The following is a 40,972-nucleotide window of genomic DNA, read 5'->3' as shown; positions in this document are numbered from 1 at the left end:
CTCGTCCTTGGCGTAGGAGAAGCGGCCTGCGCCGTCGTAGGTGTAGCTGGTCTTGTAGCCGCCGACCGCGTCGGTCTTGGTGCGGATCTTGCCGCCGTCCTTGGTGCCGTTGGCGTAGGAGTAGGTCAGGTCGACCAGGGTGCCCTGCGGCGAGGTCGTCTTGATCTTCTCGGGGCGGCTGGACTTGTCCGGGGTGACGCTCTGCACCGTGCCGCCGGGGTAGGTGGTCTTGGTGCGGGTGTCGTTGTTGTCGTACTCGTACTTCGTGACCTTGCCGGTGGGGTCTCTGAGCTCGGTGAGGTTGTTGACCTCGTTGTAGGTGTAGTCGGTGGTGCCGGCCGGGTCGGTGTAGGTGTCGACGTTGCCCGCGGGGGTGTAGGTGAGCTGGGTCTGCGAGCCGTCCTGCAGGGTGCGGACGGTCTCGCGCGAGAGCGGGTCGAAGGCGTAGGAGGTGATGCCGGAGCCGTCGGTGCGCTGGACGAGGTTGCCGTCGCCGTCGTAGGCGTAGACGACCGTGGTGGTGGGCGTGGAGACCTGGACGACGCGGTCGCGGGCGTCGTAGGTGTAGGTGGTCTTGACGCCGCGGCCGTCGGTGACCGTCTGGGGACGCCCGAGCTGGTCGTAGGTGTAGGTGGTGGTGCCCAGCGGGGCGGGCGGGGTGACCTTGGTCAGGTTGCCCTTGGCGTCGTAGGTGAAGGAGGTGGACACCGACTTGGTGTCCGTCATCTTCACGGTGGCCTTGCAGCGCTGGCCTTCGAAGCCGCCGCAGGTGGGGGTGGCCTTGTTGTGCTCGAAGGTCTGTTTGCCGCCTCCGGTGCCGGTGATGGCGACGGAGGTGGTGTTGCCGGCCGCGTCGTAGGTGTAGTCGGTTTTCTCGTCGTCCGCCGTGGTCATCGAACCGGGCAGGTCGGCTCCGGCGATGGTCTGGTAGCCGGTCATGGCGGCCGTCGCACCGGTGGGCAGCTTGGTTGAGGTGGGGTTGTTGCGCCCGTCCCAGCCGTACGTCGTCACGTTCCCGCCGGTGCCGCCCGTACCGGTACCCATCGCGTCGGTCGCGGTCTGGACGTTGTGGTTGGCGTCGAACGTCTTGGAGCGGGAGTGGGTCAGGGCGTCGGTGGTCTTGGTGACCCGGCCGTCCTTGTCGTGCTCGTACTTGGTCGCGTGGTTCTCCGGGTCCGTGACCGTGGTCGTGCCTGCTGCCTTGGGGTCGGTGTTGGAGTAGGCGTAGGTGTAGGTCGGTCCCGTGTGGCCCGAGCCGCCCAGCGACGTAGCCCGCAGCATGGAGCGCACCCGGTTCTGGGCGTCGTAGGTGAAGACCGTCACCCGCCCGTCGGGGGTGGTGATCTTCGTGATGCGGCCGTCGGCGTCGTAGGCGTAGAGCGTGGTCTTGCCTGCGGTGTCGGTGGTGCGGGAGAGGTTCCCGCCGCCGTCCAGCTCGTAGGAGGCGGTGCGACCGGTGTGATCCTTGGCTACCAGGTGGTTCTCGTCGGTGTAGGCGAGGTCGATCCAGCGGCCCGAGCGGGTTTCGGTGAGTTTGAAGCCGCCCTCGCGGTGCTCGACGGTGATCGTGCCCTTGTTCCGGTCGGTGACCTTGGTCAGGACCCCGTTGGCGTCATAGGTGTCCTTCACCCCGGACTTGCGGTCGGTCAGCGTGAAGGTGTAGTCGGCATTCTCCTTCAGGTCCTTCGAGTAGCCCTTGGGCGTGGTGAAGGAGCCGTCGGACGCCTTGGCGAAGCGCAGGGTGGCACCGGTGGCATCGGTGAGGACGACCTCGTTCTCCGAGCGCCAGAAGGAGCGCTCGTACTCCTGCCACCAGCGCGGGGAGACCAGGCCGCCGGCGCCGTCGAAGGAGTTGTAAGTACGGGCCAGCCGCAGTTTCTGCCCGACACCGGCGACCTCGAAGTCGGTCGCCGCCAGCATCAGGTTGCCGGTCGACAGGTTGATCCGGGCCACCAGCGAGTCGGTGATACGGAAGTCGGTGATCTGGTGCCACGGAACCGCACCCTGCCCCCCGGGCACAGTGACCGGCTCACCACCATCGGTCTGTGCGGCAGATGCCGGCATCGAGCGCTTCTGGGCGGGCTTGTCGGCGGCTCGGTTCTGCTGAGCCTCCTCCCAGGCCTTCTCCCCCGGCGTGTCGGGAGCTTCCGCCTCGTTGGGAACCGGTTGGTTGGTGCCGACCTTGACCGGCGGCACCCCCAGGCGCGGCCCGTCCGTCTTCCCCCACACCGAGACCGGACCCGGATCGACGGCGGCCGGCTCGGCCAGAGCCGGTACCACCGACGCGGCCAGCGACAAGGCCGCCACGGCGGCGACCAGGCCGTACCGGGACGACCTGCGGGCACGCCGAAGAGACGTGCCCGAAGCACGTGAACGCATGAATTCCCCCCACGGGAAACAGCCACCGCGACCCCAGCGGTCACGCGGCGTGCACACGCTGCCACGAAACCTCCACAGCAGCCGCCGCGCTGCCCTCGAACACACGATCCACACGGCGCGGAACCAGCCAGACCGCTTCCCGCCTCATTGGTTCCGCGAATCCCCCCGCATCGGGCATGCACGGACAAGGGAGATCGTTACCGGGCGACAAGGTTTCGCATGACGAAAGAACCACACACGTAGGTTGACCTGATCATGCCGGTGCTATTGACCGGCCCGGTCAGCGCGTAGTTCGTCGGTGCGGTCGGCCACGGTCCTTTGCCGCCCGAGAAGGTGCTGCCAGCGCTCGTCAGTGAACTTCGCCCCGCACCGGGTGCGCACTGGGCGGCGTGCTTCCTTCTGCGTGACCTCACGCTCTTTCGCCCGGCGGTGGGCCTCCTTCAACTGCATGACGCGCAGCCGGTCGCCGTCGAGGCCGTCCAGTTGCTCCGCGGACTGTCAACGGGCAACGAGACACGGCGTACCGGTGCGCGGCGTGAGGAGTCAGTCAGGGGGTGTCGCCGGTGTAGTAGAAGCGGCAGGCGACACCCGGGCCCGACTTACGCGCTTCGCCGGGGCGCGGGTCGTACAGGACGCGACCGCCGGGCCACCGGCCGAGTTCGGTGGTCAGGGCGACGCCGTCGTCGCCCTCCTCTGTCCACCAGTCGTGGATGTCCAGGAGGAGGCCGTCCAGCGGGCCGCCGACGAGTTCGGCGTAGGTCCGGCCCGGCTTCGGGCCCGGATCGGGGTCGTCGTGGTCGTGGCCGTAGACCCGGCCGCGCAGCAGCTGCTCGTCACCGTTCATACCGAGCAGTTTTCCAGCCGCCACCGACAACGCGGGCTTGCCCAAGACCACTCCGTGCTTGCCCGCCTGGTCGGTGGCGGCTTGCCCGGTCAGGTGCGGAAGCGCGAAAAGCCAGCCGCCGGCCTTGTGCACGGCGGCCTGTTCCTCGGCCTCCTGGCACAGGCGCTCCTGGCGCTCGCGTTCGTCGGCTTCGGCCTGCGCCTCGTCTGCGACGGCCCAGGCCTGGCAGTCCTTGCACAGGTGCGGGCGCGACTCGCGTTCGTCCCGCCCGCGGCTGTAGCCAATCGCCTCCCACCGGTCGTCGGCGAACTTCTGCCCGCACTCCTTGTAGACCGGCCGCCGCGCCTCCCGCTCCTCACGGCGGCGTTCCTCTCCCCTTCCCCTTGCGGCCTTGCGCCGACGGACGAGGTAGGTGTCCCGGGGGGATTGCCGATCGTCTCGAGCAGCGGCTGACGGTGGTCACGGCCGAAGCGCCAGAAGGCGGGCCCGGCCGTGTTCGCGCAGCCCCTCCAGTGGGTGGCTTTGTTCACGAGAAGGAGCAGCAATTCGACGCTGGTTGGGGAGGCGCACTCGGTCAGGGAGTGCCTCGCAGTGTTCACCAGGACTGCCGGCACCGGGTCTTCCTTCCCGCACGGCCGTCGGTGAAGCGTGACGGGCTCCCTGGTCTTGATCTTCCCGCGGCGCCCCGTTCATGATCGTTCCATGAGTCGGCACTCGGTAACCTTGGACAAGATCGTTTTGGAGGACTGGCCAGCCGTTCACTCATGGGCGCGCCTCCCGGAAGTGTGCCGCTATCAGTCCTGGGGGCCGAACACAGAGGCCCAGACGCAGGACTTCGTGGACTCCGCGGTCAAGGCCTGGTCGGGTACTCCTCAGAGCCGGTTCCCCTACATCGCCCGCGTCCGGCGGGATGTCGTGGGCATGGGTGAGCTGCACGTCCGCAGCCACAAGCAACGCCAGGGCGAGATCTCGTACATCGTGCATCCCCGGGTATGGGGGCAGGGCATCGGCACGGAAATAGGCCGGCAGCTGCTCGCGCACGGGTTCGGCGAGCTCGGGCTCCATCGGATCCATGCCACCTGTGACCCGAGGAATCTCGGCTCCTCCCGAGTGTTGTCCAAGATCGGCATGACGTATGAGGGACACCTGCGCGACACCGCGCTGCTTCACGACGGCTGGCGAGACTCCATGATCTTCAGCAGCCTCGAAGGGGAATGGCGCTCCACTGCGTAGCCCCGCCTGCGCGGGGAGCGGAGGATCACCGCAGCCGGAGCTGTGGTGCACTCGGGTCCACAGGCCCTGGTTTGTGAGGGCTGGGTTGCGTCGGGTAGCCCCAGAGCGACCAAGAGGGTTGAGGAGGCCCTCCCAGTGGGTGCCGTCCGGCATGGGGGCCTCGATGACCCCCACATCACTGTCGAGGAAGGACACCATGACCGCCGACGCCCCGGTTTTCTGGACGAGAGCCTGGAGGCTGCGCCGTCCGGCGTCGGTGACGTTCGTCACCTGCCAGTCCTCCGCCCGTGCCCCCGTGTCGTTGATGCCTGTGAATCCGGCTTCCCGCATGAGGCCATGCGGTTCCCCTGTGGTGCGGGTCGTCAATGATCCGTCTGGGTTTCCCATGGTCAGCAAGCTGGTGAACGCCTCTGACAAGCGACCCACCGGTCCGCCGACGGACGGGTGACGGGCAGGAGGGCGATGTCCTGGCCGGAGGAGAGCGGGATGGTGGCCGCCCCGCCCCGGCGGCGCTTGAAACCGACATCGACCATGCCGGTGGGGGCGATCTACCCGAGGCGCACGACATGATCCCAGTCGGTGCGGCGCAGCCCGTGGCGGACGGCCGCTTGATCGGGGCCGAAGGGAACGTGGCGGCCTGGGAGCGCGGGCAAGTCCTGGCGCCGGGCCAGGGCCGCGACCTGATCGGGGTGCACGTCCAGGGTGACGGTTTCGCCGCCGGGGCAGGCGAGCAGGCCGGCGCGGACGAGGCGTCCGGCCCCGGAGGAGGTCACGCGCGGACGGCCGAAGGGCAGCGGCTCCCTCAGCGCCTCGGTCAGCCGCTCCGCCCTTCACCATGCCCCCACCGGACTCCGCAGCGCGGCCCGGCCCGCTTCCGGGGTGACCGTACGTGACCACTCCCCCGCCTCGGCGTCGGCCGCCGGGACAAGCCCTGAGGCCGGTGCCCAAAACCGGACCGGTGCCCCGGGGGACGTGGCCCTTCACCGGCCGCTCGGCTCTCACGCCTCCCGGCGTACCGGCGCGGCGGCCCGCGCCACGCCCAGCAGGAACAGCCCGCAGGCCGCCACCAGCAGCCAGCCGGGACGTGACGCCCGGGCCAGTACGTCCGGTCCGGCTCCGGCGACCAGGGCCCCCGAGAGTGCCACCCCGACGGCAGAGCCGACTTGGCGGGCGGTGGATGTGATGGCCCCGGCCACGCCCGCGCGGGAGGCGGGGAGGCCGCCGACCGCGGCGTTGGTGAGGGGTGCGTTGGCGAAGCCGAAGCCGATCCCGAGCAGCAACTGGGCCGTCAGCAGGAGGCGTATGTCGGTGTCCTGGTCGAGGTCGGCCAGGCACAGGCCGCCCGCCGCGGTGAACGCGCCGGCCAGCAGCAGGGGGCGCCGTGGCCCGAGGCGGCCCACCAGGCTGCCGGCCCAGGGTGCGCACAGGGTGGCGCCGAGCGCCATGGGCAGGGTGGCGAGCCCGGCCGCGAGAGGGGTCCAGCCGCGGGCGTGCTGGAGGTAGAGCGTGTTCAGCAGCAGGGCCGTACTGAGGGCGGCGAACACGGCGATGGCGCCCAGCACCGCCGTGGCGAACACCGGCCGTCGGAACAGGCCGAGGTCCATCAGCGGCTCGCTCCGGCGGCTTTCGACGCGGACGAACGCGGCCGTGGCGACGGCGATCAGTGCGTAGCCGGCCGCGGCCACGGGAGAGGACCAGCCGATGTGCGGGCCCTCGATGAGCACCCAGACACCTGCCCCCAGTGCCAGCGTGAGGAGCACCTGCCCGGGCAGGTCCGGACGGCGTGCGCGCTGCCCGTGGGACTCCGGTACGAACACCGCGACCAGCACCAGCGCGGCCATGACGACCGGGGCGTTGACCCAGAACACCGACCGCCAGCCGAGCGTCGCGACGAGCGCCCCGCCGGTGACCGGCCCTGCCGCCATGCTCAGCCCGAACACCGATGCCCAGATTCCGATGGCCCTGGCCCGTTCCCTCGGATCGGGCATCGCGCTCACCACGATCGCCAGGGCCACCGGGCTCAGCATCGACGCGCCGACCCCCTGCACGGCCCGCGCCGCGATCAGGACACCCGGCGACGGTGCCATCGCGCAGACCAGCGACGCGGCCCCGAAGACGACCAGGCCGACGCGGAAAACCCGTCGGCGTCCGAAGCGGTCGGCGAGCGCGCCGGAGGTGATGAGGAGCGCGGCCAGGACGGCGGTGTAGGCGTCCACCACCCACTCCAGACCCCGCGTGCCGATCCCCAGACCCTTCCCGATCGCGGGGAGCCCCACATTGACGATGGTGGTGTCCAGCCCCACCAGGAACATGCTCAGCGCGCAGACGGCGAGGACCGTCCAGCGCCGGCGCGCACCGAGTCCGGGTTCTGCTGACAAAGAGGTCGTGGTCATCTGCGACCGCCTTCCGTCGGGATTATGTGCCGCCATGCTGGGACCGGCCTGCCGCCTGCACCCAGCGTCTTTGCGAAGACCGCAAAATGGAGGCCATGGACACCGAACTCGCCCAGATCCTCGACGGCATCGGGCCCCGGCTGCGTGCCCTGCGCCGCGACCGCGGTCTCACCCTTGAGGCGCTCGCCCAGGACACCGGCATCTCCCTGAGCACCCTCTCCCGCCTGGAGTCGGGCATCCGGCGCCCCACCCTCGACCTGCTCATCCCGCTGGCGCGCGCCCACCGTGTCGCCCTGGACCAACTCGTCGCGGCCCCGGCCACCGGCGACCCACGGGTGCATCTGCGCCCGCACCGCAGGGACCGCGGCAGCGTGCTGGTGCCGCTCACGCAGTACCCGGGCCGCGTGCAGGTCTTCAAGCAGGTGCTCGCCCCGCGCGAACCGAAGCTCGTCACCCACGCCGGCTACGAGTGGCTCTACGTCCTCGCCGGTGAACTCCGTCTGATCCTGGGCGGCTCCGACGTCACGCTGCGCCCCGGCGAGGTCGCCGAGTTCGACACCGGCGAACCCCACTGGTTCGGGCCCGCGGGCGACAGCGCGGTCGAGATCCTGCACCTGTTCGGCCCGCACGGCGACCAGGCCGTCGTCCGTACCGGACCGGAGACCTGAACAGGGTCCCCTTCCCCGCCGTACGAGGATCGGCGCCGTGATCCACACCGCGTTCTGCGCTCCGGACCGCGCGACCGCACCCCGGCCTGCCGGTTCCCCGGCGTCCACCGGGCGGGCCATTGTCGGGAGGCAAGGGCGGCGAGGTCCGCTCTTCACACTACGGCGGCCGCGAGCGGCTGGGCGAGGCGCGGGTGGTGGTGAGGCAGACGACGGCACCCAAGGCGAAGGCGATGAAGAGGACCAGGAGCAGGATGACGAGGAGCCCGAGCACGGGTATGGAGGGGATCCCCCCTTGGGGCCGAGGTCGGCCGGGTGGCGCGCCAGCGGCTCAGACGGCGTTCCGATCCGGCATGGCGGACCGGTGGCACCACGGCGTGAGGGGCCTGTGGAAGAAGCAGGGGTCAGGGGCGCAAGTCTGTCGTACGGCGTCCTGACCTGCGGTGGTGAGCATGGTGGTGAGCCACGCCGGACAGTGGAAAGTCCCTCATAACCTCACAGATACGCGTCTACCTGGGAAACGATCTGTGAGCCTCACGGACGGACCTCACCGGGGTCTCACCTGCTCGGATGCCACCGAAACCAGTAGTTGAGTCCCTGGGCCCGGTAGTGGGCGCCGGCAGTGAACCGCAGTTCGCTCACAAGTCGGCGTGTGTCGTCCGGCGCTTGGCGGTGCGGCGCCAGCAGCAGCTCCAGCTCGTCGTAACGGGCGTCGATCCCGCCGTGACCCGGATGGCACTCCGGTCCGACCTCACCGGCCTCACGACGATCGTTCCATCTGGTGAAGATCGCCCACTGCTCGCGTTCCAGCTTCACCGCCGCCTCGCTCGCGGGCCAGACCTGGTACTCACCGGTTCGTCGGCGTAGTCGTGGCTCTGGAAGTAGTGAGGCTTCCCGTTGATGTCGGCGAGACCGAGGCGGGGTCCGTCGTACCACTCCAACTCGACGTACACACGCTCGAAGCCGTCCGCAATCAAATGCTCTTGGTTCCAGGTCCCAGTCACGCGGGCAGGCTACCGGCGAGTGACCTTCCCAGCCATGATCACGATCTACGGCCGGGCATTGCGGGCATCGACCGGTTGGAGATCCGTGAGCCCTACGTCACCGGGTTCGTCCACTTCGGTGCCCGGCCGGTGGTCGAGGGGCACGGGCTCAGCGGTCTCTTCCCGGCCGGCCTCACCGGTTACCACGACGGGGCCGAGGTCTGCCTGGAGGTGGCTCTGGAACCGGTCCGCGTCATGCTTCGTGAGCAGGGCGCCTGGTGCCGGCTGGAGGCGGGGGACGTTTTTGCCGTGCACGTCAGATGGGACCAGTACGTGTACGTGGGCGGCGACCGGCCCTGCGCGGACGCCGTGGCCTGTACACAAGCCCTCGGCCTCTTCGCGGAACCGATGGAGGCGTCCCCCTACGTCGCCGAACCAGAGGTGGCAGAGGCCGCCGACGAAGGCTTCCGGACATCGGTACGCACCGAGCCGGCGGCGCGACAAGGCCTGCTTCTGGAGGAGACCCATGTCGTCAACACCACACGCGGGTACCGTCTCACCACGGAAACCCTCGACGCGGTGCGCGCCGGTCTCGGCCCGCGCGCCCTGCTGACCCTCTGGCCCGACCTGCAACCCGACGTCGGCGCGGTCCTGACCGCGCTGCCGTCCGAATGGCACGTCGAGTTCGTCCGGGAGACGAAGGACGGAACGATCAAATACGTGACCGTCGATGAGGCCCAGTACCAACAGCTCGGCGCCCTGGTGGCCGACGCACGAGCGGCCCGTGCCCTGTCCCTCTGCACCGTCGAACGCAGCCCACTCCTCCAAGCCGCCCTACCCGACAGCGACGGCGTGCTGCGCGCACGATGGTGAGGCGATTCACGCACACCGGCCCGATGATGCGATGTGCCATCTACATGACAGTGGACCGCTTGAGGATGTAACGCGTCAGGCCGGCCACCAGAACACCGCACACCGCTTCGTGTCGGTGACCCACCATCGTCACGGGCCGAAGACCTGCAAGAACATGCCGTTCCTGACCAGCCGTCACTGCCACGACCTCACCGGCGTGAAACCGACACATCGCAGCGGGGACATGGACTCCGAGCGCGCCCGGGAGCTGGAGAAGCTCGGCACGGTCCGGTCCCACCACGACGTCGCCCGGGAAGAGGGTCTGGCCGCCGCGCGGGTGGGCGGAGGAGAACGGGCGTCTCCCGGCCCTGCTCGACGCCGTCCGCCAGGGGCGGCCGTAGGGATATGGCTGAAGAACGCACGCGCCGCCGCCCGGCAGGCGGCCGAACTGGAGCAGCGTCGGACCGAGGGGCTGCCGGTGGAGTCGTGGGCCGGGGCACTGCTGGTGGCGGCCGGGGAGACCGTGCGCCGGGGCGAAGACCCGGGAAGGTGGGTACGGGCGCAGTGGCTCGGGTTCGGCAAACTCACGAGCGTGCAGCAGTGGAGGGGCGAACACGTCCTCGGCATCACCCCGCCTCCGAGGAAGAGAAGCCAAAGGCCTGGGTGAGTCGGACCGAGAAGTGGGCGATGCACTACATCGCCGCCCACCAGTTCTACGAGCGCGGAGGCCGTCTGGCTGTGCTGGGAAGCACGTCGAGACCGTCGTCCTCGGCAGTGGGGCCAGGAGCAGCGGGAAGTGCCTCTCAAGCTCGGTGCATGGGTCGGCAACCAGCGCACCCGGGCGGTCTCGCTGACGCCGGAGCGGATCGAGCAGTTGTCCCGGATCGGGATGGGATGGGTGTGATGAGGGTCGTCGCCATGACCACTGCGCTCGCGGCCGGCCATGGCTTTTGGGAGCGTCCGCTGATGAGATCGGCGGGTGATGACTCTCGCCCTCCTCATTGTCGCGGTTGTCGTGTGCTTCGGACTTGCGGGATACGGCTTCGGTCAACTCGGGCAGATCGGGGTGCGTCGGGCCGACCGACAGACCCGGCTGAGATGTGCGGCCGCGGTGGCGGGCGCGGGCGCCACCGCTGTGTACGCGTGGGGTTTGTTGAGTCTCGGTCTGGCTGTGCTCTCCACCGATGACAGCGGCGCCGATGCCTTTCCGGTCCAGCCCTGCCGCACAGCGGGCGCCCCTGAAGCAGGGGCAGACGTCGTGGGTCACCGGGTCGAGTACCTGCCGCCCCGATATGTCTGCCTGCGGCAGAGCGGTGGGAGCTACACGACCGACGACGTACCTGGTTTCGTGGCCCCAGGCACGGTGGGTCTCACCGCGACCGCGGGTGTCTGCGTCCTCCTCGCCGGCACAACGATGCCGGCCTCACCCCGGAAGACCCCCAAGGCATAGCTCAGGCCGGCCGACCGATCGCCGCCGTCCCGGTCTTCCTCTTCCGGTCACGCTGCGCGCTCCGGCCCGCGAAGGCGCCGGCGTGTGATCCGGAGTGGACCGCCCGGCGGCCACGGAGCGACCAAGGAGGAGCGGTGTGAGCAGGAGGTCGTACGACGCGGGCGCCCACGGGCTGGAACCGGTCCGCATCCGCCGGCACCAGGACGACACGGTGAACGCCCGCCTGGAGGTGTTCCGGGACCCCGGCCGCCGCCCGGGGTCCCGGTCGGGCGTGAGGACGAGCGCGCCGGGTACGCCCAGCGCATTCAGGATTTCGCCGGACAGTACTGCGGGCGCTTGGAGGAAATGCTGCACGGCCGCGGGCCGGGCGGCGTGCCCGCCGTACACGGCCGCTCCTTCCCGGCCCGCCGGCCGAAAGCCCTGGTCATCACCGAGCGGACGGGACACGTCCCGTTCCTCCTGTGCAGCCGTTGGGAGAGCCAGGAGAGGACGACGTCCTTCCAGACGACCTCAAGTCCGTCCGGGGACGGCCGACTCGCCTCAGCCGGAGAGCAGCTGGGCGGAAGGGAGGAGCGGAGCCGGACAGGTACGGATCGACGCTCCCATAGCGTCGAGTGCACCCACGGCCGCGTGGATATGAGCCGGGCCGCGACGCGACCGTTCTCCCGCGCACCACCAGGACAGTCGCTCTTCCGTGTCCTCCCTTGGATGCATGCCCAGGCCATGCTCGGGGCACAGGGGCCACGTCTGCCACAGAAGCTCCATGACGGTCTCCTGCGCGGCGTCGGCGACGCTCGCCAGTGCAGAGGCAAGGCTGTCCTGTGCGTTCGGGTCCAAGTGGTTGCCGTGCCACTCGCCGTTGGCCATGGCGACGTGGACGTTCTCCGGCTCATCCGCGTCGCAGGACGGAAGTGCCAGCAGCTGCAGGGGTTCCAGCCGGGGAAGCGTCACCGCCAAATCCCGGTTCACAAGGGCGAGAGCCTGGTCCCACACCGGGTACTCGCCCGGCGAGACGCGGCGAGGCTCAGGGGGGTCGAAGAGAGCGCACATGAGCACCATTCTCCGCCACGCCAGGGACAGCCCAATCGCTCAACAGCGTCACCCCCCTGCAAAGACCGCGTGCGGGGGCTGACATCAACGACGCTGCACGGGTGCGTACACCAGAACCTCTGCCCGGCCGTCGCGCCAAACGACGAAAGCCGCCGCGACGGACCCGGATCGACCTCCTGAACCGGTGCTCGGCTCCCGCCCCGCAGTGCGTTACCGAGCCTCTTTCATCCTCGGTTCTGTCGAGACCTTCAGGTGCCGCTGACCTGCGGTGATGTACCGGACCTTCAGTCTCAGAACCCCAGGATGAAAGAGGCTCCCCGAAGAGGGCGCTGTGGGTTCTATTCGGGCTGGGTGACCGTCAGGGCCCAGCGGACGGTGTCGTCGGAGGCGTCGACACCGATGCTGAAGGACCCAGGCCGTACCACGCCCGGATCCATGGTCACCGAATCCACACCTGCAGCGCCGGCGGGGCAGTCCACGGTGAAGTCGGCGACCTGGTAGCCCTGCGAGTCCATAGTGACGTGCACGGTGCCATCACCCTCGCAAGCCACCGTCAGCACCGTCGGCAGGCGATCCCATGCCCCGCCGGAAGCCACTCCCCCGTCCCCGGTCTTCTCCTCCACCCACACCAGGCCCTCCGGACCCGGATGCGGAAGCAGACCACCAGCCGCCGCTGCCGGGCCGGCAGCCAGCACGGTCATCGCGCCGGCAGCCAGCAGCGCCGTCATGGACACGTTCCTCGCACTCATCGCGCACTCCCTCCCCTGTAAACACCTGTTACGACAACACCACCCTGCCCATGGACAGACACACGCACATGAGTACGCCTGCTCATGACCTCCCGCAGACCCGGTACAGGCCGGACCGGCAAGAGGGCGGCCGATGACGATCTCTTGCTCGATGAGCATGCACGAGACCACTGACAACCCGCGCTGGGCAACAGCAGGCCACGGGGCGACCGGCGAGCGAGGACCGGATGGCAAAGGTCGCCGGCTCGGGCGGGCCGGCGGCGGGGAGGGTGAGCCACTCCCAGGAACCGGCATGGATCTCGAGAGCCGCTCTCGGAATGAAGGCATCGCCGATCGGCACACCCCACCGGACAGCCGCCTGGTCCCCCTCGACTCCCTCCTTGGTAAGGAGACGGGGGCACATGTACTGAGGAACTCAAACCTTCGGGCCCACAAGACGCAGGGCTGAGATCGGCATCTGGTGGTACAAGCGGTCCGGTTGGTTTTCGGTGAGGTGTGGAACGGTCAGGTTTGATCGTTCTGGTCTCCGGGCGTCCAGGTCCAGGGCTTCACTGCGGGGGGCGGGCCCTCCATGGCGCTGCGGAACTTGTCCCTCAGGCTCTTCGGTGGTGCTTCCTTCTCTTCTTTCGAATGCACGAGCTGGGCCGTGGTCACCCGTATGTGGCATTCACGGTGGCGTTGCTTCACCAGCACGATCCATGCCCCGTCCTGGGTGAGCAGGGCGTGGCGGGCGGGTTCGTCTCCCGGGCGTGTGTGCCGGGCCAGGATGCCCGGCAGGTAGTGAAGGGCCGCGTCTTCGGCGGCCACGGCCGCCTCTGCGCGGTTGGGGCCGATGCGGTGTGTGCCGGTAAGCATCCAACGGTGCAGCTTCAGTTCGGTGCCGTCGGCGCGTTGGGTGGCGCGGGTGTCCTCCTCGATGAGGACATACCAGTCAGCGGTCATGCCCGGACCTTATCCACTGGCGAAAGAAGCCGGGCCTCTGACCAACCGATTCGTCGGCGACGCCATCCAGCGTGGGCAATGGCGGAACGGCAAGCAAGTCACCCCGAGGAGCCGCCGCCACGGAGAGACCATATGAACGCTGAAGGCTTGTTCTGACGAGCTCGTGCTTGTCACCCGCCGTATGCGTGATCCCGATCCCGCGGTGCGTTCCAAGGGGTGCCTCGACCTGATGGAGACCATCGGCTGTCTCCTGCTCTTCATCGGCTTGATGCTGAGCTTTGTGGTGGTGGAGTCCTGGTTCTGGATCACGCCCATCGGCTTCGTACTTGTGACCGCCGCTTACGTGGTGAAGGGCATCCGTCGGCTGCGTATCCGCCGCTCTGCGGCTCATCCGGAACACACCAAGGAGACGGCCAACAAGTCCCGGCTCGCCGGGCCACAGGTACCTGACGACCAGGGACGTCAGGCCGTCGTGATCCTGTCCCACCTCCTCACCAAGCCGCGCGCCAGCTGGCAGATCACGCGCACCCCGGCCGCGAATGTGCCAGTGCCGAGCGTGGGTTCGATGTGCCCACAGTCGCAGGGCATGCCCGGCAACCGTTTGAGTCCCATCCCGGCTGCTCTAATCTGCCTCCATGACCTCGGATGGGATGGCAAGCACATCTTCTGATACAAGCGTGATCCCGACGACCCCCTCTGCGATGATCCTGCCCGGGCGTCGGCGCGGCTTCGAAGCCCGGCTCGAGCAGGACACGCTGATCCTGCAGACGCCGTCCTTCAGCAGGCGCATACCGATCACCGCGATCGAACAGACAGAATCTCCAAAGGCCGGTGGGCGCAGCTTTGTCGTCGTGCTCACCGCTCCGCAGGCGGCCCGTCCGGCGTCCTGGACGGTGCAGGGCCGCAGTGCCTCGGCGGCGCGGGCTTTCCTCGATGCGCTCCAGCGGAAACTGCCTGTACGTGACGCGTCCGAGCCCAGGACCGACGGCACTTTACTGGTGACCGAGACGCCGGTCGTAAAACCGCCCGTCGACTGGCGCCGGATCGCCTCGCGCACCGCTGTGTCCCTCTATCTGCTGGTGGCCGCGGCGATGCTGAGCGCAGGCATCCTCGGCGCGTACGAGTGGTACAGCGCGCTGCTGTGCTGGTTGATCGGTTCCCTCACGGTACCGTTGCGCCACTTCGTTTACGGGGGCTGGGAGATGACCAGGGAGACGTGGTGGCTGCGCACCCACGGCGTCCTCGTCGAAGGCCGGCGCCTGTACGCCGGTGCCTATGAGTTCACCGACCTGGAAGGCCGGACCCGCGAGCTCACGGGCACGTCCACGCACGCGGAACGAGTGGAGATCCTTTACGACCCGGAAGGCCGAACAGAGGCACAGGTCGGCCGCGGCACCACCGGCAACCTGATCTTCGCCGTCTTCTTCTTCGTCGTGTGCCTCGCCATGACCATAGCCATGGCATGCCTCGCCCTGGCGAGCCCACTCTTCGCCTTGTACCTCGCGTCTTTTCCCTTGTACTGAAAAGCACCGAAACCCCAGGCTGCGATCTCTCGGTTCCGTGACAGCGCGCCACCTGCGCGATTACCCCCCCTGTGGCGGTGGAGTCACCACGCTCTCTCACCCTCATGACAGTGCGCTCCATTCGGAAACCCAGAGCTGACCTGCGCCAAACCACAGGCCCTCACTGCCTCTCACTTCACTGAGCTCTTTTCATCCTGAATAGTCGCAGCTCAGCAGCGCGTGTACGGCTTGGATGACGGTGCTGGTGCGGCGGGTGGAGCATCGGGCTCGGCGGAAGATGCGCCAGGTCTTCAGCTGCGCGAAGGCGCGTTCGCCGGGCGTTCCGAGTCGTGCGTGGTCACGGTTGAACTGCTGGTAGTAATCGGGCTGTTCTCGGTGGTGGTAGCAGGGGGTGCGGAAGGTGGCGCCGGCGCCCTGGTAGACGCGGTCGGCCAGGACGAGGATCTCTCTGGTGAGACGGGCCTGCACGATCCCGTGGGCCCGGGCCGCGGTCAGGTCGTGAGTGCGGCCCGGTGTCCAGCGGAGGACCGGCTGCTCTCCGCCTTCTGTTCGGACAAGGCCTGCCTGCTCCTGGTACTGAGGCCCGGTCGCCCGGACTTGTTCCATTTCGGCGCTCTCCCGCCGGTTACGGTCTCCGCACGGGGTGGGACGGGCCTCCGGAGGAAGGGCGTTCCGGCCGGTGCGCTCCGCCGCCCGCCACCGCTTGTCGCTGGACGCCGCCTCGCACTCGGTGCGACGGGGAGCGGCGGGCCTCCTGCTCGGCCGCCTGCTTCGCGGCCTTCTCCTGCGCCGCCCGTCACAGTCGTGGAAGTGCTCGTGTCCCTGCCCCGCCACGGGTGCCGGGCGCGCTCCATCGGGTACGGGGTCGTGCGGTTGGGGTTGCGCTCGCCCATCCGGTCGAAAACCAGCAGCACCGGCGGGCGTGTCGCGTCGGCAGGCCGGACGCTGTGGCTCGAAAAGGGCCCACCGGGCCCGGTACGCGTCCCCGCACGCCGGATCCGGTCGCCGAACTGCCCGTGCCCTCACCTGGCAGTTCGGGCTTTCGCGTCCTCCGTCTCCGGGCGGCGGCGCCGCTTGGCCGCGACCACGGCGAGGACCGCCGCCAGGGCGAGCACCACCGAGCCGCGCAGCCACACCTCCGCCTCGATCTGGGTGGCCAGCAGCACGCAGGAGGCGGCGCCGAGAACGGGCAGGAAGCTCGGGGCGCGGAAATGACCGGGCTCGCCCGGGTCGGAGCGCAAGACGAGAACGGCGGTGTTGACGATCAGGAAGACCACCAGGAGCAGCAGCACGAGGGTGGAGGCCAGAGTGGCGACGCTGCCGGTCAGTGCCAACAGGAGGGCGGGGACGGTGGTGGCGGCGATCGCGGCCCAGGGGGTGCGACGCCCGGGCAGCACCCGGGTCAGGACGCCGGGCAGGAGCCCGTCACGGGCCATCCCGTAGGCCAGGCGCGAGGCCATGATGCCGGTGAGCAGGGCTCCGTTGGCCACGGCGACCAGGGCGACGGCGCTGAACAGTTTCGGGGGGACGCCACCGGCCTCGCGGACGACCTCCAGGAGAGGGCCGCTGGAAGAGGCGAGGACCCCCGTGGGCACGGCGACCGAGGCGGCGACGCCGACCAGGACGTAGACGGCCCCGGCGGTGGCGAGCGCGCCGAACAGGGCGCGGGGATAGGAACGCCGGGGGTCCCGGGTCTCCTCCGCGACGTTCACCGAGGTCTCGAAACCGACGAAGGAGTAGAAGGCCAGGACGGAACCGCTCAGCACGGCCGCTGCCGCGCCCTCCTCGGACGTGCCCAGCTGGACGAGCCGTCCCGGGTCGCCCTCTCCCCGCAGCAGCAGGACGGCGCCGAGTACCACGATGACCATCAGACCGCCGACCTCGACCAGGGTGGCGATGGTGTTGGCGCGGGTGGACTCCTTGATGCCCCGGGCATTGACCAGCGCCAGCAGGACGAGGAAGACCACGGCGACCAGTGCGACGGGCAGGGTGACGAAGGCGGCGAGGTAGTCGCCGGCGAAGCCGCGGGCGAGCGCGGCGACCGAGACGATGCCGGCCGCCAGCATGCAGAATCCGGTGACGAACCCCACCGCCGGACCGAACGCCCGGGTCGCGTAGTGGGAGGCACCTCCCGCCCGCGGGTACTTCGTCGCCAGTTCCGCGTAGGAGGCGGCGGTCAGCATGGCCAGCGCCAGTGCCACGAGGAGCGGCACCCACACCGCGCCTCCGGACGCGGCGGCGACCTGCCCCACCAGCACGTACACCCCGGCGCCCAGGACGTCGCCGAGGATGAAGAAGTAGAGCAGGGGAGTGGTCAGGATGCGGCGCAGCCCGGACGGGGAGGCGCTGTCCGTTCCGGCGCTCACCGAGGGACCGTCCCGACGCGGACGGCGGCGGCGCGGCGCGGCCGTACCGTTTCCACCTCGGGGACGGCATACCCGCCGACCTGCTCGTTCTTCTCTCTCATCGTGCCCCGCTCTCCGAAGAAGGGTGATCGTCTCCGCTGTCGCCCCTACCCCTTCCGGTCGGCTGTAGCGGCTCCCCGGACGAAAGGCCGGCAAGATCGTCTCCGGAGGGCGAAGCCGTCGGCTCGCGGAGTTCTGGTGCGGGTCCCGGATGCCGGATCCCTTGTGTCCCGGTGCGGGCGGGCGGCCGTGCAGCGGGCTTCCGGCGGGCCCGGCGACAGAGCCGCGCCGTCTCCTGCGCCTGTCGTGCCGTCGGCTGTCGGCTGTCGGCGCTGTGCGAGCCCCGCACTCGACCGACGGCCCCACCGCTCCCGTAAGGGCGTCGAACCAAGCGTCACCCCACCGCCCCGGAGCACGCGCTCGTTTCACCCCCTGGCTCCGGGGCATCCGGCCGTCATGGACACCTCAGCGCACACCGGAGAAGCGGTCGAGACCCAGGGGGACGAGCACCATGTCGTCCTCAGCGCCGATACCAACGGTGACGGCAAGCCCGACGTGTGGATGACCGACACCACCGGCGACGGGAAAGCCGACCTCTACCAGTTCGACACCACCGGCGACGGGCAGATCGACGTCACCATCGTCGAACGCGACGAACGGCCCGGTGCCGACCGCATGGTCGTCGAAGGCGATGCCGGCCACCCCCAGCAGGTCTGACCCCACTCCCCCGCACCGCTCCCGCGCGCGACAGAGCGTTGCGGGACACGTGAGCAGCATCCTCCCGGAAGGAACCCGCACATGCTCGGCATAGCCGCCGCCGTCCTGTTCTTCATCGCTTTCGTGATCAACGCAGCCGACATCGGCACCAACGACGTCTTCTCCTCCACGAACGTGATGCTCCTCGGACTCACCGCCCTGGCCCTGCACCTCGCCGGCGTCGGAGCCAACCGCACCGGCCACACCAGCGCCAGACGCCGACCCTGGTCCCGCTCCTGACCCCTGTAGCCGGCCGGCCCGCCGGGGATGACGAAGGCCGAGCCGCGGCGCGTCGCCTCTTGAGGCGGCCGATTCCGCACTCGGCCTCCGCCGTCCCGGAAGGACCGCTCGCCGCGGACCGCCCCGGCTCACTGCCTCCCGTGCTCCAGGTACACGGTCAAGCCCTCCTTCCGGGCCCGCACGCAGGCCCGCACCCGGCGTGCCGCCCTCGGTAGAAGCAGCTCCCCGACCGTGCCGACCTCGACGAACCTGAACTCCCGCAGTTCCTCCGCCTGAAGCCGGATCGCCGCCACCTGCTCCGGCGCGAGCCGGCCGCCGTCGAAGACGAACGCCACGCTCTCGCTGCGCCCTTCCCGGGGCCCCGTCCAGTCGACGCCCAGCAACGCTCCGGGCGGCAGGTCCAGACCCAGTTCCTCCAGGACCTCGCGGCGCGCGCCGGCCCGCGGTGACTCGTCCGCTTCGACCGCCCCGCCGGGGATCTCCCACGGCTCCTTGTAGACCGGATCGACGAGCAGCACCCTGCCCGCGTCGTCGAAGAACAGCACGCCCGCCGCCATTCGCTTGCGCGCCAGCCGCCGGTCGTACTCCGTCAGGGAAGCGATCGCGTCCACCATGAGCGCGAGCCTATGCCGTGGACCGGTCGGCCGCGTCGGGGAAGGGCGAAACGTCGCTCACGGCGGGATCACGATCCGCCGGGGCCCGGATCCTCGTCGATCGTGAACGGCCGTTCCGGCCGGGAGACGGAGCCCGCACCGGACGAGGACAGGCCCGTCCGGGACGGATACAGCGCCACCGGGGTCAGCCGGGAACGCAGTGGGCCGTGCAGGTCGAGACCCGGCAGCGGCGCGGGCGGGGCGCTGCCGCCCCGGGCCCGACCCGTGGCCGTCCTCCGGAGGTCGGCAGACCAAGCCGAAACGGCGGACCGGCACCGTGGTCCGGGACGGTCGCGCGCCGCTTGCGTTCGGGATGCCGATCGGGCACGGCCCGGTCGCCCCGGCCGTCGGCGACAGCGTCCTGCTCCTCCTCCGCATCGGGTCGGAAGACGCCGGGTGTCCGCGCGAGTGGTCAGGCGGTGGTGCGCAGCCCCGTCAGGAGTCGGTCGAGTGCCTGTTCCGCGGCCTGCGGGTCTCCGCCCCGCGCGATCCAGAGGGCGGCCTCGTTCATCGCCCCCGAGAGCAGCCGGGCCAAGGGCTCCACCGGCTGGTCAGCGATGATTCCGGTTGCGGCGAGCGTCGTCAGCGCCTCGGTGAGGTGCGGGGCCGAACGTCTCCCGCTCGGCCGCGCGGGCTGCCGCGTCGGTGACACGGACAGTGCTGACGGAGACCGTCGGCGGCGCGACGCGCGTGGCGGTGGAGGAGGCCCGGAACAAGCTGGTTCCCGGAGACCTCGTCTCGGCGATCGACCGGAACGTCGAGATCGAGGTCGGGAGCGAGTGGTGCAACCACAGCCCGACGTTCAAAGGCCTGACCGGTGACCGGTACGACGCCGAAGGCGTCCTCGCGCTACCCGGTAAGCGCAGCAGGTCGCGCAGACCGAGTGCCGTGGTCGGCGCTCACCGATTCGAGGCCGGAGTCGAGAAGCTGTTGCGGGGCCGGGGAGTGACGGCCGTCCCGGCGGCCGGGCATCTCCTCTCGTACACCTGTGCGGCGCGGACGCATGCGGCCCGGGGTCCGGTGGTGAGAAGCGTCGGGACGGCCGCGCTTCGCCGAATACGTGCATCCGGCTCCCCTCCCTGTCGGAGAATGCGGGGAATGGAGACCTGGATGCCGCCGGAGAGCGGTCCGTTCGTCGGGCGGGCCGAGGAAGTCGAGGAGCTTGCCTCCCTGTTGGGTGAGCGGCGGTTCGTCACGCTGGTGGGAACGGGTGGGATCGGAAAGTCCCGGCTCGCGTCACGCGTCGCCGAAGGCTGCGGGCCCGAGGCCTTCGCGGGCGTCCACTGGGCTCCCCTGTGGTCGTTGGCCAATGACTCCCTGCTGGTACCCCTGGTCGCCGACGCCTGCGGGCTGTCGGACCATTCGCCCGGCGAGCCCGTCGACACGCTGGCCGAGTGGATCGGTGTGCGCCGCGTCCTGCTGGTCCTGGACTCCTGCGAACATCTCGTGACGGCGTGCGCGGCGTTGGCGTCGGACCTCCTCGCGCGCTGTCCACGGCTCGTCGTGCTGGCGACCAGTCGCGAACCACTGGGCACGGACGCCGAGTTCCTGTTCCCCGTCGGTCCCCTGCCGGTCGATTCCGAGGCGATGGAGCTGTTCGCCGAACGGGCCGGCGCCGTCGGTGTCCGGTGGACGCGGCCCGAGGACTTCGTCGCCGCCGCCGAGGTGTGTCACCGGCTGGAAGGCGTACCCCTGGCGCTGGAACTCGCCGCCGCCCAGTTACGGGAAAGGCCGTTGTCCGCGATGGCACGGCTCCTGCGCAGCAGGCTGTCCCTCGCCGAAGCCCCCGGAAGCCGGATCCAGCCGTCGCGCCACCGTGCGCTGCGCACCACGATCGGGTGGAGTCACGAGCTGTGCGAACCGCACGAGCGGCTGCTGTGGGCCCGCCTGTCGGTGTTCCGTTCGGCCGTCACGGTGGACGACGCGGTACGGGTGTGCCGCGGCGGGCCGTTGACCGAAGCCGCCGTGGAGCGGGCCTTGGAGGGACTGGTCCGCAAGAGCGTCGTGACCCTGCGGGGCGGGCGTCTGCACCTCTTCGACTCCGTACGCGAGTACGGGGCGCTGTGGCTCGCGGAGCTCGGCGAGACCCGGACGACGGCCGACAGGCACGCGCGGTACTTCCACGAGGTGGCGCTCGCCGCCGAGGACTCCTGGTGGGGACCCGGGCAGGTGGCCTCCTCCGCGCGGCTGACCGCCTGCCACGGCGATTTGTGTGCCGCGCTGGAGCACCTGCTGGCCACCGATCCCGCGTCGGCCGCCGAGCTGGCGGGAGCACTCGGCTTCTTCTGGGCGTGTTCCGGTCATCTGCGCGAGGCGGCGCACTACCTGGAGGAGTGCGCACGCTCGGTTTCCGGGCCCGGGGCCGTCGTGGGGAAGCTGGCGTGGGGGCTCGGGGTGGTGCGCTGTCTGCGGGGCGAGTACGACACGGCGGCGGAGCTGGCGGACCGCGCCGAGGAGTGCGCGGTGCGGGTCCGGGACGCGACGCTCCTTGCCGACGTCGGCTACCTGCGCGGCCTGGTGATGCTGCTGCGCGGCGATCCGCCGGGCGCGTTGGCCGTCGCGGAGCGCGCTCTGACGGACGGGGGCGCGGCCATGCCCGCGGTGGTGCGGTGCCGGCTGGTGCGGGTCTTCGCGTTGACGGCGTCCGGTCTCCTCGAGGAGGCCCGGGCCGGGGCCGAGGAGCTGCGGCTCGACTCGGCGTCGGCGGGCGAGCAGTGGACGCGGTCCTACGCCGAGTACCAGCTCGCGGTGATGGCGCTGCGGGAGCGGCGGCCGGCCGATGCCGCCGGTCACGCCCGGGCCATGCTGCGGGGCAAGCGCCTGATAGGTGACGTCTTCGGCCTCGGTCTGGGGCTCGACCTGCTCGCGGTGGCCCTGTCGGCGCTGGCCAGGAGCGAGGAGGCGGCATCGGCGTACGGGACGGGCCAGGTGTTCTGGCAGATGGTCGGGCACCCGCAGCGGGGCACCCCCGAGCTCCAGCCGCTGCGGCGGAGCGCGGAGCTCGCGGCCCGGAAGCGGATCGGCGACAGCGCGTACGACCATGCGTACCGCCTGGCCACGCTGACGGATCCGTTCGCCGCGCTGAGGACGATCCTGGCGGAGTGAACGGAACGGGGGAAGAGGAGAAGTACGGGAGCGCCGACGCGCGCCGGTGCGGGAAACGGATGGCGGTACGGCGAAGCCGCCGCTTCGGTGGGCAGGGATGGAGGATCGCCCGAAGCCCTCGGAGGGCTGGTCGCCGTCGTTCCGCGCCGGCCCCGGTACTGCGCGGCGGGCCGGCGGCGATCCTCGCGTCCCCCGGCGATCAGGCCGTCGCCGGTGCTTCGGCGGCGAACCCTTCCACGAACTCCCGGGCGCGCCGGTCGAGATCGGCGTACTGTGCCTCCCGCTCGGCGTCCGTGGCCGCTTCGCCGACCAGGAGGTTGCCTTCGGCGTCGACGCTCTGCGGGCGCTCCTCCGCGTCGGTGAGCAGGCCGACGGTGGAGTGGGAGAAGCCGCAGTAGTAGGCGATGCCTTCGCTCAGACCGGTTTCGAGGACGGCCCGCATCCCCTTCACGAGGGGATCGTCACCGGTGGCGCCGGCCAGGCCGAGCCACAGGATGCGCTTGCCGGCGAGACGGGGCCTGCTGCGTCCGTAGGCGAACCCGTAGTTCCACACGCGGTCGATCCAGCCCTTGAGGAGGGCGGGCACGCTCTGCCAGTACACCGGGAAGACGGCGACGACGACATCGGCGTCGAGGAGGCGCCGCATGTGGGCGTGCACTTCGTCCGAGTACGGCTTCTCCCTGTTGCCCCAGTCCGGCTGGTCCGAGGTGTTCATCCGCGGGTCGAACCCCTCGGCGTGCAGGTCGAGCATGTCGATGCGGTATCCGGCGGCTTCGAGCCGGGCGGCGGCGCGGCGGGCCGTGTGCGCGGTGAGGGAGTCGGCGCGGTGGTGTGCGACGACCACGAGGGCTGTCCTGCTACGGCTGTCCTGCTGCGGCACGGTGTCTCCCGGCTGGTCTTGTTCGATGCGGTGAGTCCAGTACAGCTGTGGCGATGTGGATGATCCATGGGAGGAACGCTCCGGAACATAGGAGATCGTCTACGGTGTCTTCCGTGGATCCTTTGAGTTCGCTGCTGAGCGACGTCCGGGCCGAGGGTTCGGTCGTCAGCCACGCCGTACTGACGGCGCCCTGGAGCATCCGCTTCACCGACGACGCTCCGCTCACCATGATCAGCGTGCTGCGCGGCGGAGGCGTCCTGGTGCTGTCCGACGGCACCGAGCAGGTGATCGGCGCGGGCGACACGGCCGTCGTGAGCGGGACCGCGCCGTTCCACCTCGCGGACCGTCCCGCCACCGTCCACGGCCCCCACGCCGCGTACGAGATCGCCTGCTTCGACGCGGGCGCCGAGTGCTCCGGCCACGACCTCGGCGGTATTCGCTGGGGTGCCGACTCGGCGGGGGCGACCGCGTTGATCGTGGGTGCCTACCGCGCCTCGGGCCACCGTCACGAGCGGCTCCTGCGCGCCCTGCCGCCCGTCCTGGTCGTCCAGGAGGACGCAGAGGTCTGCGCCTGGCTGGAGACGGCCGCCGTCGACGCCGCCCGTCTCTCGGCGGGTTCGCAGGCGCTGATGGACCGGCTCCTGGACTGGGCGCTGGTGTGCACGCTGCGCAGCTGGTTCGACCGGGCCGGGGCCGGTGCCCCCAGCTGGTACCGGGGGCTGGCCGACCCGGTCCTCGCCCCCGCCCTCCAGGCCTTCCACGACCGGCCCGCCCAGGCGTGGACGGTGGCGTCACTGGCCGCTCGGGCCGGTGTGTCCAGGGCGCTGTTCGCCAAGCGTTTCACCAAGCTGATGGGCCGGCCGCCCCTCGCCTACCTCACCCAGTGCCGCATGGACGAGGCCGAGGCGCTCCTGACCGACACCGACCTCAGCGTCGCCCAGATCGGAAGGTCGGTCGGCTACGCCGACGCTTTCGGCTTCAGCGCCGCGTTCAAACGCCACAAGGGCGTGAGCCCCCGTACGTTCCGCGCCGCGGCGGCCTGAGCTTCGACCACGATCTCCCAGCGGTCCGATCGAGTCCCACTGGTTTCGTAGTCGTAGGCGCGTGCCGGGCTCCACGCCTTTCCGCCCGTGGACATCCATCCCGTCCCGTCCCCGTCGGAGTCGGTCCAGCGGGTCCACACCGCACGGTCGGTGGCGGCGACGAACTCCTGCTTCGTGCCGTTGGGAAGCTCGTAGCTGGTCACGCCGTATGCGCAGAGGCAGACACCGCCGCCGCGCTTGCACGAACTCGCCTGGGCAGGGGCAGCCGCGACGGCGAGTCCCGCCACAGCGACCAGCGCGAAGAACAGCCGCCTTGCACTTTTCCATCCGCGAGGTCCACGTCGCCGCCATTCCATGAGGCGCGGATCCGTCTCCGCCCGCGCGGGATGCTCCGGCTCTCTTCCGGGCAGCCCGCCTCCCGTGCGCGGGGCCGCCGGCTTCAGGCCAGGGCCTCCAGTCCGGGGCCGGTGAGGTCGGCCAGGGCGGTTCGGCGACCGCTGACGGCCAGGAGCAGACAGAGCGCGGGTCCCGTCACGGACGGGCCGGTGCCGGCGGTGAATCCGGTGTCCGTGGTGGTGAGCCGTATCCGGGTCAGCAGTTCCCGGGCGCCGCCGAACGCGGTGGGGGTACGGGTCTGGAGCCGGAGTGCTCGCATGACGGCCTCTTGCGGGTAGGCATGGGCGAGTCCGAGCGGTCCGCGGATGTCCTCGCCGTGCACGATCTCCTCCACCAGACGGCTGTCGAGGGGGCCGGGCGGGGCCGAGGTGCGGGACGCCACTCGCCGCAGACGGCGCAGCGTCTCTTCCGGGGTCGTCCCGCGCTCACGCTCCACACCCGCCGCGTTCTGGCGTTCGAAGTCGAACCCGGCCCGGGCGAGGCCGGTCAGGAAGCCCAGGCGGGTCGTCCTCGCGTTGTCGACGAGGTGGGCGGCCACGTCGTGGACCGTCCACCCCTCGCAGAGGGACACCGTCCGCCACTGCGCGTCGCCGAGGCCCGCGAGATCGCCGATCAGCGCGGCACGTTCGGCGTGGACCATCGCCCAGACGTGCCTCTTCGGGGTCTCCCTCTTCACGGTCTTCCTCGTTCCGCCGGTTATGGATGGGCGAGAAAGTAGAGACTCCGCGGCCGCCCCGAACTCATCGCCAGGCACGGGACCGGAGCGGCGAACACGCGCCGTACCCCGTCCTGGCGTGGGCCGGACCAGCCCGGACAGCCGGCGCCTGTCCGGGACGGCCGGTCCTCGTCGCTTCATCGCGCCGACGGTCAACAGCCCGTGTGGCACCCGGTCCGGTCGAACGGTCGCCGCGGCACGGCCCGCTACGTCGATGCGGGAACGAAGAGCCGATGATCCGACGGTCACATGATCCATTGGACAGTACCTGGGGGGATGGCCGGGCACGGCGCCGCCCCGTGCAGGAGGGTGGGCCCGGGCGAGGCGGGGCTGTTCGACCGGCTTGATCAGGACTTCGGCGGGGTGAAGGGGACCGCGGCGTTGTTGCCGCCACTGCCCCGCCCGGGGCACTTGTACCCGGACGGGGCGTCACCGCTGTAGCTGTTGCTGCTCCTGTAGGGGTTGTTCCCGTGCACCTTCACCTTGTTGTGCGGACCGAGCACGTCGAAGGTGACCTCGCCCTCCGTGCCGGTCACGAAGCCGTCCGGCTCGCTCGCCCACTTCGCGGTGACACCGGACCGGGCCGGGGAAGACGGTGTCCCGTTGTCGGACCAGGTCCCCCACCGCAGGCTCGCGCCGGAGCGGGTGAGCGGCTTTCTCGAGTTGTCGGTGAAGCCGGCGGACGGACGAGAGCGAGCAGTGCCTGCTTGAAGCGGTCGGGCCTGCGCCACCGGGTGTCGCAAGCCCGGCGATGTTCGTACAGCGGCCAGGAAACGCGCTCAACCGGCTCGTGGAGGACGTCGAGCATGAACACAGGCTGGAAGAGGCGCAGTTAATCGGATGTGTGTGCGGCGCGGAGTTGTTAGGTTTGCCGTGTGCCGAAGCTGAATCAGATCATCGCAGTCGAAAAGGGCGTCAAGTCCAAGGCCCTCCAAGAGCTCACCCAGGCTCACCAGGACGTGCAGAAGCCTGCCCTGCTGGCCGGCATCTCCCGGACCTACCAGCCCAAGGACGAGGAGGGCGAGCAGTTGCCGCCCGAGTCCACGCGGGTGCAGATCAAGGCCGAGGACGTTCTGCGGGCGACCGCCGGGACACTGACGAGGCTCTTCGACGTGACCGCGACGAAGGACTGGGCGAACCGGTCCGCGGTCGCGGACGTGGTGGTCGACGGAACGGTGCTGTTGCCCCAGGTGCCCGTCCCGTACCTGTTGTTCCTGGAGAAGCAGCTCACCGACCTGCACACCTTCGTGCGCAAGCTGCCGGTGCTCGACGCCTCCGAGTCGTGGAACCTGGACCCCTCGACGGACTCGTGGAAGACGGACCCGGTGCGGACCATCCGCACGAAGAAGGTGCCGCGCAACCACGTGAAGGCCGAGGCCACGGAGAAGCACCCGGCGCAGGTCGAGGTGTACTACGAGGACGTCCCGGTCGGTTACTGGACCACGGTGAAGTTCTCCGGTGCGCTGCCCGCCCGGCGGGTCAACGAACTCCTCGACCGCGTCGAGAAGCTCCAGCAGTCCGTCAAGTTCGCCCGTGAGGAGGCGAACAGCACCGAGGTCACCGACCAGCGGGTCGGCGACGCGGTATTCGGCTACCTCTTCCGGTAGCCCCCACACACGCCCTCCGTCGCGAGCGGAGGGTGCGCGATGAGCGCAAGCTGAAACTGATGTTGAAGCTGATGAAGGGGTGTCAGTTGGGGGTTCGAATCCCTCTCCCCGCACCACGTGCGGGGATGGCCCAAGCCTGGCAGAGGCGGCCCCGTAAAACTCAGATTCTCGCTCCAGTCTCAGTATTCGCCGCCGAACACCGGATCGACCGAGCGTGGGCGAACATCGACGGATGAGGGTTCAAGTCCCCCCGGCGCCTCTCTCGTGGCGCTGTAGTTCAAAGGCAGAACACGTCGATCTCAATATGACCTGCGGTTCTTAAACGCCGCCGGTGTGCGCAAATGGGTGGCAAGCTGGAGCCCGGGAGCTGGACATGCTCCCGGGCTCCGTCACCTTCCGGCCCGCGGCTGACGAGCTCGTACACGGCAAGCGGTGAGACGTCGCGCTCCGGATCGTCGACCACGGCCGGGTGGAGGTCGGTGTGGAGGGGCGACGCGGATGCTCGGCGACCTCCGTGGAGCGGACCCCGTGCGGCGCGTCGGCCGATTCCACTGACCTCGGCTTCGCGGCGAAGCGCCGCTCGCTCGACAACCGACGTCGCGAGCGGTACTGCTCGAGCGGGTGCGGTCACTGGTGGCACAGGCTGCCCGCTGCGGATTGACGCCTCCGTCGGCATCGGTCCGGCTGGGCTTCCGTATCAGGCGCGTACGCATCCCGATGGATCGGCCGCATCGAGTCGTCGTCACGGCGGCTCGCTCTCCGCAGTGGGCGTCCTCAGCCATACCGCAGACCTCCTGGACTTCAGCCGGGCGGTTTTCCGTCGTGACGCGGCAGCGGTCGGCACCCGGCCCCGTGCTTTGCCCACGACGGCGCCTGTCGCGGCCGTGATCCGCAGCGTCACAGGCCCGCACGGAGTGCGAGAAGGGTGCCGGACGGCCCCATCGCCCCAGTGGAAGGCAGGGTCACGGCCGCCGTGCTGCAGCACCCGCAAGGCATGCCTCGGGGGGAACGGACCGGGCGAGACCCCACGACGCTCGGACACACCCCCGTAACGGAAGCCGCCGTCACTGTCCTGAGCCGACTCGAACTCGTCCTCTCACCCGCGTGGGATGCTCCGGAGCCGGGCGGCTGCCTTCCGGACGAGTACGCCTCCTCCCCGCCGCACGGGGGTGCTCCACCCTCCTCTCCTCCTGGTTGGCCCAGGCCGTTCGCGGATGGTCTTGAGCTGGGGGTTTCGGGAGGACTCACACCGTCGTTCTCCTTCCACGGCGCGTCCGATGAGTTTGTGGCTCGCGACCGGTCCAAGCTTGTGACGCTCAAGAAAGGACACCGCCATGTCGGAGCTTCTCGTCGACTTCATCACCTCCCTCGACGGCTACGCGTCGGGAGAGGGATGGCCCGGCTTTTGGGGCCTGGAAGGCCCGGAGTACCTCGCGTGGCTCGGTGAGCAGCCCGAGGTCACCTACCTGATGGGAGCGAACACCTACCGCCTGATGTCGGGCTTTGCCTCAGGCGAGGTTCCGAAGGGCCAAGACGAGTTCAGGCCTGAGGAAGAGGAGTCTGTCAATGAGCTCACACAGGCTTCCAAGGTGGTGTTCTCCTCCTCGCTCGAGGAGCCGCTGACGTGGGCCAATTCCGCGCTCGTCCGTGACGATGCCGTCGAGGCGGTCCGCGCCATGAAGTCGAGCGGCTCGGGGCTCCTGAGCACGATCGGCAGTCTCATCCTGTGCAGGTCCCTGCTACGGGCCGGACTCGTCGACCGCTTCCGGGTCGTGATGTTCCCGGTGATCACCGGGGCCACGGGGGAAGAGCGCATCTACGACGGCTACCCGGACGTCGCCCTTGAGATGATCGAGCACCGCACCTTCGACGGCCGCATCCAGCTGGTCGAGTACAAGCCCCGTGTGCTCGAGCACCCGCCGCTCGGCGCCCCTGCGTGACGTCGCCACGCCTCGGTGTCGACCGCGAGCGCTGCATCGGAGCCGGCGTGTGCGCGATGACCGCCCCCTGACGTCTTCGACCAAGACTCCGACGACGGCCGCGTGCTCCTCCTGCACGCCGTCCCGCCCGCCGCGCAGCGGGCAACCGTCCGGATGGCCGTCGGCGTCTGCCCGTCCGGAGCGATCACCCTCCAAGAGCCGCGGACCGACGACTGCCAGGGCCTTTCCGGCTCCCCGGACGGCTGAAGGCCGCACACGTCGGGAAGGGACCGTACGACCCGCGGTCCAGGCGCCTGCGGGACGGCGAGGAAAGGGTCCACCCATGGCACAGCCCCACCGGCCGACCGGCACCGGTTCCCGTACTCATTCCCCAGGAGCCCCGGCCGCCCAGCGAGACCGGCTCCTGCGGCTGGGCACGCCGTCCGTCGCGGCAGCCGCGTTGACGGCGACCGTCGCGCTCTGCATGGCCCTGGTCGCCTTCGGGAACATCACGGACTTCGGGACCGACCAGCAGTTCGTCCGGCACGTCCTGAGCATGGACACCACGTTCGAGGACCCTGATCTGATGTGGCGGGCGGTCGAATCCCCCACCCTGCAGAACGCTGCCTATGTCGCCGTCATCATCTGGGAGACGCTGTCCGCAGCAGTCCTCCTCGCCGCCACCTGGCTCTGGATCACAGGACTGCGCCGCAACGCGTACGACCGTGCCCGCGCGGCAAGCACGGTGGGCCTGGTCATGGTGCTGCTGCTCTTCGGGGCGGGGTTCCTCCATCACCCGGTCCGTCACGTGCTCAAGTCGTTGTGGACCGGGTCCGTTGGAGCAAGCGCCGAGGGGGACGAGGCGAACAGGAGCCACGCTGCCGACGCGTGGGAGCGGGATCTGTCCTGGCTCGCCGAACCGGATCTCGCGGACTTCCGCTGGGGCCGCACCGACAGCCGTGTCTACGTCGAGATCACCTGTCGCGCGCAGACGATCGAGGTGGCATTGAGCTTCTGGGTCAAGCCTGTCGACGCCGGCTGGGTCATCGCGGGGCCGGGCACACTCTGGTAGGGCACACGAAGGGCAGCACGGTCCAGGTGTCGGCGTGATCCTCCCGTCGGCGGGCCATCACATGCTGCCGAGCAAGGACTCGGCCGGCCCGGACACCCCGCCCTCGCTTCGCATCAGCCCCGTGAGCCGCGACCTCAGGTCGGAAAGGGCTCACTGCATCGGTTCTGTCTGCGTCCACTTCCCTTTCTCGTGGTGAGGGCGCTTCGCTGCCGACGGTTCGCCGGGACGAGCCGGCCGTAGCAGAACAGGGCGCAGGCGGCTGTATCCCCGTACTGACACCGGGCGCAGCACTTTCAAGTCGTACGCCGTCATGCCCGCCAGCTCGCCGGCGAACGCCGTGTCGACCAGCACGGTGTCGGGACGCGCCACCGCGGTGAGTCGCGCCGCGATGTTGACCGCCGCTCCGTACACGTCGCCGTAACGGTGGAGAACCGTCCCGTGGGCGAGTCCTGTCCGCAGTTTCGGCAATCTCCCGTCATGGGTGGCCCGGGCGGTCAGTTCCAACGCGATGCCGGCGGCCACGGACGCCGACTCGCCCACGAAGAGCACCTCGTCACCGATGGTCTTCACCACCCGGCCTCCTCCTTCGGCGACCACGTCACCGATCAGGCTCTCGAACCGGTCGAGGACACGGGAAAGTTCGACGCTGTCCAACCCTCGGGTCATCCGCGTGTAGGCGACCATGTCGGTGAAGCCCACCGCCAGGTGGCGGATGTCGGCACCGTCGCGAGGTGGCTCCGGCTCTTCGCCCACGACGGTCTCTGCCCGGACCTGCTTTCGCCGTTCTCCTGCCTCCGAGCCCGCTCCGCGCTCCCCCGTGGACCGGTGAAGCAGGTTCTCTTCGTCCGTGGCAAGCATCCGTCCGGCATGGGCGGCGAGATGCCGGCGCCACACGTGCCTCTGCAGTAGCTCCATCTCCGGCAACAATCGCGCGGCGTGCTCCGTCAGTGCCGTTCCGTCTTGGCCGCCGTCTTCGCCGGGGTCACGGCTGAGCCAGGTCCACAGGGTCTGCATCTGCCATTCAGCGAGCCGGGAGAGATGGTGGCCCAGGGCGCGGGCCATGGCCGTCTCGCTCTCCTCGGTGACGAGCCCGGCCTCGATGAGCCGTTCACCCGACCGTAGCGCCTCGACATCGGCGTCGGTGAACACCCTCGCGTGGTCGTCGACCACCGGGAACCCGAGTGCTCGCCAGATCCGCGCCGAGCGCTCCGGTTCCACCCCGGACCGCTCGGCGATGTCCTGCCTGGTCCAAAGGCGGCCGCCGTCGAGCAGTACCTCCTCGATGGTCCGGTGCGGCCCCTCGTCCTTCGTCGGGTCGGCCACCGCCCTCCGTCCGGGCTCCGGCACGCTCATGTGGTGTGCACGATCAGCACGTCCAGCCCGGCCTTCCTCGCGATGTCGGCGGGCACCGAGCCGAGGATCCGCCCGGCGAGCGAGCGTAATCCCCGGTTCCCGACGACGATCAGGTCCGCCGCGTACTCCTGTGCGATCCGCTCCAGGGCCGCGACGGGTCTGTCCTCCACCGCGATCGATCGAACGTCTTCCACGCCCTCGTTCCGGGCTTTGTCCCTGGCGATGCGCAGGGTGTCCTCGGCCGGCGCCGAACCCACCACCTGGTACGCCTCGGCTCCCAACCGGTCCTTTGCCACATCCAGGTCGGGTCCGCGCATCGGAGAGTAGGCGCAGGCGATCACGAGTTCGGCCCCACAGGCAACAGCGAGGCGCGCCGCACTCGCGACCGCCGCGAACGACGACTCCGAGCCGTCCGTACCGACCAGCACAGTTCGATAGGCGGACAAGATCAATCTCCTTACCCGTCAGTAAACTTACTTTCAAGTAAGGTAGAGCGTGGTCGTCGCAGCGGGCAAGGTGTCGTGAGGAGGCAACCCGCCCGCACCTCACCATGCGGCAGCTCGCGCCGCTGTTCGGCATCTCACCCGCGCGGCCGGAAGCGAGCCTCGTCGGGCGACTCGTCTGCGCGCTCCTGTTCTGCCGGATCACGGACGGGGGGTGGTGGTGAGCGGGAGGCGTCGTGGCGGGTGCCGGGTCGTCCTCCCGCGTACGTACCGCCCGGCTGCCCGTCAGGTGGGGCGGCTGCCGCTCATCGCCACCGCCGGGATGACCGCGAGGGCGAGGGCCCCGGCCGCCGCCGCCAGGACCGGGTATCCGGTGCCGCCCATCACCAGTCCAGAGGCCATGCCGCCGGTCGCGCCCGCCACGGACGTCCCCACGTCCGCGAGGCCCTGCACCGCGGCCCGGTTCTCGGCGGGCGCGGCGTCCGTGAGCATGGCGGTGCCGCCGAGCAGGGCCAGGTTCCAGCCGACTCCGAGCAGGACCAGCGCGCAGGCCAGAAGCGAGGTGGAGGCCGGTGGGGCGAGGCCCGCGAGCAGACCCGCGCCCAGCAGGACGGCTCCGGCCGCGGTGGCGACCCGCCGCCCGCCGATCCGGTCCGCGAGCAGGCCGCTCAGTGGTGACGACAGGAACATCGCACCCACGTGCAAAGCGATGACCAGGCCCACCGCCCGCGTCGTGTGGCCGTGGTCCGCCATGTGGACGGGCGTCATGGTCATGACGGCGATCATCACGAGTTGCGCGGTGATCATCACGGTGGCGCCGGTGATGACGCCTGGGGCGGGGCGTCCCGTACGGCGGGCGCCGGCACCAGTGGTCCCCGGCCTCTGGGGTGGGGCCGGGGTCAGGAGGTCCGGGCGCAGCCACACCACCAGGACGAGCGCCGCGGCCGTGTACGCCGCCGCCGCGAGGAGGAAAGGACCCGTCAGCCGCGGCAGGCCCCAGGTGTCGGCGAGGTCTCCGGTGGGTCCGATCAGGTTCGGGCCCACGACCGCTCCCAGGGTCATGGCGAACAGAACGGTTCCGGCGGCCCGGCCGCGTCGTTCGGGTGGGGCGAGGTCGGAGCCCGCGTAGCGCGCCAGGAGTCCGGTGACCGTACCCGCCCCGTACACGAAGAGGGCGGCCAGGAGCAGGACGGGCCAGCGCGCCGCGGCTCCGGCGACCACGCCCGCGCTGCCCATTGCGGCGATGCCGTTGCCGAGCGCCAGTCCCGGACGGCGCCCGAAGCGCTGGCTGACGCGCCCGAGGAACGCTGCCCCGAAGGCCGCGCCGACGGTGTACAGCGCGGCCGGGAGTCCGGCCAGGCCGGTCGAGCCGAGCAGGTCCTGGGCGAGCAGCGCGCCGACCGTGATGCCGGCCGCCATGCCCGCGCCACCGAGCGTCTGCGCGATGCCGAGCACCGTCAGGGCGCGGCGCTGTTCCCGGGAGAAACCCGCCACCGTGGCCGGGGAGGCCGTCCGGGTCACGTGTGGTCCCGTACGGGGACCGCCGGTCCGTCGGGCGTCTCCGCCTCGCCGGCCAGGCCGGCTATCTCCGCCAGTGACATGCGCAGTTCGTCGTGCAGGAACCGCACGATCGTCCAGTGCGGCAGGGCGTCGGCGTCGAAGGGGCCGAACTCGGCGGTGTAGAGGGGGATCCAGCGCAGGGCCTCCTCGGCGGCGGTCTCCCGTCCGGGTGCTTCCTGGTAGGCGTCGTAGGAAATGCTCCGGTGGTGGATGAAGTGGCCGCCGGGCAGGCGCTGTTCGCACAGATCGCGGTACTCGCGCGTCTGCAGGACGAGGTAGTGCCATATCTCGTCGACGTCCTGCTCGACGGGGAGGAAGAGGCCGCCGAGCCGGCCGGGGTGGCGGGAGACGAGGTAGAGGTAGCGCAGGCACTCGCGGACCTGGTGTCGCACGACCGTTGCGGACGGGGCGTCCGGCTCGGCCGTGAAGTGACGTACCACCTCCTCGTGCAGAGTCGGGCCGAGCAGTTCTTCGGCGGTGGGCGCCCTGTCGGCGGCGTGGTCCGAGGGGGCGTGGGCGGCAGTCGTGGTCATGGGGCTCCTTCGGGGGTCGTCGTCGGGCGCGCCGGGCCGCCGCGTGCGCGGGGACGGCTCGTACGAGCGGCCTCGCGGGCCCGGGGGACGACGGGCGACGGGCTTGGTCAGGAAGGGTCGTGCGCGGTCAGCCAGGCGTACTTGCCGGAGCGCCCGACGGGGAGGGCGGTGCGGTGCTCCGCCTGACAGGCCCACCCGGTCAAGGCACCGACGGAGGCGGCCAGTTCGGCCGTCTCGCCGGCTGTGAGCGGCGCGTCGTCGAAGGTCGTGTACGTCAGGCGGCACCGGTCTTCGTCGATCAGGTGCAGCCGGTGCAGGAAGACACGGGCGCAGGCCTCGGCGATGCGGGCGTCCAGGTCGGCCTGGGAGACGAAGCCCCCGGGTGTGCGCAGCAGTTCCTTCTCCCGCCCGCAGAAGGAGACGATCCTCTCCGGATCGGCACTGCCGTCGCGTGTGCGGACGCAGTCGCCGGACCGGTAGCGGACCAGCGGCATGTAGGGGTTTCGGACGCTGGTGACGATGAGGCTGTGGATGCCGCTGCCCGGTTCCACGGGGATCAGCTCCACGCTCATGTCCTGCAGATAGGGCTGGTAGCGTCCTTCGGCGTCGCTGTAGAAGAGGTAGCCGAGTTCGGTGCTGCCGAAGAGGTCCACCACCGGGCAGTCGAAGTGGGCGCGTAGGTGGGCGCGGACGTTCGACGGCGTGTACTCGTAGGCGTGGACGATGCCGGCGGGACGGGGAAAGCCGCCCCACAGGCCCCATGCGGAGACTTTGCGGACCAGGTGCGCCAGGTGGTAGCCGGAACAGTCCAGCAGATAGGCGCCGTCGGGGTGGGCGGCGGCCGCCCCACGGATCTCGGTGAGCATGCGCTCGACCTCGTCGCGGTCCCAGTCGGCCGGGTCGAGGCGGCGGTTGAGGTACAGGGTGCGGTCGTCGAGCCAGCGCTCGCCGGGGGTGGTGCCGGGCTTGCGGGCGTTCACCCGGGCCACGTGTTCGGTGGCGAGGACGGTGGTCAGTGAGACCCGTCGGGCGCCTTCGTGCCACGAGGTGCCGAGATCGGGGTGCTCGCTCCACAAGCGGTAGTACGAGCGGAGCAGGAAGTAGGGCGGCCGGATGAGCCGCATGCGGGCGTGGTTGGTGCCGGTGGAGAGCACGAACTCGGCCTCTCCCGCCTCCAGCGCGCGGGCCAGCTCGGGAGTCATCCAGTTGTCGGGGAAACCGCGGGCTATCTCCGGCTTCTCCAGGATCGGAAAGTGACCGCGCTCGACGGAGGCACGGTAGATCGGGATGTCGCGCACCTTGTCCAGGACATCGGCGCTCGGCAGGCGCTTCACGGGAGCCCTCCGGGGCGGGTCGACGGCGGGCGGAGCGGGCGAGAGCTGTCGACGCGGCGACGGCCGCGCCGACAGCGTGGGTCATCGACGGGTCATCGGCGGGTTCGGCGGATCATCGGCGGGTCAGGAGATGCAGCCGCTCTTGGGGGCGGCGCTGATGCAGCCACTCTTGGTGGTGGTGCTGATACACCCGTCCTTGGCGGCCTGGGTGGAGTTGGCGGCGACCCACTTGTGCCACACGGACTCCTCCGTCATGCGCTTGATGAGCTGATCCATGGTGAGACCTCCTGGAATCGAAGAGACTGGGCGCACGTTCGTCAAGAGATGGTTTTGCGATGGTCATCCATCGGTATCGAACGTAAAGAGATAGTCAATCGACCGTCAAGAGCCGCCTTGTCGATTGACCTGAACCGCATGCCCCGCGCACACGGATCCCGGCTTCTCCATGAACGTCGGAGCGGCGGTCCCCTACGGCTCCACGGGGAGCTCGTCGCGGGAGCCCGCAGAAGGATGCGACTCAAAACCCCTGGGCGAACTCCGCCACGCTTCCGACCACTGCGGGGGGGGGAGACCTTAAGGCGACGCCTGGGAAGTGTCCGATGACCGCATGGTTGACGCGACAGGGCGGCCGACGGGGCGGACCGGGACTCACGGACGCGGATCCGGCCAAACAGCCCTCGCTTTCCGGGCTCTTTCCTGGCCGACACACGTAGTTAACCCTGCGCGTCACTTTACCTGTCTATGGTGTTCTTGACCATCAGTTGGGCATCTCTTGGTTCGAGCCATAGGCGTGAACTTGCCGGAAGGGAAGAGCGTGCTGCGAGTCACGACGACCCGGAGCGCGTCGGCATTCTGCGCCGTCCCGCCGCCCCGGAAGGGGCTGTGGATCCGCCGGCGGGCGACCAGAGGCGCGAGCGCGCGTGAAGGAAGCCGCAGCGGCGACGCGGGCAGCGCCTCAGACGTTCCGCCGCTGACCCGGTGGAGCGCCCCCCACATCTCTGTCATGCACACCCGACGCGCTGTCACGGCGCGCCAGGAGGAATCACCACACCATGCAGCCCCTCATCGACAACGCACGTAGTTTCGGACGGCGTCCCGAGGATTTCGCGGGCCTCGCCGCGGGCCAGTCCCCCGAGGTCCTGTTCATCACCTGCTCCGACTCCCGGGTCGTACCGGCCCTGATCACGGGCGCCCGGCCCGGCGAGCTGTTCGAGCTGCGCACCGCCGGCAACATCGTTCCCCCGTACGCCTCCGCCACCCCCACCGGCGAGGCGGCGACGATCGAGTACGCCGTGGAAGTCCTCGGCGTCGAGGACGTCGTGGTGTGCGGCCACTCCCACTGCGGCGCGGTCGGTGCCGTGGTGCGCGGTGACGACCTGGACTCGGTTCCCGCCGTACGGGACTGGCTCGCGCACGCCGCGAAAGAACCCGAGTGCTCCGACCCCGCCGACCCGACGGTCGCCGAGGCCGTGCAGAACCACGTCCTGACGCAGCTCCTGCGGCTGCGCTCCTACCCCTGCGTCGAGCAGCGCCTGCGAGCCGATGGACTCCGCCTGCACGGCTGGTACTACGAGGTTCACACCGGACTCGTGCGCGAACACCGCGCGGACACCGACACGTTCGAAACGCTCTGAGGGAACAGGTGATCACCGTGCTGTCCAGGTTCCCTCATTTACGTCAGGACTTCCTCGCCTCCGTCGTCGTCTTCCTCGTCGCGGTGCCCCTGTGCGTGGGGGTGGCGGTCGCCTCCGGTGTCCCGGCCGAACTGGGCCTCGTCACCGGCATCGTCGGCGGCCTCGTCACCGGCCTCATGCGCGGCAGCAGTCTCCAGGTGTCAGGACCGGCCGCCGGCCTGACCGTGATCGTCTTCGAGGCGGTCAGCGAGTTCGGGGTGAGCACGCTCGGTGTGATCGTGCTGATCGCCGGCCTGCTCCAGCTCGCCATGGGGTTCTTCCGGATCGGCCGCTGGTTCAGGGCCATATCCGTCTCCGTCGTCGAGGGCATGCTCTGCGGTATCGGCCTGGTGATCATCGCCGGGCAGATCTACGCCGCGGCGGGCCTGAAGGCTCCGGAGACCGGCATCGGAAAGATCACGGGCCTGCCCCGCGCGTTCGCCGACGCGTTCGGGAGCACCGAGGCCCTGGCTTCCCTCGCGATCGGCGCGGGCACCATCGCCGTCATCGTGCTGTGGAGGAAGCTGCCGGAGCGGGCGCAGTCCGTGCCCGGGGCCCTCGCCGCGGTGGTGCTGGCGACGACCGCCGCTCTCGGCCTCGGGCTGCCGGTGGCCACCGTCGAGGTGGAGGGCCTGCTCGGTGTCGTCCAGCCGCCCGGCGCCGAGGCTTTCGGCGAACTGGCCAGTCCCGCCATCTGGGGCACGATCATCGCGTTCGCGCTGATCGCCTCGGCGGAGAGCCTGTTCAGCGCGGCCGCCGTGGACCGGCTGCACGACGGTCCGCGCACCGAGTACGACAAGGAGATGGTCGCCCAGGGCACGGGCAACACGGTCTGCGGCCTGCTCGGCGCCCTGCCCATGACCGCGGTCATCGTCCGCAGTTCGGCCAACGTGAACGCCGGTGCGAAGACCAAGGCGTCGCGGGTCCTGCACGGCGTGTGGCTGCTGCTGTTCGCCGCCGCGCTCCCGTTCGCCCTGGCGCTGATCCCCCTGCCCGCGCTCGCCGGCATCCTCGTGCACGCGGGCTGGAAACTGATCCCGTTCCGGCAGGTCGCCGCGTTGTGGCGGGAGCACAGGGGCGAGGCGGCGATCCTGGTGGTCACGGCCGTCGCCATCGTCGTGGTGAACATGTTCGAGGGCGTCCTGATCGGTCTGGCCCTGGCGGTCGTCAAGACCGCCTGGGAGGCCTCGCACGTCAGGCTGGAAGTCATCGACAAGGGGGCGGGCCCCATCGAGGCGTATCTGGGAGGCAACGCCACGTTCCTCCGCCTGCCGAAGATCCTCGACACGCTGGAGTCCCTCCCGCAGGACCGCCCGGTCGAGCTCGACCTGTCAGGACTGCACCACCTCGACCACGCCTGTCGCACAGCGCTGGAGAGCTGGGCCGAACGGCACAGTGCGACCGGTGTCGAACCGGTGAAGCTCACCACTGCGGCCTGAGGCTTCCAGCACGGTGGGCAACTGCCGTTCCTCGTAGCGGGAATGGCTCTCCGTGATCGCGGCGATGCCTTCGAGGTGCTGGTCGAGTTCCTCGGGCGGCGCGGCCCGGTCGACCGCGGCGCGGAGGCCGGCGAGCAGGTGGGCGATCGTCGAATGGTCCTGCTCGAGCGCGCGCAGGACCGGACGCAGTTCGGGGTGCGCGGCCTCGACGGCGGGGAACAGGGTGCGGTCTTCGCCCTGATCGTGGCCGTCGAGTGCCGCGCAGAAACCGTGGCAGTACAGCAGCAGTTCCCGGGTGGCCGCCTCACCGCGGACGCCTTGGCGAGGGATGCGACGAGTACATCGTCGGGCTCCATCGATTCGGCGCCTCCATGCCCGACAGGCACTGCCACCGGCGCGCGGGGAGGGCGGAGGAGAACGGCCGCCTCCTGGTCCCGCTCCATGCCGTCCACCGAGGCGGGGCGGTGGGGATCCGGCTGAGGAACGCGCCGGCCGGTGGGGCGGCAGCGCGCCTTGCATCAGGTGGAGTCGAGCGACCGGATCAGCGGCTGAAGACCATGAACAGGATGACGGTCGCCACCACACCGATGAGCGGAGAACCCGGACGACCGACCCGACTGCCGAGGAAGAACATGCCGCCCACCTGCCCGTAAGCTCCTTGATCGCGTCAAGGCTTCGGATTGTGGATCTCCGTTCTCAAAGTCACGGGCGGGCGGTACAGTCCGCGTCGTGGACATACCCGATTGGTTTGTCTGGGTCGCACTGGGCTTGATCGTCTTGCAGCTCTTGGGCCTCGTTCCCGTCATCCGCCGCATGCGTGAGCCCGATCCCGCGGTGCGTTCCAAGGCGCGCCTCGACCTGCTGGAGACCATCGGTGCCCTGCTGAGCTTCGGCGGCGTACTCCTGAGCTTCACGGTGACGGAATCCTGGTGGTGGCTCCTCCTCGTCGGTTTCGCGCTCATGACCGCCGCCTACGCGGTGAAAGGCGTCCGTCTGCTCCGCGCCCGCCGCTCCGCGGCTCATCCGGAGAACACCCCGTAGACGGTCGGCGAGTTCCGGCCCGCCAGGCCATGGACACTCGGTGACCAGGGCCGGGCGTGAACGCGGGGGTCGTACGACGTGGGCGCACGCGGCCTGGAAGCACTCCTCGATCGCCCAGCGGGAGCCTGCCACCCGGGCCGGCTCGGCGGCCCCGTCCCCGATGCCGACGGGGGCGCAGGCCAGAGCAGTTGGACGTCTCTTAAGGGGTCGGGCGGGCTGCGTCGGGCCGTCACCCAGCGGTGACGGGTCGGCGGATCGGGGGCGAAGACGAGGTCGGCGGATCGGGGGCGACGACGAGGTCGGCGGGTAGCTCGGCCCCGGCCCAGTCATGGGTCCCCGGACCCCCACCCCGTTACCGCAGGACAGTCTCTGAGCTGCCGCCAACTTGAAGTAGCAGGTCAAAGGGCTGGTGTGACCGGTCCCTGGGCTACTCGTGCTGGTCGCAGGCGTGAGTCTGCGCGGTAGATCGTCTGTCTGGTTTCGGCGGAGGCGGCTGCGAGGCAATCACCGCGTTTCAGTACGGTTCCTCCATGGAGGATCAGCATCATCAGGATGGGGTCAGCGTCCAGCTGGGCAGCGGACAGGCCGCCGTGCCTGACGCCACCATGGTCGAGCGGACCGCGCCGGAGATAACCGTGTTTGCGTGTGCTGCCTGCGGCGCTGTGCTGACGGGGCCGCTGGAGCGTCTGCCAGCGGTGCCCGAGGCTCCCGATTACGCCTGGTGGGAGGCGGAGGAAATGGGGCCATCGCCGGCCACTGTGCCGTCCGGCTGCTACGCGATCGAGACGGAGCCGTACGGCCCGCCTCTCGTCGTTGCCGAGGTGCCCGGCCCGGTGATGCCCCGGCACGGAACTCACTACAACATCGACGGGCAGCCACTGGTCTCGCAAGGGCCACGAGGCAATATCGTCATGAACCCGGATGACTGCCACGGGTTGACGACGCGGCACGCCTCCGCCGCATGCTGCGGGGCGACTCCCGATGGGGGACTGAACCAGCTCTGCGCTTGCGGGAGACTGGTCGCGACTCTCTGCTCTGACTGCTGTCTGCCGTATGAGCTGCACCTCTCACCCGACCACGTACGGGCCTTGCCATCCCCCGATCCGGATTCAGCCTGACTGAGTTCGCGCGCCGCGACTTGGGCCAGAACCGCACCTCGCCTACGAGGTATCCATCAGCGGTGGATTGCCGGTTCTTGCTCCTCGGGGGCGGATGGCCCTCTACGATCCGGTCCATGCTGGATCCCGAGTTGCTGGAACGGATCACCGCGCGGCTTGCGGAGCTGGACGAACTCGAAGAACAGCTGGCCAAACAGCTGGCGGAAGTGCGAGCCGAGCGGGACGAACTCGCCGTCGCCGAACGCGTCCTTGAACGGATAACCGGGCAGCTCGCCGAGGAACGCGCCTCCAACAGACCGGTGCCCGGGCAGGTGGCTGGCCGGGCGGTGATGCTGATCCCGCACCGCGAACCGGGCATGGAAGAGGGCGCGCTCCCGTGAGACTACCAGCGCATCATCGCCGCCGTGCGGCAGGCCGCCGGACCGGTCATGGCCCGCGAGGTCGGCGAGGCGGTGGGGGTGGACGTCAGCGTGAAGGCCAAACTGGAACCACTGCGCAGCAAGCTGATCAGACTCGTCGACCGCGGCTAGCTGCGCAAACTGCCCGACGGCCGGTTCACCGCCCGCCTGTGACCAGGAGCACCGCCACGATCAGGAGTACCGTCACGCTGAGCCGCTCGACACG

General features: G+C 70.0%; 42 protein-coding genes and 2 pseudogenes. 22 read left to right on the top strand and 22 right to left on the bottom strand.

Going from position 1 to position 40,972, the window contains the following annotated elements:
• Together ACIP5O_RS35385 and ACIP5O_RS35380 are read right to left on the bottom strand one after the other, a co-directional pair.
• A partial coding sequence (locus tag ACIP5O_RS35385) for a DUF6531 domain-containing protein (protein WP_401301509.1) occupies positions 1-2,064 on the bottom strand: 2,064 nt, incomplete at its 3' end.
• Between the two features lie 862 nt (positions 2,065-2,926).
• Entirely contained in the window at positions 2,927-3,223 is a 297-nt protein-coding gene (locus ACIP5O_RS35380; RefSeq protein ID WP_401301503.1) for a hypothetical protein, read from the bottom strand.
• Between the two features lie 54 nt (positions 3,224-3,277).
• Between ACIP5O_RS35380 and ACIP5O_RS35375 the strand changes: the two genes are divergently transcribed.
• Both ACIP5O_RS35375 and ACIP5O_RS35370 read left to right on the top strand, forming a co-directional pair.
• Positions 3,278-3,676, top strand: coding sequence for a hypothetical protein (locus ACIP5O_RS35375; protein WP_401301500.1), 399 nt, complete (start codon positions 3,278-3,280; stop codon positions 3,674-3,676).
• A gap of 270 nt (positions 3,677-3,946) precedes the next feature.
• Positions 3,947-4,456, top strand: coding sequence for a GNAT family N-acetyltransferase (locus ACIP5O_RS35370; protein WP_401301497.1), 510 nt, complete (start codon positions 3,947-3,949; stop codon positions 4,454-4,456).
• Between the two features lie 548 nt (positions 4,457-5,004).
• Here the strand turns inward: ACIP5O_RS35370 and ACIP5O_RS35365 are convergent.
• A complete protein-coding gene (locus ACIP5O_RS35365; RefSeq protein ID WP_401301494.1) occupies positions 5,005-5,229 on the bottom strand; it encodes a hypothetical protein in 225 nt (74 codons plus the stop codon).
• Between the two features lie 225 nt (positions 5,230-5,454).
• Complete coding sequence (locus tag ACIP5O_RS35360; RefSeq protein ID WP_401301491.1) at positions 5,455-6,849, bottom strand: MFS transporter; 1,395 nt, start codon at positions 6,847-6,849, stop codon at positions 5,455-5,457.
• A gap of 95 nt (positions 6,850-6,944) precedes the next feature.
• Between ACIP5O_RS35360 and ACIP5O_RS35355 the strand changes: the two genes are divergently transcribed.
• Positions 6,945-7,517, top strand: a complete 573-nt coding sequence (locus ACIP5O_RS35355; RefSeq protein ID WP_401301488.1) for a helix-turn-helix domain-containing protein — start codon at positions 6,945-6,947, stop codon at positions 7,515-7,517.
• A gap of 555 nt (positions 7,518-8,072) precedes the next feature.
• Here ACIP5O_RS35355 and ACIP5O_RS35350 read toward each other — a convergent pair.
• Positions 8,073-8,330 carry a hypothetical protein gene (locus tag ACIP5O_RS35350; RefSeq protein ID WP_401301486.1) on the bottom strand — a complete coding sequence of 86 codons (258 nt, stop codon included), beginning with the start codon at positions 8,328-8,330 and terminating at the stop codon, positions 8,073-8,075.
• Positions 8,331-8,383: 53 nt separating this feature from the next.
• Between ACIP5O_RS35350 and ACIP5O_RS35345 the strand changes: the two genes are divergently transcribed.
• The 3 genes from ACIP5O_RS35345 (at position 8,384) to ACIP5O_RS35335 (ending at position 10,253) form a co-directional block, all read left to right on the top strand.
• Positions 8,384-9,370, top strand: a complete 987-nt coding sequence (locus ACIP5O_RS35345) for an RNA-binding protein (protein WP_401301483.1) — start codon at positions 8,384-8,386, stop codon at positions 9,368-9,370.
• 115 nt (positions 9,371-9,485) lie between these two features.
• Positions 9,486-10,016 carry a hypothetical protein gene (locus ACIP5O_RS35340; protein ID WP_401301480.1) on the top strand — a complete coding sequence of 177 codons (531 nt, stop codon included), beginning with the start codon at positions 9,486-9,488 and terminating at the stop codon, positions 10,014-10,016.
• A gap of 129 nt (positions 10,017-10,145) precedes the next feature.
• Positions 10,146-10,253, top strand: coding sequence for a helicase associated domain-containing protein (locus ACIP5O_RS35335; RefSeq protein ID WP_401301477.1), 108 nt, complete (start codon positions 10,146-10,148; stop codon positions 10,251-10,253).
• A 1,086-nt stretch (positions 10,254-11,339) separates the two neighbouring features.
• On the opposite strand, the gene ACIP5O_RS35330 is transcribed toward ACIP5O_RS35335, so the two are convergent.
• The 3 genes from ACIP5O_RS35330 to ACIP5O_RS35320 all read right to left on the bottom strand — a co-directional run bounded on the left by ACIP5O_RS35330 (position 11,340) and on the right by ACIP5O_RS35320 (position 13,540).
• Complete coding sequence (locus ACIP5O_RS35330) at positions 11,340-11,849, bottom strand: hypothetical protein (protein WP_401301474.1); 510 nt, start codon at positions 11,847-11,849, stop codon at positions 11,340-11,342.
• A gap of 338 nt (positions 11,850-12,187) precedes the next feature.
• Complete coding sequence (locus ACIP5O_RS35325) at positions 12,188-12,577, bottom strand: hypothetical protein (RefSeq protein ID WP_401301472.1); 390 nt, start codon at positions 12,575-12,577, stop codon at positions 12,188-12,190.
• Positions 12,578-13,102: 525 nt separating this feature from the next.
• Complete coding sequence (locus ACIP5O_RS35320; protein WP_401301469.1) at positions 13,103-13,540, bottom strand: hypothetical protein; 438 nt, start codon at positions 13,538-13,540, stop codon at positions 13,103-13,105.
• Between the two features lie 163 nt (positions 13,541-13,703).
• Here ACIP5O_RS35320 and ACIP5O_RS35315 point away from each other — a divergent pair, with 163 nt between their 5' ends.
• Both ACIP5O_RS35315 and ACIP5O_RS35310 read left to right on the top strand, forming a co-directional pair.
• On the top strand, positions 13,704-14,210 hold the full coding sequence (locus tag ACIP5O_RS35315; RefSeq protein ID WP_401301467.1) for a hypothetical protein: 507 nt from the start codon (positions 13,704-13,706) through the stop codon (positions 14,208-14,210).
• Positions 14,211-14,217: 7 nt separating this feature from the next.
• Complete coding sequence (locus ACIP5O_RS35310) at positions 14,218-15,063, top strand: hypothetical protein (RefSeq protein WP_401301464.1); 846 nt, start codon at positions 14,218-14,220, stop codon at positions 15,061-15,063.
• A gap of 189 nt (positions 15,064-15,252) precedes the next feature.
• Here ACIP5O_RS35310 and ACIP5O_RS35305 read toward each other — a convergent pair.
• Together ACIP5O_RS35305 and ACIP5O_RS35300 are read right to left on the bottom strand one after the other, a co-directional pair.
• A pseudogene (locus tag ACIP5O_RS35305) lies at positions 15,253-15,585 on the bottom strand (transposase family protein); the annotation flags it as partial.
• Positions 15,586-16,085: 500 nt separating this feature from the next.
• Positions 16,086-17,429 carry an APC family permease gene (locus tag ACIP5O_RS35300; RefSeq protein ID WP_401301461.1) on the bottom strand — a complete coding sequence of 448 codons (1,344 nt, stop codon included), beginning with the start codon at positions 17,427-17,429 and terminating at the stop codon, positions 16,086-16,088.
• A 495-nt stretch (positions 17,430-17,924) separates the two neighbouring features.
• Here ACIP5O_RS35300 and ACIP5O_RS35295 point away from each other — a divergent pair, with 495 nt between their 5' ends.
• Both ACIP5O_RS35295 and ACIP5O_RS35290 read left to right on the top strand, forming a co-directional pair.
• Positions 17,925-18,185: a hypothetical protein gene (locus ACIP5O_RS35295; protein ID WP_356540234.1), complete on the top strand. Its 261-nt coding sequence runs from the start codon at positions 17,925-17,927 to the stop codon at positions 18,183-18,185.
• 81 nt (positions 18,186-18,266) lie between these two features.
• Positions 18,267-18,464, top strand: a complete 198-nt coding sequence (locus tag ACIP5O_RS35290) for a hypothetical protein (RefSeq protein WP_356540232.1) — start codon at positions 18,267-18,269, stop codon at positions 18,462-18,464.
• 128 nt (positions 18,465-18,592) lie between these two features.
• Here ACIP5O_RS35290 and ACIP5O_RS35285 read toward each other — a convergent pair whose 3' ends face one another.
• Positions 18,593-19,078 (bottom strand): NUDIX domain-containing protein, encoded by a 486-nt coding sequence (locus ACIP5O_RS35285; RefSeq protein WP_401301459.1) that lies wholly within the window; start codon positions 19,076-19,078, stop codon positions 18,593-18,595.
• Between the two features lie 451 nt (positions 19,079-19,529).
• Positions 19,530-19,769: a hypothetical protein gene (locus tag ACIP5O_RS35280; protein ID WP_401301456.1), complete on the bottom strand. Its 240-nt coding sequence runs from the start codon at positions 19,767-19,769 to the stop codon at positions 19,530-19,532.
• Positions 19,770-20,215: 446 nt separating this feature from the next.
• On the opposite strand from ACIP5O_RS35280, the gene ACIP5O_RS35275 reads away from it, so the two are divergent.
• Positions 20,216-22,222: an ATP-binding protein gene (locus tag ACIP5O_RS35275; protein WP_401301454.1), complete on the top strand. Its 2,007-nt coding sequence runs from the start codon at positions 20,216-20,218 to the stop codon at positions 22,220-22,222.
• Between the two features lie 199 nt (positions 22,223-22,421).
• Here the strand turns inward: ACIP5O_RS35275 and ACIP5O_RS35270 are convergent, their stop codons facing one another.
• Positions 22,422-23,102 carry an NAD(P)H oxidoreductase gene (locus ACIP5O_RS35270; protein WP_401301451.1) on the bottom strand — a complete coding sequence of 227 codons (681 nt, stop codon included), beginning with the start codon at positions 23,100-23,102 and terminating at the stop codon, positions 22,422-22,424.
• A 104-nt stretch (positions 23,103-23,206) separates the two neighbouring features.
• Between ACIP5O_RS35270 and ACIP5O_RS35265 the strand changes: the two genes are divergently transcribed.
• The gene (locus tag ACIP5O_RS35265) at positions 23,207-24,145 is read left to right on the top strand and encodes an AraC family transcriptional regulator (protein WP_401301448.1); all 939 of its coding nucleotides are present in this window, start codon (positions 23,207-23,209) and stop codon (positions 24,143-24,145) included.
• A 439-nt stretch (positions 24,146-24,584) separates the two neighbouring features.
• Here the strand turns inward: ACIP5O_RS35265 and ACIP5O_RS35260 are convergent, their stop codons facing one another.
• Together ACIP5O_RS35260 and ACIP5O_RS35255 are read right to left on the bottom strand one after the other, a co-directional pair.
• Positions 24,585-25,181, bottom strand: a complete 597-nt coding sequence (locus ACIP5O_RS35260) for a maleylpyruvate isomerase family mycothiol-dependent enzyme (RefSeq protein ID WP_401301507.1) — start codon at positions 25,179-25,181, stop codon at positions 24,585-24,587.
• A gap of 422 nt (positions 25,182-25,603) precedes the next feature.
• Entirely contained in the window at positions 25,604-25,792 is a 189-nt protein-coding gene (locus tag ACIP5O_RS35255) for a hypothetical protein (protein WP_401301446.1), read from the bottom strand.
• Positions 25,793-26,131: 339 nt separating this feature from the next.
• On the opposite strand from ACIP5O_RS35255, the gene ACIP5O_RS35250 reads away from it, so the two are divergent.
• The 4 genes and pseudogenes from ACIP5O_RS35250 to ACIP5O_RS35235 all read left to right on the top strand — a co-directional run.
• Positions 26,132-26,863, top strand: a complete 732-nt coding sequence (locus ACIP5O_RS35250) for a hypothetical protein (RefSeq protein WP_356540222.1) — start codon at positions 26,132-26,134, stop codon at positions 26,861-26,863.
• A 1,334-nt stretch (positions 26,864-28,197) separates the two neighbouring features.
• Positions 28,198-28,803 (top strand): dihydrofolate reductase family protein, encoded by a 606-nt coding sequence (locus ACIP5O_RS35245; protein ID WP_401301443.1) that lies wholly within the window; start codon positions 28,198-28,200, stop codon positions 28,801-28,803.
• A gap of 102 nt (positions 28,804-28,905) precedes the next feature.
• On the top strand, positions 28,906-29,049 hold the full coding sequence (locus tag ACIP5O_RS35240; RefSeq protein WP_401301441.1) for a ferredoxin: 144 nt from the start codon (positions 28,906-28,908) through the stop codon (positions 29,047-29,049).
• 76 nt (positions 29,050-29,125) lie between these two features.
• A pseudogene (locus ACIP5O_RS35235) lies at positions 29,126-29,572 on the top strand (DUF2165 domain-containing protein); the annotation flags it as partial.
• Positions 29,573-30,004: 432 nt separating this feature from the next.
• Here ACIP5O_RS35235 and ACIP5O_RS35230 read toward each other — a convergent pair.
• The 6 genes from ACIP5O_RS35230 to ACIP5O_RS35205 form a co-directional block, all read right to left on the bottom strand.
• Positions 30,005-31,207 (bottom strand): adenylate cyclase regulatory domain-containing protein, encoded by a 1,203-nt coding sequence (locus tag ACIP5O_RS35230; RefSeq protein ID WP_401301439.1) that lies wholly within the window; start codon positions 31,205-31,207, stop codon positions 30,005-30,007.
• Positions 31,204-31,653, bottom strand: coding sequence for a universal stress protein (locus tag ACIP5O_RS35225; protein WP_401301436.1), 450 nt, complete (start codon positions 31,651-31,653; stop codon positions 31,204-31,206). Before ACIP5O_RS35225 ends, ACIP5O_RS35230 begins: the two co-directional genes overlap by 4 nt.
• A 282-nt stretch (positions 31,654-31,935) precedes the next feature.
• Positions 31,936-33,171: an MFS transporter gene (locus ACIP5O_RS35220; protein ID WP_401301434.1), complete on the bottom strand. Its 1,236-nt coding sequence runs from the start codon at positions 33,169-33,171 to the stop codon at positions 31,936-31,938.
• The gene (locus ACIP5O_RS35215; RefSeq protein WP_401301431.1) at positions 33,168-33,743 is read right to left on the bottom strand and encodes a hypothetical protein; all 576 of its coding nucleotides are present in this window, start codon (positions 33,741-33,743) and stop codon (positions 33,168-33,170) included. The genes ACIP5O_RS35220 and ACIP5O_RS35215 overlap by 4 nt, the downstream gene beginning before the upstream one ends.
• A gap of 107 nt (positions 33,744-33,850) precedes the next feature.
• Entirely contained in the window at positions 33,851-35,077 is a 1,227-nt protein-coding gene (locus ACIP5O_RS35210; RefSeq protein WP_401301428.1) for a hypothetical protein, read from the bottom strand.
• A gap of 123 nt (positions 35,078-35,200) precedes the next feature.
• Positions 35,201-35,353 carry a hypothetical protein gene (locus ACIP5O_RS35205; RefSeq protein WP_401301426.1) on the bottom strand — a complete coding sequence of 51 codons (153 nt, stop codon included), beginning with the start codon at positions 35,351-35,353 and terminating at the stop codon, positions 35,201-35,203.
• Positions 35,354-36,129: 776 nt separating this feature from the next.
• On the opposite strand from ACIP5O_RS35205, the gene ACIP5O_RS35200 reads away from it, so the two are divergent.
• Both ACIP5O_RS35200 and ACIP5O_RS35195 read left to right on the top strand, forming a co-directional pair.
• Positions 36,130-36,711, top strand: a complete 582-nt coding sequence (locus ACIP5O_RS35200) for a carbonic anhydrase (RefSeq protein ID WP_401301423.1) — start codon at positions 36,130-36,132, stop codon at positions 36,709-36,711.
• Positions 36,712-36,731: 20 nt separating this feature from the next.
• Complete coding sequence (locus tag ACIP5O_RS35195) at positions 36,732-38,189, top strand: SulP family inorganic anion transporter (RefSeq protein WP_401301505.1); 1,458 nt, start codon at positions 36,732-36,734, stop codon at positions 38,187-38,189.
• Here ACIP5O_RS35195 and ACIP5O_RS35190 read toward each other — a convergent pair.
• Positions 38,082-38,708 carry a hemerythrin domain-containing protein gene (locus ACIP5O_RS35190; RefSeq protein ID WP_401301420.1) on the bottom strand — a complete coding sequence of 209 codons (627 nt, stop codon included), beginning with the start codon at positions 38,706-38,708 and terminating at the stop codon, positions 38,082-38,084. The genes ACIP5O_RS35195 and ACIP5O_RS35190 overlap by 108 nt on opposite strands.
• A gap of 210 nt (positions 38,709-38,918) precedes the next feature.
• Here ACIP5O_RS35190 and ACIP5O_RS35185 point away from each other — a divergent pair, with 210 nt between their 5' ends.
• The 4 genes from ACIP5O_RS35185 to ACIP5O_RS35170 all read left to right on the top strand — a co-directional run bounded on the left by ACIP5O_RS35185 (position 38,919) and on the right by ACIP5O_RS35170 (position 40,878).
• Positions 38,919-39,230: a hypothetical protein gene (locus ACIP5O_RS35185; protein WP_401301418.1), complete on the top strand. Its 312-nt coding sequence runs from the start codon at positions 38,919-38,921 to the stop codon at positions 39,228-39,230.
• 530 nt (positions 39,231-39,760) lie between these two features.
• Positions 39,761-40,348: a hypothetical protein gene (locus ACIP5O_RS35180; protein WP_401301416.1), complete on the top strand. Its 588-nt coding sequence runs from the start codon at positions 39,761-39,763 to the stop codon at positions 40,346-40,348.
• A 116-nt stretch (positions 40,349-40,464) separates the two neighbouring features.
• Positions 40,465-40,728: a hypothetical protein gene (locus ACIP5O_RS35175; protein ID WP_401301413.1), complete on the top strand. Its 264-nt coding sequence runs from the start codon at positions 40,465-40,467 to the stop codon at positions 40,726-40,728.
• 24 nt (positions 40,729-40,752) lie between these two features.
• Complete coding sequence (locus tag ACIP5O_RS35170) at positions 40,753-40,878, top strand: hypothetical protein (RefSeq protein WP_401301411.1); 126 nt, start codon at positions 40,753-40,755, stop codon at positions 40,876-40,878.
• The last annotated feature ends 94 nt before the right edge of the window (positions 40,879-40,972 follow it).

Source organism: Streptomyces sp. NPDC088915 (assembly GCF_044749825.1).
In the GTDB taxonomy this organism is placed as follows: domain Bacteria; phylum Actinomycetota; class Actinomycetes; order Streptomycetales; family Streptomycetaceae; genus Streptomyces.
Note: the sequence above shows the minus strand (reverse complement) of the source record. Positions and strands in the feature narration are given on the sequence as shown.

Excerpts from the sequence above, each read along its gene's own strand:
- ACIP5O_RS35180 (WP_401301416.1), top strand. The coding sequence starts at position 39,761 with ATGGAGGATCAGCATCATCAGGATGGGGTCAGCGTCCAGCTGGGCAGC.
- ACIP5O_RS35360 (WP_401301491.1), bottom strand. The coding sequence starts at position 6,849 with ATGACCACGACCTCTTTGTCAGCAGAACCCGGACTCGGTGCGCGCCGG.
- ACIP5O_RS35190 (WP_401301420.1), bottom strand. The coding sequence starts at position 38,708 with ATGCAAGGCGCGCTGCCGCCCCACCGGCCGGCGCGTTCCTCAGCCGGA.
- ACIP5O_RS35275 (WP_401301454.1), top strand. The coding sequence starts at position 20,216 with ATGGAGACCTGGATGCCGCCGGAGAGCGGTCCGTTCGTCGGGCGGGCC.
- ACIP5O_RS35200 (WP_401301423.1), top strand. The coding sequence starts at position 36,130 with ATGCAGCCCCTCATCGACAACGCACGTAGTTTCGGACGGCGTCCCGAG.
- ACIP5O_RS35215 (WP_401301431.1), bottom strand. The coding sequence starts at position 33,743 with ATGACCACGACTGCCGCCCACGCCCCCTCGGACCACGCCGCCGACAGG.
- ACIP5O_RS35290 (WP_356540232.1), top strand. The coding sequence starts at position 18,267 with ATGCTCGGCATAGCCGCCGCCGTCCTGTTCTTCATCGCTTTCGTGATC.
- ACIP5O_RS35245 (WP_401301443.1), top strand. The coding sequence starts at position 28,198 with ATGTCGGAGCTTCTCGTCGACTTCATCACCTCCCTCGACGGCTACGCG.
- ACIP5O_RS35325 (WP_401301472.1), bottom strand. The coding sequence starts at position 12,577 with ATGACGGCGCTGCTGGCTGCCGGCGCGATGACCGTGCTGGCTGCCGGC.
- ACIP5O_RS35205 (WP_401301426.1), bottom strand. The coding sequence starts at position 35,353 with ATGGATCAGCTCATCAAGCGCATGACGGAGGAGTCCGTGTGGCACAAG.
- ACIP5O_RS35320 (WP_401301469.1), bottom strand. The coding sequence starts at position 13,540 with ATGACCGCTGACTGGTATGTCCTCATCGAGGAGGACACCCGCGCCACC.
- ACIP5O_RS35230 (WP_401301439.1), bottom strand. The coding sequence starts at position 31,207 with ATGAGCGTGCCGGAGCCCGGACGGAGGGCGGTGGCCGACCCGACGAAG.
- ACIP5O_RS35260 (WP_401301507.1), bottom strand. The coding sequence starts at position 25,181 with ATGGTCCACGCCGAACGTGCCGCGCTGATCGGCGATCTCGCGGGCCTC.
- ACIP5O_RS35380 (WP_401301503.1), bottom strand. The coding sequence starts at position 3,223 with ATGAACGGTGACGAGCAGCTGCTGCGCGGCCGGGTCTACGGCCACGAC.
- ACIP5O_RS35355 (WP_401301488.1), top strand. The coding sequence starts at position 6,945 with ATGGACACCGAACTCGCCCAGATCCTCGACGGCATCGGGCCCCGGCTG.
- ACIP5O_RS35295 (WP_356540234.1), top strand. The coding sequence starts at position 17,925 with ATGGACACCTCAGCGCACACCGGAGAAGCGGTCGAGACCCAGGGGGAC.
- ACIP5O_RS35285 (WP_401301459.1), bottom strand. The coding sequence starts at position 19,078 with ATGGTGGACGCGATCGCTTCCCTGACGGAGTACGACCGGCGGCTGGCG.
- ACIP5O_RS35175 (WP_401301413.1), top strand. The coding sequence starts at position 40,465 with ATGCTGGATCCCGAGTTGCTGGAACGGATCACCGCGCGGCTTGCGGAG.
- ACIP5O_RS35330 (WP_401301474.1), bottom strand. The coding sequence starts at position 11,849 with ATGTGCGCTCTCTTCGACCCCCCTGAGCCTCGCCGCGTCTCGCCGGGC.